A 55,561-nucleotide genomic window follows, 5' to 3' on the forward strand; every position below is an offset into this window, starting at 1 on the left:
GTGGAGGCGGCGGACGCGCTGATCAAGCTGGCGTTCCGGCGCGACCAGAGCGGTGACGAGTCCGTGCTGACCGAGGCCAAGGCGCTGATCCGGGAATACCTGCACCGCCATGTGATCTCGTGATGATCGAGGAGCTTCGGGCGCTGCTGGCGCTGGGTGAGCACCGCCACGTCACCGAGGCCGCCGCTGTGCTCGGTACGACCCAGCCGACGTTGTCCCGGCTGTTGAAGCGGGTCGAGGACGAGCTCGGGGCCCGGCTGTTCGAGCGGGACGCGCGCGGCGTGCACCCCAACCCGCTCGGCGAGCTGACCTTGGACGCGGCCCGCGACATCGTCGACCGGCACGACCGGCTGCGCCGTGATCTGGCCGGGCTGCTCGACCCCGATTCGGGCACCGTGCGGCTGGCCTTCCTCGACTCGATGGCGACCTCGCTCGTGCCGCGCATCCTGCGCGATGTCCGTCGCCGCGCGCCGCGCATGCGGGTCGAGCTGCGGCAGGAACCCGGCCACGAGATGCTGCGCGACCTCGACGCGGGCCTCTCGGAGCTGGCGCTGATCTCGCCCCGCCCGCCCGGCCCGTACGGCTGGGTCGCCTTGCAGACGCAGAGCCTGGCCCTGATCGTCTCGCCGGACCACCGTTGGGCCGACAGGACGCGGACCGTGCCGCTGGCCGAGGTGGCGAAGCAGGACTTTGTGACGATTCCGCCCGGGTTCGGCTTCCGCCAGCTGGTCGACGACCTGTTCGCGGCGGCCGGTGTGACGCCGCGGGTCGCCTTCGAGATCGGCGATCTGGCCACGATCGAGGGTCTGGTCGGCGCCGGCCTGGGTGTGGCGCTGGTGCCGGAGCAGTTCGTCGGCGTCTCGGGCACGGTCGGGCTGGCCCTGGCCGCCCCGGGCGCCGAGCGGGTGGTCGGGCTGACCTGGCGCACCGATCGTCGCCTGGGACCGGCGGCTTCCCGGTTCCGGGACTTCGTCGAGGACGAGGCCCCCTACGGGTTAACAGAGGATTAACTGAAAATGACCCCCCGTTGATGATCTTTCAACGGGAGTTCCTGTACGGTTGTTCGAGTGAGTTCGCGACCTTCCATGGGAGGATTCTGGCAACCGCCGTCGGATCAGGCCGACGACCTGCGGGTCATCACCCGTCAGGCCGACCTGGTGGAGCTGAAGCTCCTCATTCCGGACGGCGGCCCCGTGGGCGGCCAGGCCCGGAAGGTCTACTTCCTGGACACCCCGGCCCTGGCGCTGAAGCAGCACGGCATCGTCGTGCGCGTCCGCGAACGGGCCGGCCGGCCGGACGACATCGTGGTCAAGCTGCGCCCCATGCACACGAGCAATGTTCCGGGCTGGCTGCGCCGCTCCCCCGGCTTCCACGTCGAGGTCGACGCCATGCCGGGCAACTACGTCTGCTCGGGCGCGCTCAAGCAGCCCCTCGCCAAGGGCAGCGTGGCCCGCGCCCGCAAGGACGGCAAACCCCTGACGTCGTTGCTCTCGGCGGGCCAGCGGCGGCTGCTTTCGGCGTACGCACCCGGCGAGCTCGGCGAACTCACGACCTTCGGCCCCGTCAAGGCGCGTAAGCGCCGGGTCAAGGTGCGCGGCCTGGCCCTGACCGCGGAACGCTGGGTCTACCCGGACGGTTCGGCCCTGCTCGAGCTCTCCACGAAGTGCCCGGTCGACGAGGCCGCCGCCGTGTCGGCCCGGGTCTCGCGGGCGCTGCGTAAGGACGGCATCGCCCCGTCCGAGGTGCAGCACACCAAGACCGAGCTGGCCCTGGCCACCGCCGCGGCGTAAAAGCCTCAGGCGACCCGCACGCCGGCCGGGACGGCCAGCCGGGACATCACGCGGTGCACGGCCGCGCGCAGCATCGGCGCGCGGCGGGAGTGCACGGCCGCGTTCGGCGAGCCGGGACCGTGGCGGCGGAGCATGTCGGCCATCCGGTCCTCGAAATCCATGCTGCGCCCGTACGGGCCCACGGTCTGGTCCGCGTAGGTCAGCCCGTCGCTGACCGGCGTGTGCTCCTGCGGGAACTCGGCCAGCGCCCCCTCGAGCCCCTTGGCGTGCGCCACGCAGATCGCGCCGGAGTGATGCGCGACCAGGCCGGCGATCCGCATCGGCCACTGAAGGCGCTGGAGGTGCCGCGCCCCGTCGAGCGGGTGGAAGCCGGTGTCGCGCAGCGCCTCGGCGTACCCGATGTCGTGCAGCCAGGCGGCCGCGACCAGGACGTCGGCCTCCTCGGCGCTCACGGTCGCGCTGATCTGTGTGGCCCGCTCGGCCACCCCGGCCGAGTGCTGCCATCGCTCCGGTAGCTCCGCCAGGACACGTTCGGCGAGGTCACGAGCGTCGGCGACGAGCGGGCGGATCATGGGGGTAACGGTAACCCCGTAAACATGAACAGCAGGTGTACAAAACTTATACGTTGGTGGCGGACAGGACCTTTTCCAGGGCCTTGGCGACGGTACGCGACTCGGCCGCGCTCATCTGCGACGTGAAGTGGCGTTCGATGCCGGCCAGGTAGACCGGAGCCGCCTCGCGCAGCCGGCGGCGCCCCTGTTCGGTGATGGTGGCGTACGACGAGCGCTTGTCCTCGGGGTTCGTCTCGCGGGCGACCAGCCCGGCGGCGACCAGGCTGTCGACCACCCGGCTGGCCCGGGTGCGGCTGACCACCGCCACCTCGCCGAGCTCGCCCATGCTGAGCTTGCGCCCGGGCGCCGAGTTCAGCTCCAGCAGCACGTCGTACCAGGTCAGCGGCAGGTCGCAGGCCGACTGCAACTCCTTGTCGAGCCGCGGTACGAGGGCGGCGTGCACCCGCAGCAGAGCCGCCCACGCGGCCACATCGGTGTCGCTCATCACCGCAGCCTACCCAGTTCTTGTGCGTGCGCACGCATCGGCGTAAGAATGTGCGTGCGCACGCATCCTCACGTCAGGAGATCGCCATGAAGCTGATGCACCTGTCCGCCTCGCCGCGCGGCCCCCGCTCGGAGTCGCTGGCCCTCGCCGGCACGTTCCTGGAAGTGATCCGCGACTCGCGGGTGGAGGTCGAGGAGTACGACCTGTGGGACGGCACCCTGCCGGCGTTCGGCCCCGACGCCGCGGCGGCCAAGATGGCCGTCTTCGCCGGCGAGGAGCCGCGCGGGGCGGCGGCGGAGGCCTGGAACGCGGCCATCGCCACGTTCCGCCGCTTCGACGCGGCCGACAGCTACCTGTTCAGCGTGCCCATGTGGAACGCCGGAATCCCGTACATCCTCAAGCAGTTCATCGACGTCGTCAGCCAGCCCGGCCTCGTCTTCGGATTCGACCCCGCGACCGGCTACCGCGGCCTGCTCCACGGCAAACGGGCCGCCGTCGTCTACACCAGCGCGGTGTACGGGCCGGACCGCGGCCCGGCTTTCGGCGCCGACTTCCAGGCCCCGTACCTGGAGGACTGGCTGCGCTGGGCCGGAGTCGACGACATCCGCACGGTCCACTTCCGGCCCAACCTGGCCACCGCCGACGCCGCCACCGCACGCCGCGTCGCCCACGAGCGGGCGCGCGACCTCGCGAAGGAGTTCCTGCAATGAAGGCCCTGCTCTGGGCGCTTCCGGCCTACGGCGTCCTGCTCGGCCTGAGCACCCTCACCCACCAGCCGCCCGTCACCGACTTCGACGCGTACGCCGAATACGTGACCACCGGCGTCTTCCTGGTCAGCCACCTCGGCGCCAGCATTCTCGGTGCCGCCCTCGCCATCCTCGGCGCGATCGGCCTGTCCTTCGCCCTCGGCCCGAGCAAGCCGGCGCTGGCCGGCCTGGTGCTCACGACGATCGCCAACGTCTTCCTGGCCGCCACATTCGGCAGCGCCGCCTTCGTGCAGCCCGGCCTCGGCCGCGCCCACCTGGCGGGCGTGCCGGGCATGGCGGCGATGAACGACGACACCGCGTACGGTCCGGCGCTGGTCGCCACCGCGCTGTCCGCCTCGTTCCTGCTCGTCGTCGCGGCCGCGGTGACAGGCGTGGCGATCAGCCGCGCGGGCCGGCGCCCGTACGGCATCGCCTACGCGGCACTCATAGCCCTCTTCGTGGCCGGCATCGCCGTGCCGTTCGTGCAGCCGTTCGCCGGCTTCGGCTTCGCCGCGGCAACCGCCCTGCTGGCCACTCACGGCCTCACCACGTCGGCCAGACCGGCCCTGACCGCTTAACGCGTCCCTGGTACTCCACTCCTCGGGAGCCGGATCGCGGTCGCCCGCGATCCGGCTCCCGAGCCCCTCCACCAGCGAGTCGGTCACGGCTCGCCGCCCGAATCACGCCTGACGTCGCCAGCCCACGCTCCCGGCCCACCCGGGAAGGTCGCCCGCACGCGGAAAAGCTGCGGTCGAGTGCGGGCACGCCGAACGAGCGGGCCACCGCATCCGCGCCCCCCGCAGCCGCGCCCCGCCGCCGCGCCACACAAGCACGCCCCGCGGCCACGCCACACCAGCACGCCACCCCCGCAGCCACGCCGGACGAGCACGCCGCCACCGCGCCGCGCCGCGCCGGTGGGACAACCGCGATCGGCCGCCGCAGGAAGAATGAGAGGCGGCGTCATGTTGGGCGTGCGGCCCTGTGCGTCCGTCGGGGAATGGATGATGACGGCGTGCCCCTCGGCTCGGCCGGCAGCAGAAGGGCCTGGCCAGGCCGGCCGCGCACGGGGCGCAGAGGTCGGCCAAGCCGGCCGCGTCCCCGGACGCAAAGGTCGGCCAAGCCAGCCGCATCCCCGGACGCAAAGGTCGGCCAAGCCAGCCGCATCCCCGGACACAGAGGTCGGCCAAGCCAGCCGCGCCCCCGGGCGCAGACGTCGGCCAGACCGGCCGCGCCCAGGACACAGAGGTGAGCCAAACCAGCCGGGCCGGGACGCGGAGGTGGGTCGGGCCGGCCGCGCTCGGGCGGCTGGGTGCGTCGCGGTGGGGAATGGGGGTCGGCACGGATGGACGGTGGGACGGTGGACCGGCAGGCTTGAGGCGGACCTGAAACCGATCGGATTGGTGGCTCTGTGTCGTTGTTCTGGAGGATTTTCTCGCTGAACGCGGCCGTGCTCACCGTGGCGGCGCTGGTGCTGCTCTTCGCGCCGGTGACGGTGTCGGCGACGGCGCGGATGACCGAGGCCGTCATCATCTTCGCGGGCACTGTCGCCACGCTCGTCGCCAACGCGGCGATGCTGCGGGTCGGGCTGCGGCCGCTGGCCCGGGTGACGCGGGTCATGACGACCATCGACCTGCTCCGGCCCGGCACGCGCCTCGCCGCCGAGGGGCAGGGCGAGATCAGCTCGCTCATGCACGCCTTCAACACCATGCTCGAGCGATTGGAGCACGAACGCGCGTCGAGCGCCGGCCGGGCGCTCGCCGCGCAGGAGGAGGAACGGCACCGCATCGCGCAGGAACTGCACGACGAGATCGGCCAGACCCTCACCGCCGTGCTGCTCGACCTCAAGCGGATCGCCGACTCCTCCCCTCAGCCGGTGCGCGATCAGCTGCGGCAGGCCCAGGAGAGCACCCGCAACAGCCTCGACGAGATCCGCCGGATCGCCCGCCGGCTGCGCCCCGGCGTGCTCGAGGAGCTGGGCCTGGCCAGTGCCCTGCGCGCGCTGGCGATCGAGTTCACCACCGCCGGGCTGACCGTCCGGCGCCGGGTCGCCTCCGACCTGCCCCCGCTCGGCAAGGACGTCGAGCTGGTCGTCTACCGGGTGGCTCAGGAGGGCCTGACCAACGCGGCCCGCCATTCCGGCGCGCACCACGTCGAGCTCTCCCTGCAGGGGCAGGCCGACGGGGTTCGACTATGCGTGCGCGACGACGGGCGGGGGCTCGGCTCCGCCACTGAGGGCGCCGGCATCCGGGGCATGCGTGAACGCGCCCTTCTGATCGGCGCCGCGCTCACCGTCGAGCAGTTGCCGGACGGCGGCACCGCGGTGTCGCTGCACGTTCCCACATCCGTCGGCGCGACCTTGGGAGGCACCGCATGACCGCGCCCACCCGCATTCTGCTGGCCGACGACCACGCGCTGGTCCGCCGCGGCGTCCGCCTGATCCTGGACAACGAACCCGACCTGACGGTGATCGCCGAGGCGGCCGACGGGGCCGAGGCGGTGGCCCTGGCCGCGGCCGACCCGCCGGATCTGGCCGTGCTGGACATCGCGATGCCGCGGATGACCGGCCTGCAGGCCGCCCGGGAGCTGACCCGCCGCCGGCCGGGGCTGCGCATCCTCATCCTGACCATGTACGACAACGAGCAGTACTTCTTCGAGGCTCTGCGGGTCGGCGCGGCCGGGTTCGTGCCGAAGTCGGTGGCCGACCGGGATCTGGTCGAGGCGTGCCACGCGGCGATGCGCGACGAGTCGTTCCTCTACCCGGGGGCCGAGACCGCCCTGGTCCGCGACTATCTCGAACGGGCCCGCGGCGGCGAGATCCCCACCCGGCCGGTGACCGACCGCGAGGAGGAGGTGCTGAAGCTGGTCGCCGAGGGCCACTCCACCCGGGAGATCGCCGAGCTGTTGTTCATCAGTGTCAAGACGGTGGAACGGCACCGGTCCAACATTCTGGCCAAGCTGGGCCTGAAGGACCGGCAGGAACTGACCAGGTACGCGATCCGCGCCGGTCTGATCGAGCCCTGACATGCTCGCGATCCTGCTTCTCCACGCCCTGGCCGCCCTGATCGCGCCCGTTTTGATTAGGTTTATAGGTAATCGAGCGCTGTACCTGCTCGCCCTGGTTCCGGCGTCGGCGGCCGGCTGGGCCGTCCTGAACCCCGGTTCGGTGGCCGCCACGTACCGCTGGGTGCCGCACCTCGACATGGACCTCGCCCTGCGCTCCGGGCCGCTGCCGTGGCTGATGCTGCTGATCGTCGGCGGCGTCGGCGCGGTCGTCCTGGCGTACTGCGCGTCGTACTTCCCGCCCGGCGATCCCGGCCTCGGCCGGTTCGCGGCGGTCTTCCTCGGCTTCGCCGGCGCCATGACCGGGCTGGTGCTTTCCGACGACCTGCTTCTGCTGTACGTCTTCTGGGAGCTGACCACCGTCTTCTCGTACCTGCTGATCGGGCACAAGCCCGAGCAGGCGGCCGGCCGCCGGGCGGCGATGCAGGCGCTGGTCGTGACGACGGCCGGCGGCCTGGCGATGCTGGCCGGCTTCGTGATCCTGGGGCACGGCGCCGGCACGTACCGCTGGTCCGAGATCGCCGAGAGCCCGCTGCCGGCCGGAAGCACCACGGCGGCGGTGCTGATCCTGGCCGGCGCGCTCTCCAAGTCGGCCGTCTTCCCGTTCAGCTTCTGGCTGCCGGCCGCGATGGCCGCGCCCACGCCCGCGTCCGCCTATCTGCACGCGGCGTCGATGGTCAAGGCCGGCGTCTTCCTGGTCGGCCTGCTCGGGCCGGCCCTGGCCGTCACCCCGGCCTGGCAGCCCGTCACGGTGGCCGCCGGCGCCGTCACGTTGCTGCTCGGCGGCTGGGCCGCCCTGCGCCAGCACGACCTCAAACTGCTTCTGGCGTACGGAACGGTGAGTCAGCTCGGCCTGCTGACCGTGGCCTTCGGCGCCGGCTCGCGGGCGGCCGCGCTGGCCGGCGTGGCCCTGCTGCTCGCGCACGCCCTGTTCAAGGCGACCCTGTTCCTGGTCGTGGGCGTCGTCGACAAGCTGACCGGCACCCGCGACCTGCGGGAGCTGAGCGGCCTGGGCCGCCGGATGCCGGCCCTGGCCGTCGTGGCCGGCCTGGCCGTGGCGTCGATGGCCGGTGTTCCCCCGCTTGCCGGCTTCGTCGGCAAGGAGACGCTGTTCGCCGCCTTCGAGCACGACCCACTGATTTTGGCGGCCCTGCTGGCCGGCTCCGTCCTGACCGTCGCCTATGGACTCCGCTTCCTGTGGGGCACCTTCGCCACCAAGCCGGCGATGGACACCACCGCCGCACCGCGACCGCCCTTGGCTCTCGCCGGGCCGGCGGCGGTGCTCGCGCTCGCCGGCCTCGCGGTGGGGGTGGGCGCGCCCGCGCTCGATCGGGCGCTCACCCCGTACGTCAATCTCTGGACCGGGACCACCGGCCACCTCGCGCTGTGGCACGGCCTCGGTCTGCCGGTGCTGCTGTCGGTGGTGGTGCTGCTCGGTGGCGCGGGGATTTTCGTTGCCCAGCACCGGGGACTGCGGGTGCCGGAGCAGCGGCTGCCGACAGCGGACGGCGTCTACCGGCGGGTCATGGCGGCCATCGACCGGGCCGCGGTCGAGGTCACCGGAGCCACCCAGCGGGGGTCGCTGCCGTTCTCGCTCGGCGCGATCCTGCTGGTCCTGGTCATGATGGGCGCGACGACGCTGCTGCTGTCCGGGTTCCGGCCGGGCGGGATCCGGCTCTGGGACACGCCGCTGCAACTCGTGGCCGGTGTGGTCGTGGTGGCGGCGGCGCTGATCGCGGCCCGGGCCCGGCGGCGGCTCACGGCGATGATCCTGGTCGGGGTCTGCGGGTACGGGGTGGCCGTCCTGTTCGTGCTGCACGGCGCGCCGGACCTAGCGCTCACCCAGTTCCTGGTCGAGACGGTCACGATCGTGATGTTCGTGCTGGTGCTGCGGCGCCTGCCGCGGCGGTTCTCGGAGCGGCCGCTGCGGGGCACCCGGTGGATCCGGATGGCCGTGGCCGTGGCGACCGGCGCCGTCACGTCGGCGATGGCCTACGTGGCGGTGAGCGGGCGGCTCGCGGTTCCGGTCTCGGTCGGCTTCCCCGGGCCGGCGGTCGCCTTCGGCGGCGGTCACAACGTCGTCAACGTCGCCCTGGTCGACATCCGGGCCTGGGACACCATGGGCGAGATCTCCGTGCTCGTGGTGGCCGCCACCGGCGTGGCCAGCCTCATCTACCAGCGCAGCGCCGCGCTGCAGCGGCGGCGGGCCGAGCAGACCGTGCCGGCGCGGACCGGGCCATCGCGGCAGGCCGGCTGGTTGCTCGCCGGCGAGAGCCATGAGTCCATCATTCTGCAGGTCGTGGCGCGGCTGCTGTTCCACACCATCGTGTTGTTCTCGGTCTACCTGCTCTTCTCGGGTCACAACGCGCCCGGCGGCGGCTTCGCCGGCGGGCTGGTGGCCGGGCTGGCGCTGACCATCCGCTATCTGGCGGGCGGACGCCGCGAGCTCAACGCCGCGGCGCCGGTCGACGCGGGCCTGGTGCTCGGCACCGGCCTGCTGATCGCGGTCGGCACCGGCGCCGCGGCCCTCGTCGCGGGCGGGCAGGTGCTGCAGAGCGCGCTCGTCGACGTGACGCTGCCGCTGATCGGGCACGTCCACTTCGCCACGTCGGCCTGCTTCGACGTCGGCGTCTACCTCATCGTGGTCGGCCTCGTCCTGGAGATCCTGCGCAGCCTCGGCGGCGAACTGGACCGCCAGCACGCCGCCGCCGAGACCTCCGACGCGCCCACCGAACGACGAGAGAAGGAGCTGGTATGACACCGAACCTGGTTTACGTCGTCATCGTCGGCGTGCTCTTCGCGGCCGGGGTCGCGATGCTGCTGGAGCGCAGCCTCACCCGCGTACTGATGGGAATGATCCTGCTCGGCAACGGTGTCAACCTGCTCATCCTGCTGGGCGGCAAGGCCGGAGCGCCGCCGATCGTCGGCGCCGCGAACGAGGCCGACATGGCCGATCCGCTGCCCCAGATCATGATTCTGACCGCCATCGTCATCACCCTGGGGATGACCGCCTTCCTGCTCGCCCTGGCCTACCGGAGCTGGGCCGTGGACGGGCACGACGAGGTGCAGGACGACGTGGAGGACCGCCGCATCATGCGCCTGGCCGAGACCGACCAGGGATCCGGAACCGAGGACGACCGATGACCTGGCTCGTGCCCCTGCCCGTCGTCATGCCGCTGATCGGCGCGGCCCTGACGCTGATGATGGCCGGCCGGCCCCGGGCCCAGCGGACGGTGAGCCTGACCGTCCTCACGGCCACCGTGCTGGTCTCGGCCGCCCTGCTCGGGCTCACCACGACCGGCGGCTCGATGGTCGTGACCGTCGGCGGCTGGGCGGCGCCGCTCGGCATCGTGCTCGTGGCCGACCAGCTGGCCGCGCTGATGCTGGTGGTCTCGTCCACCATGACGGTGTGCGTGCTCGTCTACTCGATCGGGCAGGGCATGGCCGACGGGCACGAGGAGACCCCGCTGTCGGTCTACCACCCGACGTACCTGGTGCTCACGGCCGGCGTCACCAACGCCTTCCTGGCCGGCGACCTCTTCAACCTCTACGTCGGGTTCGAGATCCTGCTCGTCGCCAGCTATGTCCTGCTGACCCTCGGCGGCACCGAGAACCGGATCCGGGCCGGCATCACGTACGTCGTGGTCAGCCTCCTGTCGTCGGTCATCTTCCTGACCGCGATCGGCCTCGTCTACGCCGCCACCGGCACGCTCACGATGGCCCACCTGGTCGAGCGCCTGGACGCGCTGCCGGACGGTCTGCGCCTGATGCTGCAGGGCATGCTGCTGCTCGCCTTCGGCATCAAGGCCGCGGTCTTCCCGCTGTCGTCGTGGCTGCCCGACAGCTATCCGACCGCGCCGGCGCCGGTCACGGCCGTCTTCGCCGGCCTTCTCACCAAAGTCGGGGTGTACGCCATCATCCGCACCGAGACCCTGCTGTTCCCCGGCGGTCGCGCGGCGGTCGTCCTGCTGATCCTGGCCCTGCTGACGATGGTCGTCGGGATCCTGGGCGCGGTGGCCCAGTCCGACATCAAGCGCCTGCTGTCGTTCACCCTGGTCAGCCACATCGGCTTTCTGCTGTTCGGGGTCGGGCTGACCACCCGGCTCGGGCTGTCCAGCGCCATCTTCTACGTGGTCCACCACATCACTATCCAGACCACCCTGTTCCTGGCCACCGGTCTCATCGAGAAGAGGGGCGGCAGTACGGCGCTGGACCGGCTGGGCGGGCTGGCCCGGCTCTCCCCCGTGCTGGCCGTGTTGTTCCTGGTGCCCGCCCTGAACCTCGCCGGCATCCCGCCGTTCTCCGGCTTCATCGGCAAGCTGGGCCTGGTGCAGGCCGGCGCGGCCGACGGCGGGGTGCTGGCCTGGCTGCTCATCGCCGGCGGCCTGGCCACGAGCCTGCTGACCCTCTACGCGGTGGCCCGCGTCTGGAACCTGGCCTTCTGGCGGGTCCCGCACGCGTCGACGCCCGCCCGGAGCCCGTTGCCGCCGCTGATGGTGGGCTCGACGCTGGCGCTGGTGGCGCTGGGCGTGGGCCTCACGGCCGTCGCGGGACCGCTCTTCGAGATCGGCGACCAGGCCGCCGGCGGCCTCCTGGAACGTTCCGGCTACGTCGAAGCCGTCTTCGGAGCTACGCGATGAGGGGGTTACGGGGCCGATGGCGGGACCGGGCCGTCGCGGCGGCCGGGCTGACCGTGATCTGGGCGCTGCTGTGGGGCTCGTTCACCCCGCTGACGATGCTGGGCGGGGCGCTCGTGGCCGTCGTGGTGCTGACCGTCTTCCCGCTTCCGCCAGTGACCTACGCGGGCCGGGTCCACCCGCTCGGCGTGCTGCGGTTCGCCTGGCGCTTCGTCCGGGACCTGGTCGTGGCGAGCGCGCAGGTGTCCGCGCTCGCCTTCCGGTTCGGGCACGTGCCGCGCAGTGCCGTCATCGCCGTACCGCTGAGGGTCCCGTCCGATCTCGGCCTGACTCTGACCGCCGAGGCCCTGTCACTGGTGCCCGGCAGCCTCATCGTCGAGGCGGACCGGGAGAGCGGGGTGCTCTACGTGCACGTGCTCGGCGTGCGGGACGCGGCCGGCGCCGAGCGTTTCCGCCGCGACGTGCTCGACCTGGAACGCCGGATCGTCCACGCGTTCGGCTCACCGGCCGAGCGCCGCGCCATCAAGGAGCCGCCGACATGACAGTCATCGCCGTACTGGTCACTTCCCTGCTCGCCCTGGGCGCCGGACTGGCCCTGATCCGCGTCGTGCGCGGGCCGTCGATCCTCGACCGCGTCGTCGCCACGGACGTGCTGCTGGCGGTCGTCGTGATGGCCATCGCCGCCGAGGCCGCCTTCTCCCGCGACGCGACCGGCCTGCCCATCCTGGTCGTCCTGTCCATCCTCGGCTTCACCGGCGCCGTCAGCGTCGCCCGCTTCACCGCGGCGCCCGCCCCGGCGCGGGCCGATGAGACGACCGCGCCGAGGGGGCGGCGATGAGCGCTGTTCTCGACGTGGTCGCCGCGGCCTGCCTGGTGGCCGGCGCGATCCTCAGCCTCTCGGCCGGGGTGGGCCTGGTGCGCTTCCCGGATCTGCTGTCGCGGATGCACGCCGCCACCAAACCGCAGGTGCTCGGCCTGCTGCTGGTGTTGCTGGGCTGCGGTCTGCGCCTGCGCGACGTGGTCGACGTCACCACCCTGATCCTCGTGGCCGTCTTCCAGATGGCGACCGCGCCGGTGGCCGCCCACATGATCGGCCGCGCCGGGTACCGGGCCGGGATGGCCCGTACCGACCTGCTGGTCACCGACGAGCTGGCCCCGGCCGGCGATCGGGTCAGCGGGTGAAGACCTCGTCCAGGAAGTTGACCAGCTCGCGCCAGCTGCGCTTGTCGGCCCTCTCGTCGTACGGGGGAATGCCGGGCAGGGTGTACGCGTGCTGGGCGCCCGAGTAAAGGGTGATCTGCCAGTCGAGGTCGTCGCGGGTGCGCAGCTCGTCGGCGAACTTCTGCACCGCCGCGTCCGGGACCACCGGGTCGTCGGCGCCGGTGAGGATGAGCAGCGGGGCGTTGATGGCGGCCACGTCGGCCGGCTCGTGGGTGACCAGGCTGCCGTGGAAGGAGACCGCGCCGGCCAGCGGGGCGCCGGTGCGGGCGAACTCCACGGCCGCGCTGCCGCCGAAGCAGTAGCCGATGACCACGATCCGGGCCGGGTCGACGCGCGGGTCCTGGGCGACGACGTCGTACGCGGCCCGCACGCGGGCCCGGAACAGCGCCAGGTCGCCGTAGTACTTGCCGGCCTCGGCGGCCGACTGCTCGTCGTTGTCGAAGGTGACGCCGGCGCCGTAGACGTCGGCGGCGAACGCGAAGTAGCCGAGGCGGGCGAGCATCTGCGCGCGGGCCTTCGGGTACTCGCGCAGGCCCGTCCAGTCGTGGATGACGATGACGGCGGGCTTGCGGTCGGTGACGGCGGTGTCGTGCACGGCGTACCCCTGAAGGGGTTGACCGTCGTGCTCGTAGGCGACGGTCTCGTCCTCGACGCGGGCTCCGGCGCCGGCCGGCACGCTGTCGACGAGGTTCTGGTGGAGGGCGGACAGCTCGATCATGCCTCCGATCTTCGTCCTTGCCGGGCTCGTCACGAACAGCGGGGCTACCCGGTCTGTGTGGGCATGACCCTTCCCACCCGCGATCACTGCCTCAGCCTCGTCCGTGCCGTCGACCGCCCGACCGGCGCCGCCCGGTACGGCCGCATGTTCCCCGGACTGCAACCGCTCGGCGGCGACCCGAAGCTGCTGATGCGCGCCGGCGACACCGGCGGGATCTGCGACGCGGCGCCGTTGCTGGACCGGCTGAACCCGGGAAGCGACGACGCGGCCGGCGCCGCCGGCTGGCCGTTCTTCGGCCAGCTGATCGCCCATGACATCACCGCCGACCGTTCTCCCCTGGCCGGCGGGATCGACCCCGAGGCGCTCAGGAACGCCCGCGCGCCCAAGCTCAACCTGGAGATGCTCTACTCCGACGGGCCGATCGGCTCGCCGTTCCTGTTCGACGTGCGCGACCCGGCGAAGTTCCTCGTCGTCGACGGCGACGTCCCGCGCAATCCGCAGGGCGTCGCGCTGATCGGCGATCCGCGCAACGACGTGCACCGGTTCGCCCTGTCGCTGCACGTCGCGCTCCTGAACGCGCACAACCGCGTGGTCGACTGGCTGCGCGACGGCGGCGCCGCCGAGGCTGATGTGTACGACCGCGCGCGCGTCACGCTCACCTGGCACTACCAGTGGATCGTCGTGCACGACTTCCTGCCGCGCCTCGTGGGTGCGGCGCTCGCCGAGGACGTTCTGGCCAACGGGGGACGCTGGTTCGCGCCGGAGCCGATGCGGGCGTACATCCCGCTGGAGTTCGCCGACGCCGCCTTCCGGTACGGGCACGGGCAGATCCGGCACACGTACCGGCTCACCGAGGGCGGTCCGGAGGTGCCGCTCTTCCCCGACCTGGTCGGCTTCGGCCCGCTGGAACCCGGCCGTCACATCGACCTGGCGCAGATCTTCGACGTGCCCGGCCGTCCACCCGCGCAGCGGGCCAAGCGCCTCGACGGCCGGCTCGCGTCCAGCCTCATCGGCCTGCCCGTCCAGGTCACGGGCGCCGTCGACACCGGCGCGTACCACTCTCTGGCCGTGCGGGACCTGCTGCGCGGCGAGACGACCGGCCTGCCCAGCGGCGAGGCGGTCGCCCGCGAGATCGGCGTGCAGCCGCTGGTGCTCGAGGACTGGCCGCACGGCGTCCCGCTGTGGTTCTACATCCTCAAGGAGTCCGAGGTGCTGGGCGACGGGGACCGGCTGGGCCCGGTCGGCGGCCGCATCGTGGCCGAGGTGCTGACCGGCCTGCTGCGGGCCGACCCGGCGAGCTACCTGAGCCTGGAGCCCGGCTGGGCGCCGGTGCTGCCGGCCCGCGGCGACCGCTTCACGCTGGCCGACCTGCTCATCCCGTGAACGATCCCTCGCCCCTGGTCATCGAGAGCAGCAACTCCCGCGTCCGTTCCAGGGCCACGGGGTTGCTGCCGCCCTCGTAGAGGGTCGCCAGCGAGGCGCCGTCGGCCGCCTTGGTGATGATCAGGACGCGGTCGGGGTGCAGGCCGTCGGCGGTGAACGCCGATTCCCACTCCCGCGCGTCCGCCTGAAGGATCTCGGCCACCCCCGGCACCGTCGACAGGGCGGCCGTGAGCAGCAGGTGCTCCGAGATCATCGTCTCGTCGCCCAGGCTGTCGAAAATCACCTTGACGTACGCCCGGACGAGGCGCCCCGCCGCGTGGTCGGCCGGGTCGACCGCGGCCCGGACCTCGGCCGCGAAGGTGTCCACCTGATCCCGCGCGAGCGCCAGCAGCAGCTGGTCGCGGCTCCGGAAGTGATGCAGGAGCCCGCTCTTGGAGACTCCCGCCTCACGCGCGATGACGTCCAGGCTCACACCGGCGCCCTGCTTGGCCACGGTGCGCGCGGCGGCGTCGAGCACCGTGCGCCGGGTGCGGGCGGTGTCCCGTTCACGAGGAGGCATACAGATCACAGTAGTAGCCGACCATTTGGTCTGTACTGCCGACCAAATGGTCGGCTACTGTCGGAGCATGACTTCGAACGGACGCCGCTGGGGCGCGCTCGCCGCCCTCACGCTGGCGGTGACGCTGCTCGCGGTGGACGGCACGGTTCTGGCGCTGGCCGTGCCCGCGCTGACGGCCGATCTCGCGCCGACCAGCAACCAACTGCTCTGGATCGGCGACGTCTACTCGTTCGCCCTGGCCGGGCTCCTGATCAGCATGGGCACACTCGCCGACCGGATCGGGCGCAAGCGCCTGCTCCTGATCGGCGTGACCGGCTTCGGCGCCGCCTCTTTGCTGGCCGCGTTCGCACCCGGCCCGGGCTGGCTGATCGCCGCGCGGGCGCTGCTCGGCGTGGCCGGGGCGACCCTCATGCCGTCCACGCTCTCGCTGGTCCGCAACATCTTCCCCGAGCCGCGCCGGCGCACCCGCGCCATCGCGATCTGGTCGGCCGGCGCCTCCGGCGGCGCGGCGCTCGGCCCGCTCGCCGGTGGCCTGCTGCTGGAGCACTTCTGGTGGGGCTCGGTCTTCGTCATCAACGTGCCGATCATGCTGCTGGTGCTGGTGGCCGTGGCCGTGCTCGTACCCGAGTCCCGCGACCCCGCGCCGGGCCGGTTCGACCCGCTGAGCGCGCTGCTCTCGGTCGCCGCGATCGTCCCGCTGGTGTGGGCCGTCAAGGACGCCGCCCACTCGGGCGTCTCGGCGTCCGTCCTGGCGGCGGCGCTGGCCGGCCTGGCCGCCGGCACGTGGTTCGTGCGACGGCAGCGCCGGCTCGCCTCGCCGCTGATCGATGTCACGCTCTTCGCCCGCCCGGCCTTCAGCGGCACGGTCGCGGCCAGCGTGATCGCCGTCTTCGCGTTCAGCGGCCTGCTGTTCTTCTTCTCGCAGTACCTGCAGCTCGTCCGTGGCTACTCGCCGCTGCAGGCCGGCCTGCGCGAGCTTCCGCTGACCCTGGCCTCGATCGCCGTCGTCGTGGTGGCGGTCCGGGTGATGACCCGGCTCGGCGTGGGCCGCGCGCTGGGCCTGTCGCTGCTGGTCACGGCCGCGGGTTTCGTGGTGCTGACGGCCGGCGAGGGTGCGGGCGGCTACGGCGTACTGGCTCTGGGCCTGATCGTCATCGGGCTCGGCGTCGGCATCGCCTTCACCGCCTCGACCGACGCGATCCTGGCCTCGGTGCCGCCGGAGCGGGCGGGGTCCGCGTCGGCGGTGTCCGAGATGGCGTACGAGCTCGGCGTGGCCACCGGCATCGCCCTGCTGGGCACGCTGCACACCATGCTCTACCGCGCCTCGCTGCCCGACCTGTCGGCGCTGCCGGGCACCGTGCGGACGGCGGTGGAGGAATCGCTCGCGTCGGCCAGTCAGGCGCTGAACGGCGACGCGCTGCTCGCCGGCGCTCGCGAGGCCTTCGCGGACGCCATGCAGGTGACCTCGGCCGTGGCGGCGGTCCTGCTGGTGATCGCCGGCGTCCTGGCCTGGAAGCTGGTGCCCCGCCACGCCGGCCCGGCCGCCTCGCCCGAGGCCGGGCGTCACGAGGCCGGGGAGCACGAAGCCGGGGAGCACGAAGCCGGGGAGGTAGTCGGAACCATTCGTCCGATGTGACGATGTGCGGAGGGCGGCTTCAGCGTCGACACTGGTGCGTAACCACGTCACAATGGGCGGTCCACCACCGAGGGAGGCGACATGGGTGCCGACCACGCGCGACTGCCACGACCGGTCCTGACCCAGGTGGTCGTGCTCGCGGTGGCCGGAGCCGTCGTCGTGGTGGCGGCCCTGGCCATCGAGCAGCGCGCCAGCCTGTGGTCGGCGGTGCCCGCCGCGGCCAGCCTCGGCCTGCTGGCCGGGCTGGTGCTGGTCCGCTTCCGCCTGCTCAGCTCGGCGTCACCCGAACCGGTGGCCGTGCCCGGGGAGACGCCGCGGGTCGCCCGGCACTATCTGGTGCCGACCGAGCTCCCGCCCGCGCCGGACGTCTTCGTCGGCCGCCACGCCGAGATCGCCCGCATGCTCGAGGTCCTGGCCACCGCCCGTGCCGGCGGCTGGGGCCCGCGGCTCACCCCGGTCATCCTGATCACCGGGCGGGCCGGCATCGGGAAGACGGCGACCGCGCTGCACTTCGCGTACCAGGTGGACGCTCGATATCCGGACGGCCAGCTGTTCGGCCGCCGCGACATGGCGGCACCCGGCGGCGGGTGGGAGGCGGTGCTGCGGGCGTTCGTGGGCGCGCTGCTCGGGCCGGGTGACGACCGGCCCACCGACCGGGCCGTGCTCGCGCGCGAGTTCGCCCGGCTCACCCGGGACCGCCGGGTGCTGGCCGTCCTGGACGACGTGCGCGACGGCGACGACGTGTCCGATCTGATCCCGTCCGGACGGGCCTGCGTGGCCGTGATCACGAGCCGGGGCACGCTCGTGGGCCAGCGCGCCGATCTGCGCATCGACCTGCCCCCGCTGGAACAGGCGGCGTCGGTGGAGCTGCTCGACCGGCTGGTGGGCGACGACCGGGTGTCGCGGGCGGCGGGCGCGGCCGAGATGATCGTGCGCGGCGCCGGGAACGTGCCGCTCGGTGTCACCCTCAGCGGCGCCACCCTGGCCGGCCGGCCGCATTGGGACCTGCAACTGGTGGTGCGCCGGCTGCGGCAGCGCTCGGGTGACACTGTGGACGCGCTCGACCTCGCGTACGAACTGCTCACCAACGACGAGCAGCGGGCGCTGGTCTGTCTCGGCCTGCTCGCCCGCCCGGTCTTCGCGCCCTGGGAGCTGGCCGCGTGCATGCGGACCGGGGAGGCCGACGCGTGGACGATCGTCGAGCGGCTCAGCCAGGCCGGTCTCGTCGAGCGGACGGCGGCCGACGCGAGCGGGGTGTCCCGCTTCCACGTGCTCGACCGCGTCTACGAGTACGCGGACGCGCGGGCCGCCCGTGAACTGTCCCCGCAGCAGCGGGCGGAGATCCAGGAGCGGTACCAGTCCGCACTACGGGAACGGCATCGCCGGAGCGCCGCCGACGGTCTGCACCGGCGGATCTACCGGATCAAGGACGCCGGCCGGCTCAACGAAGCCCTCGACCTCGTACGCTCGGCCCTCGCCCTGGCCCAGGACAACCACGACCTGCCCGCCCTCGACCTCGCGGTGGCCACGCTCGCCGAGATCAACGCCGAGCTCGGCAACACCGCCGACGGGCCGGGTCCGATCGCCCCGCCGGCCCACCGCGAGGGCACCCGGATGCTGGCCTGGGTGCGCTCGCTGCGCTACTCCGGCCTGACGCTGCGCCGGCAGTTCCGGATCGACGAGGCGCTGCGCAAGCTCACCGACTCGCTGACCGCGCTGGACGACGTCGACCTGCCCGAGCAGGTGCGGCGCAACGAGCGCGTCCGGACGCTGCGCGAGCGGGCCATCGCCCACGCCTTCGGCACCACCCCGCTCGACGGCCTCGGCGACATCGAGCTGATCGAGGCGTTGCTCAGCGGCGACGACGAGCTCGAATCGCACCACCGGGCCGGCGTCGCCTGGGCCGTCGGCGCCATCTACGACTACGCGGACCAGCACGTCCCGGCCGAGGTGGCGATGCGGCAGGGCCTGGCCGCCGCCCGCGACAACCAGCAGGAGCTCTGGAGCGCCTGGCTGCTGCACGGCACGGCCCGGCTGGCCCTCGACATCGGTGAGACCGGGCGGTGCCGGACCGAGGCGGGCAGCGCCCTCCAGCTGTTCGCGAGGATGCAGCACCGGTACGGCACGGCGCACTGCCGCCTCCTGATCGGCCGGGCCCACGCGCGCGACGGCGCGCTGCCGGCCGCGTCGAGCGCCCTCGAGGAGACGGTCGAGACGCTCAGCGCCTGCGACGACATCCACCTGGTCGCGGTCACCACCGCCGAGCTGGCCGGTGTCCGGGTGCGGCAACATCGCCCGGCCGAGGCGCGGCGCCTGTTCGAGGCGGCCGAGCGCGTGATGAACAGCCTCGGCGACCAGCAGGAGAGCATGCTGATCCGCCAGCAGCTGGAGGACCTGCGCAGCGGCCCGGCCATCGAGGTCCCCCCGGCCACGGCCCCATGAGATCTTCCGCGCCTCGGTCCTGGTTCGTGCTCCTGGGCCTGGTGGTCGTGGCGGCGGGGGCCGGATGGCTGGTGAGCACGCACCCGTCCACGGTCGTGGTGGCGCTGATCGTCGTCGCCACCGGTGCGGCCGCGTCGGTGGTGTGGATCGCCGAGGCCACCGGCCTGAAACGCCGTTCCGCCGTCGAGCCGCCCGAGTCCGGGACGAAGGCGCTCGCGCCCGATGCCGCGCGGGTCCCGGATCAGATTCCGCTGTCCCTGGACTCCTTCCGGGGCCGGGTCAACGAGCTGCGCGAGCTGGCCGACCGCCACGCCCGGGGCCGGGCCGAGCGGACCGGCCGGGCATCGGCCGGCGCGCTGGTCATCATGCTCCACGGCCGGCCCGGCGTGGGAAAGAGCGCCATCGCGCGGGAGTTCGCCCTGACCATCGCGCCCGAGTACCCGGACGGCCGGCTCTACGCCAACCTGGGCATCGGCGGCGACCGCCGGCCACCGGGCGAGATCCTGAAGAAGTTCCTGATCGCCCTCGGCTGGCCGGACGAACTGCCGCCCTCCCCCGCGGCCCGGGCCCGCATCTTCCGCTCGCTGCTGGCCGACAAACGCATCCTGATCGTGCTCGACGCCGCCCGGGACGCCGACCAGTTACGGGTGCTGCTGCCGACGAGCCCCGGCTGCACGGTGGTGGTGACCAGCCGGCGCAACCTGAGCCCGGTGGTGGCGCCGTCGAGTCGTTCGCTGCACATCGACGTGCCGCGCTTCCGGGACGCCATGGCGATCGTGCGGACCGCGGCCGGGCTCGGCCCGCAGGCGTACCCGTCCGAGGTCGCCCGGATCGCCGTGGAGTGCGGAAGCCTCCCGATCGCCCTGCAGGCCGTCGGGGAGAAGGTGGCGGCCACCGGGTCGCTGCCGGCCGTCGCCGACTCGCTGGCCGATCCGGACGGGCGGCTCGCCGCGCTGGCATACCACAATCGCGACATCGCCGGCCGGCTCGAGATCGAGTACGCCCGGCTCACCCCTCAGGAGCAGATCGCCCTGCACCGGCTCGGCGCCATCGGTTCCGACACCTTCCTGCCCTGGCTGCTCGCCCCGCTGATGGACTGCTCGAACGCCGAGGCCGAGGACCTGATGGCCAAGCTGTACGCGGCGCAGTTCATCGACGTGTCCGGCGCCGACATGCCGTCCGGGCTGGCCCGCTACCGCTTCCATCCCTTGTTCCGGCTGTTCGCCCGCCGGCACGCGGCCGGCGACCCCGGCCGGCACGAGGCCCGGCACCGGCTCTACCAGGCCTATCTGGCCATCATCGCCGAGGTGATCCGCCTCGAGGAGCCCGGCTTCGATTCCGGCCGCACCCTCGAGGCGAGGGGCTATCTGCACGGTACGACCATTCCGCGCCGCATCCGGGACTACGTCGACGAATGGACCCGGACGGAGTACGTGAACCTGGTGGCCAGCGTGCATTCCGCGGCCGACGCCGACGACGGCGCCCTGTGCTGGCGGATCGCCCGCCGGCTCGGCGGCCACCTGCCGCCCGGTCTGGACCAGGCCGAGACGCGGCGCGCGTTCGAACGGGCGAGTGCCGCGGCCGAGCGGGACCCGAGCGGGTACGCCCGCATCGCGGTGCGGGTCGCCTGGAGCGAGTTCCTGCTCGAGACCGAACGGCACGACAGCGGGCTGCGCATGGCGCGCGGCGCCATCGACGAGGGCCGGAGGGCGCCGGCCGACGAGCGGGTCGCCGTCGAGGCGCTGCGCGCCCACCGGGTGCTGGCGACGGCTCTTCTCGACGCCGGGCAGGCCGCGTCGGCGCACGCCGAGGCGCTGCGCGGTCTCGCCCACGCCGAGCGGTCGGTGCCCCTGCGGTCGCCGGTCCTGGCCGCCCGGCTGTCGGCCGACCGGCAGCTGGTGCGGCTGGTGCGCGACGCGGCCCGGGCGGCCACCCGGCCCGAACCGGGAAATCCGGTCACGATCCAGCATCTCGCCGACGAGAACATGGACGCCCCGCGCTTCCGTCTCAGCCTCATGCTGGCCGACGTGGCCCGCCGGCGGCGGGACTGGCAGACGGCCACCGAGAGCCTTCTGGTCGCCGCCGTGGCCGCCCGCGGCGACGTGCGCCGGCTGGCCATGGTGGACCATCGGCGCGCCCGCCTGACCCTGAGCCAGGCCGAGGAGTCGAACGGGAGCGAGTCGGTCCGGCTGGGCTCGGAGGCGATCGACCGGGCCGCCCGCGCCGTCGTCGGCTTCGAGGGCCTCGGCTGCGGCCTGAGCGCCGCGCGGTCCCGGCTGCTGCTCGCCCGCACGCTGCTCGCGGCCGGGCTCGTGGACGAGGCCGAGGAGCAGCTGCCGGTGGCCGGGCGGCATCTGACCGGCCGCGGGCCGGAGGCCGACGGCGTACGGGGCCGGGCCCGGCTGGTGCAAGCCGAGATCGCCCTGGCCCAGGGCCGAACCGGCGACGCCCTGGACGAGCTGGAGGGGGCCGAGGGCCTGTTCCGGCCGGAACAGGACTGGGCCGCCATCGCGGCGACGGCGGCCCTGCGCGGCCGCATCCGGGACCGCGCCGGTGAGGTCGGCCCGGCCGCGGCGGCGATGACCGAGGCGCTGCTCGCCTGGCGGGCTGTCCGGGACACCCACGCGCCACTGGTCCTGATGAGGCACGTGTCGTACGAGGTCGCGGCGCATCTCCCGGCCGCCGAGGAGGCCGTCACCCCGGGCGAACACCGGCTGAGCGAGCGTGTCGCGCTCACCCAGCGCGCCTTCCGGCAGGCGGGCGTCGAGCTGTCTCGCGGCGAGGAGCCCGAACTGTTGGTGCCGGGCCCGGTCTGGGTGGCCGCGGAGACCGCGCCCTCGGCGGCCGAGGTCCATCGTTTCGAGCGGCACCTGGGCGTCGACGGGGTGGCCCACCTCGTCCACGTCGAGCCGATCGACCCCGACGGCGAGGCGGCCCTGGACGCGCTGCGGCTGAGGACCCAGCCGGTCATCACGGTACGGGTGGACGCGCTCCGGGCGGCGTACACCGACAAGCGGGCCAAGGACTTCCTGAAGGAACTGAACCGCACGCGGGGCCCGCAGAACACCCTGTTCGAGAGCCGCAACGCGATCGAGGACGAGCGCTGGCTCTTCGGCCGGGACGCGATGCTCAACACCATCGGCAGCGCCCTGCGCCAGGACGAGCAGATCCTGCTGACCGGGCTGCGCAAGGTCGGCAAGACCAGCCTGCTCAACATTCTGCGCCAGCGGCTGGCCGACCGGCCGGTGTGCAAGGTGGACCTGCAGATGTTCGACCGGCGCCGCGAGGAGTGGCCGCTGGAGCTGTTCCGGCAGATGGTCACCGCGTACGACAACTGGGCGGCCGACGCCTGGGCCGACTGGTCCTTCCAGCCCACGACGCCGCGCACCGCCACCGAGCTGGCCGGCGAGATCGGCCGGCGGACGGAGGTGACCGGGCGCAAGCTGATCGTCATCCTCGACGAGCTGGAGCGGATCTACCCGCGGGCCGACGAGGACGACGCCGTCGAGCGCTGGGTCTACGGCACCGGCGCGCTGCGCGCCATGGCCCAGGGCACCACCCGCCTGGTGGCGCTGATCGCGGCCGACCTGCGGCCGAACGCGAATCGGCGCAACGACCTGGGCGCCGACCGCACCAATCCGTTCTTTCAATTCTTCCGGGAGATCCCCTTGCCGTTGCTGGGAAAGGACGCCGTGGCCGGCATGACCACGGCCCTGGGCCAGGCCGCCGGAGCCGGCGAGGTGACCGCCGGCTTCCACGACGAGATGTTCCGCCTCACCGGCGGGCATCCCACCCTGGCCCGGATGGTCGCGGGCGGGGCCTACCGGGCGATGACCACCGGCGTGATGGACCGGGCGAGCCTCGAGCGGGGCCTGGTCGAGCACGACGTGACGATAAACGTCGACGACTTCCTCACCAGCCTGTGGCGCATGCTGACCGACGCGGAACGGTCGGTGCTGCGCGGCGCCGCGCCCCGATCCCCGGCGACACGGGCGGCCTACGCCTCCCTGCGGGCCCACGGCATCCTCGACGACCGGGGCATCGCCATCGGGCTGCTGGCCGACCGGGTCACCGAGTTCGGGGACCGATCGTGACCGTGGACCCGTTCGGCCCGGACGGGCGATTCGTCGGCCGGTCCGCGCTTCTGGACCGGCTGGCCGAGCTGCTGGGCACGGCGAACTCGGTCCTGCTGGTCGGTGGGGCCGGCAGCGGCAAGACGACGCTGGCCCGCCGGCTCGAACTCCCCGGCGACCGGCAGCTGTTCCGGGCCGACACCCACGGATGGGACCTGGAATCGGTGCGGACCGCGTTCGGCGCCCTGCGCAGCGTTCTCGAGGGGCGGGACGCCGGCGCCTACGCCGAGGCCAGCCGGCAGGAGGTCCATCGGGCGGCCGAGCTTGTCGCGCCGTTCACCCTGGTCATCGACAGCGCCGACCGGCTGCTGCAGCACACCGGCTGGTGCGGCGACTTCTTCAGCGAGTTGCGCTTCCTTGACGAGTCGATGCTCCGGTCGCAAGTCTCCTTCCTGCTGATCGGCGGCCCGGTGCTGGCCGAGTACCACGACCGGGAGAACGACAACTCGCCGCCGCTGGGCACCGCGTCCACCGTGCCGATGACGCCGTTGCCGGCGGACGCCGTCCAGGAGCTGATCGACATCCTGCCCGGCACGCGCCGGCCGTCACTGTCCGAGGTGATGGACCTGACCGGTGGCAACGCCTGGCTCACGACCAAGCTGCTGCGCGAGCTCGACCGTGGACTGCCGGTGGCGGTGGCGATCGAGGAGCTGCAGCAGACCCTGGTGCGCCGTTTCACCTTCTGGGAGAAGCAACTGCCCGCTGAGGTACGCCGGGAGCTGCTCCAGGTGCCGCGGGCCGGCCGCCCGCACGCGGCCGCCCCGGCCGACCGCCGCGCCCGCGAGAAGCACCGGCTGGAGATGAAGGCGCTCACCGTGGGCGTGCTCTGGATCGACGACACCGGCCGGGCCCGCGTGCCGCAACTGTTCCGGGAGTGGTTCGCCGGCCGCGACCCGGAGAACCGGGTCTGGGACGTGGCGGTCTCCTTCGCCCCGGACGACGAGGCCGAGGCCCGGAAACTGGTGCAGGAGCTGGAACACCACCGGTACGAGGTGTTCTTCGCGCCGAACGAGGAGGTCCAGCTCGTGCAGTCCGACCCGATGGACAACCCGCCCGGGCTCTACCAGAGCCGGACCCGGTGCGAGCTGATCCTGTGGACGCCGAGCTACCGGCAACGCTATTGGCAGCCACGCTGGAAACGCCGCCCCGGCCTGGTCTGCTTCGGGCCGCACGGCGACCCCGGTGACGGTCTCCAGCCGGTGTACCGCGACGACGACGGTGGTCTGAGCGGCCTGCGCGGGGCGATCGACGACATCGTGGGCAAGCAGCGATGAGACTGGTGCGCGGCCGTGCCCTGGGCTGGCTCCTGATCGCCGCGATCCTGGCCGCGGCCGCCGCCGTCGGCTGGCTGATCGTCACCGTTCCGGCCCGGTCGATCCCGCCCCTGTCGGCCACCGAGATCGAGGCCGTCAAGGACCCGGCGGGCCGCCTGACGGTGGCCGACAACCGCGCGAAGCTGCGCAACGACATGCGGGTCTCGATGCTTCAGGGGGTCACGGCCCTGGCCGTCGCGGGCGGGCTGATCTTCACCTACCGGACCTTCCGGATGAACCGCGAGGGTCAGGTGACGGAGCGGTTCACCAAGGCCATCGACCAGATCGGCCAGCACGAGAAGCCCGACGTCGTGCTGGGCGGGATCTACTCCCTGTCCCGGATCGCGCGCGACTCGCGGGCCGACCGGCAAGCCATCCGGGACGTGCTGGCGGCGCACGTCAGACGGCTGGCCCCCTATCCCCCGCCGCCGGGCGGCCTGCCCGCGACGGCCGCGGTGAACCAGATTCCGCCGTACCGGGAACGCCTGCCGACCGCGCACGTCGCCCTGGCCGCGATCGCCGGCCTGGAGCGGGCCGGCCACGGAGCCGACCTGCGGGACACCGATCTGCGCGGCGCCGACCTCGAGGGCGCCGGCATGCGGGGCTGGCGGCTGCGCGGGGCGCAGCTGACGGCGGCCGGGCTGCGCGAGGCCGACCTGCGCGAGGCGGATCTGCGCGACACCGACCTGCGCGGCGCCGACCTGCGCCAGGCCGACCTGCGGAACGCCGACCTGAGCGGCGCCGTCCTCACCCACGCCGACCTCACCGCGGCCCGCGACGACGACGGGACGCGATGGCCGGGCGGGCAACGGCCACCGCAGCCCCGGCAGCCCGGCGACCAGGCGATGCGTTACGGTTCCAGATCAACCGGAACGGGGGGCATGGACGATGGTCGACGTCGAAGCGATGGAGTTGACCGGTGAGCGACGCCGGTTCGACCGGCTCACGGCCGCCGCCGTCATGGTCGCGGTCGACGCCGTGCTCTATCTGGTGATCGCCATCGTGGGCGTGCCGTTCCTCATGTTCGTCTTCGCCGACGAGACCGGTACGTGGCAACGGCTCTGGCCCTACGTCGGAAGCTGGGTCCTGCTCTGCGTGGGCGGCGCGGCCTGCGCGGCCGCCGCCTTCGGGCTGACCCGTAACGCCGCCCCGCCGGCCCGCCAGGCCGGCGCCGTGGCCGCCCTGGGCGCGGCGGTGGTGGCCGTGCTGGTCTCCCTGCTGATGTGGCCGACCGCGACCGTCGGCCCGGCCGGCGCCGTGCTGGTCGTCCTGAACCTGGTCGCCGCTCTCACGCTGTTCACCACCAAAGAGCCGTCCCTCGTACACTCGCAGCCGGCCTTCCCGCCGCACGAGCCGCCGCCTTTTCCCGACCTTCCCGCGGTCGTCGAGACCGTGGCCGCGCCGGTCGAGGCCGATGAGATGTACCGGCGCCCGGAGCCACCGGTCGCCGACAACACCAGGCCGACCATCGACCTGCGCGTCGACGGCCGGCGCCCCGGGACGGCCCGCCGGCGCCCGCGCACCCGGGCCGCCCTGCACACCCTCGGCGGCGTGACGCTGCCGCCCCGGGCCCGCCGGGCGAGGCGTCCCTGAGCTCGCTCGCCGGCGTCTGTCACGGCGGACCGGCCCGCCGTGGTCCTAGTGGGTACGAAGTCACCACGACCACGAAGGACCCCACCATGAAGATCGCTGTCATCGGCGGCACCGGGCTCATCGGCTCGCAGGTCGTCAAGCTCCTCACCGCCCAGGGCCACGACGCCACGCCGTACTCGCTGTCCACCGGGGTCGATCTGCGGGCCGGCACGGGCGTCGCCGAGGCCGTCAAGGGCGCCGAGGTCGTCGTCGACCTGACGAACTCGCCGACCTTCGACGAGGCCGCCGCGGTCTTCTTCCGCGAGACCATGGAGAACCTGCTGGACGAGGCCGAGGACGCCGGCACCCAGCACATCGTCATCCTCTCGATCGTCGGCGTCGACCGGGTGCCGGATCTCGCCTACTACCGGGCGAAGGTGTTGCAGGAGAACCTGCTCGCGCAGCAGGAGAAGATCCCGTTCTCGATCGTCCGGGCCACGCAGTTCTTCGAATTCGTGAGCGCGGCCATGGCCTGGACCTCCGACGAGACCGCGGTGCGCCTGCCGTCGACGCTCGTGCAGCCGATGGCCTCGGCCGAGGTGGCCCGGGCGGTGGCCGGCGTCGCGGTGGGCGAGCCGCTGATGGGGGTCCGTGATTACGCCGGCCCCGAGGTCTTCTCCCTCGACGAGTTGGGCCGCGTGACGCTGGCCGTTCAAGGCGACCGGCGCCCCGTCGTGGTGGACGAGAGCGCCGGCCTGTTCGCCGCGGTGACCGGCGACGCCATCATCGCGCGAGACGGCGCCGTCATCACCACGACGCGGTACCGGGACTGGCTGCAGTCCCGATGACCGACAGCAGCCGCAGCCTGTCCTGCGAGGGCGAACCGGGGTCGGCGGTGTAGACGACGAGCTGCTGCGACCGGTCCGGGTCGACCAGCCGCTGGCAGTACAGCTCCAGCGGGCCGACCTCCGGGTGCAGCAGCCGCACCGGCCCGCAGTACGGGCCGGCGACCGGCTGGCCGCGCCACAGCTCGGCGAACGACGGGCTGGCGGTCAGCAGGGCGTCGACGATCGCGCCGGCCCGCGAGTCCCGGCCGTCGCGGGTGTACGACGCGTGCAGGTCGGCGACGATGAGACGGCTCTGCTCGTCCCACTCCTCGCGCGGGTACAGCGAACGGGCGGCCGGATCGGTGAACCAGCGGTAGTGCTTGCTGCGGTCCAGTCCCGTGTAGATGCTCTCGTCGCCGACCAGGGCCACCGCCAGCCGCGTCTGCACCAGGGTCTCGCCCAGATGCGAGACGACCATCGCGGCCGAGTCGTGAAGCCCGTCGAAGACGCGTGTCATGCCCGGGTTGACGTGCTCGCTGTCGGCCGCGCGGCGCGGTGTCGCGTAGCCGGCCAGCTGGAAGAGGTGGTCGCGCTCCTCCAGCGAGAGGCGCAGGCCACGGGCGATCGCGCCCAGCATCTGCTCGGACGGGTGCGGCCCACGCGGCTGTTCGAGCCGGCTGTAGTAGTCGATCGACATGTCGCTGAGCACCGCGACCTCTTCCCGGCGCAGGCCGCTGGTGCGCCGCCGCCGGCCGCGGGGCAGGCCCACGTCCTCGGGTTGCAGGGCCTCCCGTCGCGTGCGCAGATATTCGGCGAGCCGGGCGCGATCCATATCCGTACCTCTCAGACACTCACGCCGAGGGCGTAGTCCCACAGCCGGGCCGCCACACCCTCGTCACGCGCGGACTTGTAGATGGCGAGCTCGGCCGGGCCGCCCTTGAACTGCCCGAATCCGTCCGGTCCGTAGAGCCGGCCGCCGCCCGCCTCGGGGCTCGTGGCCGCGTACTGGATCGGCAGGACGCCGTGCGCGACGTCCTGGACCAGAATTCCCCAGCGAGCCAGGCGGGCCATGACGGCCTCGTGCGGCGCCGGCTTGCCCCGCCCCAGGTTGGGGCCGGCCGCGTAGAGCCCGGTCAGGGTCGTGCCGGGGTGGGCCGCGTTGCTCACCAGGCCCCAGCCCCCGGCCCGGCTGCGGCGGTCGAGTTCGAGCGCGAACATCAGGTCGGCCAGCTTCGAGTTGTTGTAGGCCCTGACCGGCGAGTACGAGCGCTCGGCCTGCAGGTCGCCGAAGTCGAGCCGGCCCTGGCGGGCGGCGCTGCTGGTGACGGTGGTGACACGCGCCCGGGCGGCGCGCAGCAGGGGCAGCAGCCGATGGGTGAGCACGGCGTGGCCGATGAAGTTGGTGCCGAACTGGAGCTCGAAGCCGTCGGCGGTGGTGTGCCGGGTCGCGGGCGCCATCACGCCGGCGTTGTTGACCAGGATGTCGAGGGGCCGTCCCTCGGCGAGCAGGTCGCCGGCGAGGGCGCCGACCGATGTCAGCGAGGCCAGGTCGAGGGTGCGGAGCGAGACGTCAGCTCCGGGGACCTCGTCGCGGATGGCGGCGAGGGCGGCGGCGCCCTTGGCGGTGTCGCGGACGGCCAGCAGCACCTCGGCGCCGCCGGACGCCAGGCGTGCGGCCAGTTCGCGGCCGACGCCGCTGTTCGCGCCGGTGACCAGGGCCAGCCGGCCGGTGAGATCCTGGGGGTGCAGGCTTACTTTCCTCATGACGCCAAGGCTCCCGCGGTGGTGAATCGTCAACCATGTTCTGCCGGTACATGCCAACGGGTCAGCTTCGCGGGATCGACGACGATCCACAGCGCCGACACGAAGGCCCCGATGGACTCGGCCGCGACCACCGCCTCGGCGTGGCCGGCCCGGCGCGAGGCCAGGCCGGCCCGGCCGTTGACGGATTCCAGGGTGAGGACGGTGCCGGGGCGGCACAGCAGCACCAGGACGAGCCCGGCGACGTCCTCCCCGCCCCGCACGGTCCCGCCGCCGTCGCACACGGCGACGGCGTGCTCGTGCAGGGCGGCGCGCAGCGCGGTGATCTCCGAAGTCCGGCAGGCGGCTAGAAGCCCGCGTACGGCGTCCTCATGCGGAGGGCGCATGCTCGAGCGGCGCCTCGGAGGGCGCCGCCGCCGGGGCCTCGCCGCCGGTGACGAAGGCGCGGCGCGGATGCTGGACCGAGGCCAGCGAGACGATGTCACGGCCGAACAGGGCGGCGGTCAGCCAGACGAACAGGACCCGGACCTTGCGCTCCCAGCTCGGCACGGCCAGCACGTGGTAGCCGCGGTGCATCAGCCAGGCCGGGAAGCCCTTGATGACGATGCCCCGGTACTGGAAGATGCCGCGGCCCAGGCCCAGCGTCGCCACCACACCGAGGCTGTGGTGCAGGTACTGCCTGGGCTCGCGGCCGCGCAGGGTGGCCACCAGGTTGTTCGCGAGCAGCTTGCCCTGGCGGACGGCGTGCTGCGCGTTCGGGACCGTCGCCGAGCCGGGCATGGCCAGGTCGGGGATCGCCGCGTCGTCGCCGGCGCCCCACGCGTCCGGCACGTACGCCTCGTCGGTTCCCACCCGCAGATCGGGCCGGACCGTCAGCATGCCGCGGCCGTCGACCGGCAGGTCCGTGTGCTTGCGCACGAGCGGCCCGGCCGCGTTGCCGACCGTCCACACGATCAGGTCGGAGTCGAACTCCTCACCCGTCGACAACACCACGTGACCGTTCCGGGCCGACTGGAGCACCGAGTTCAGGTGGATGTGGGCGCCCCGCTTCCGCAGTGAGCGCACCACCCATTCGCCGGGCTTGTCGGTGACCTCGGGCAGGATCCGGTCGCGGGCCTCGACGAGGTGGAAGGAGAGCTCGGCCGGGTCGAGTTCGGGATATCTGCGGGCGAGCGCGGTGGCCAGCGACAGTAGTTCGCCGAAGCCCTCGACGCCGGAGAAGCCGCCGCCGACGAAGGTGACGGTCAGCAGCCGGCGGCGCTGCGGGCCGGGCGGAAGCGTCGACGCCCGGTCGAAGTTGACGAGCATCCGGTCCCGGATCGCTACCGCTTCCTCGACGTGCTTCATGCCGATGGCCTGGTCGGCCACGCCCGCGATGTCGAGCTTGCGGGTCACCGCGCCGGCGGTGACGGCGATGATGTCGTACGGCAACGGGTATTCCGGTCCTTCGGACGGGCGGATGGTGGCCGTCTTGTGCGCGTGGTCGACCCGCACGACCGTACCGGAGATGATCCTGGTGGTTTTCAGGTGCCGCCGCAGGGAGACCGCCGCGTGGCGCGCCTCGACCGAACCGGCCACCACCTCGGGCAGGAAGGGCTGGTACGTCATGTAGGGACGCGGGTCGACCACGACGACCCGGGCCTCGCCGCGGCGGAGCTTCTTCTCGAGCTTCCAGGCCGTGTAGAAGCCGGCGTAACCGCCGCCCACCACCAGGATCGTCCGCATGGAATCCTCTGTTTCTCTCGCAGTCACCCCCTATGACCGGACAGCCCTCGCACTTGTGACAACTTCTCCGGAACCATCTGCCACAGCACCCGGTCGATGCCCTCGGCGGTCGCGCCGACCGTGAGGTAGCCCTCCAGACCGTTGGCCAGGGTGACGAGGGTGGCCGCCTGGCCGTTGGCCTCGATCCAGCGGACGGTGGCGCCCTCCCACATCCAGGTCGACATCGCCGCGAGGAACTTCGCCACCGGCAGCGGGCCCTCGACCACGCGGCGGGCGACGCCGAGCGCGCCGTTGCCGTCGGAGACGCTGAGCACGCCCGGCGCGAAAAGCCTTTCCAGCGCGGCCATGTCGCCGGTGCGCGAGGCCTCGAGGAAGGTGGCGAGCAGCTTTTTCTGCTCGGCCGCGGCCACCGGCGTGCGGCGCTCGCCGGCCAGGTGCTTGCGGGCGCGGCTCACGAGCTGGCGGACGGCGGGCTCGGTGGCGCCGAGGATGTCGGCGATCTGGGCGTACGGATAGTCGAACGCCTCCCGGAGCACGTAGGCGGCCCGCTCGGCCGGCTTCAGCTTCTCCATCAGGAGCATGGTCGCGTACTCCAGCGCCTCGCCCCGCTCGGCGCCCAGATAGGGGTCGGCGCTCGTGTCGACCGGCTCGGGCAGCCACGGGCCCACGTACGTCTCACGGCGCGCCCGCGCCGACTGGAGCTCGTTGATGGCCAGCCGCGTCGTGGTGGTGGCCAGGAACGCGGCCGGATTCGTCACCCGGCTCCGGTCGTACGCCTGCCAGCGCAGCCACACCTCCTGCACCAGATCCTCGGCCTCGCTCGCGCTGCCGAGCATCCGGTACGCGATGCCGAACAGGCGCGGGCGCACGCCGAGGAAGTCCGCCGTGCCATCGTCGAGATCCACCTGCTCATGGTGATCGGTGCGCGGGTAATCACCAAGCTTCTGTCACAAGTGCCACGGCTGCCCTGTCTGGGCTGGCATGATGCTTGACCACGAAGTCCTGTCCCGCGAAGAGCTGGAGCGGACGCAGGCCACGCCCGCGCCCCGGCCCGACGTCGACGAGACGTGGGTCACGGTGGACGGCGTCGCCGTGCGCGTCGTGCGGCCGCCCGGGGCCACCCGGGTGCTGCCGGCGCTGCTGTACCTGCACGGCGGCGGCTTCGTCATGGGCAACGCGAACACCCATGACCGGCTCGTCCGCGAGCTCGCGGTCGGCGCCGCGATGGCCGTGGCGTTCGTCGAGTTCGAGGGCGGTTTCCCGGTGGCGCTGGAGCAGGCGTACACAGTGGCCCAGTGGATCCTCCGGCGCGGCCGCACCTCAGGGCTGGACGGACAGCGGCTCGGCGTCGCCGGGGACGACACCGGGGCCGCCCTGGCCGCGTCGCTGTCCGCCGGCCGGGTCCGCTTCGCGCACCAGTCGCTCTACTACCCGCGCGGCATCACGGCCGCCCCCTGCGCCCCGAGCACTCTCGTCATCGCGCGCGGAACCGGCGACGAGGGCCTGGCCTACGCCCGGGACCTGACCGCCGCCGGGGTGCAAACGGCAACCGCCACCTTCGACGGCGCCCCGCCCCACTTCATGATGCTCAACGCGCTGCGCCACACCGGCGCGGCCGAGGCCGCCGTGCGGACGGCAGTCGACTTCCTGCGTTCGGAAAGGACCGCACCATGACACCCACCGTCGTCCTCGTGCACGGCGCCTTCGCCGAATCGGCGAGCTGGAACGGCGTCGCCGAACGCCTGACCGGACACGGCCTGCCGGTGGCGACCGTGGCCAATCCCCTGCGCGGCCTGCCCGGCGACGCCGCCTACCTGCGGGACGTGGTGGCCGGCCTCGGCACCCCGGTGGTGCTGGCCGGCCACGCGTACGGCGGCATGGTCGTCACCGAGGCGGCCGGCCGGCTCTCCACGGTGGCGGCCCTGGTCTACGTGAGCGCCTTCGCCCCCGAGAACGGCGAGTCCGCACTGGAGCTGACCGCGAAGTTCCCGGGCAGCGCCCTCGGCGCGGCGCTCACCTCGTACCCCCTCAGCGCGGGCGGCGCCGAGCACGTCATCCGCCCGGACGCCTTCCGTTCGGGCTTCGCCCACGACGTCGCGGCCGCACGGGCCGGCCTCATGGCGGCCACCCAGCGCCCGGTCACCCACGCCGCCCTGACCACCGGCCTGACGGCGGCCACCGCGGCCTGGCGGTCCACCCCGTCCTGGTTCGTCTTCGGCGACGCCGACCGCGCGGTGCCGCCGGCCGTGCACCGCTTCATGGCCGAACGCGCCGGCGCCAAGGGCATGCGCGAGGTGGAGGACGCCTCGCACTTCATCGCGGTCTCCCGCCCGGACGAGGTGACCGGCACGATCCTCGACGCGGTGTCGCAGGTCCGGCCTTGAGTCAGCTCGGGTAGCCGACTCCGGGCGTCGACGCGATGAGAACGTCGGCGACCGCGGTCCAGCCCAGTTCGGCGTACAGCGGCTGCCCCTCCTCGCTGGCGATCAGGATCCCGTGCTCGGCGGCCGAGGCCTCCGCCAGCGCGCCCATCACCGTGCTGGCCAGCCCTCGGCGCCGGTGCGCGGGCAGCGTCTCGATCCGGTCGGCGATCCCGTCCGGGCCGGCGACGCCCATCGTCCCCCGCGCGCCCACGTCACCGTTCTCGTCCCGCACGACGACCCGTACGACGGCGTCCTGGACGCCCGTCTCGACTCGATAGCCCGGCGGCGCGGGGCGCCGGGGGTGCTCGCGGAGGCCGGTGACCATCAGCTTCTCGGAGCGTTTGAGCACCACCAGCCCGGCCGCCTCCAGCGCCGCCGCGGCCCGGTCCGGCTCCGTGGTCGGCACGGTCAGCCAGGTGACCTCGTTCTCGCCCTTGACCAGGTCGGCCAGCCCGGCCACGGAGGCGGCACCGTCGAGAGCGAAGTACTCGACGTTCCGTCCCGCCTGAAGACATCGCACCCGCAGCCCCGAGCCGACTTCCGTCGCCTCCGGCAGCCCACGCGAGACACCCCAGCCCCGCTGCCACCGCGCCACGAGTTCCTGAAGCTGTGTCACCCGCTAAGTGAATCATCACCAAGACTTTTATGAAGTCCTATATTGACTATCATTAGTTAACCTTCCTAAGATTTGGCCGCCCGCAGTCATCCCCACGGCGCATCCCCCGCGCCGGACACGAAGGGTCGCCATCCCCATGGCCATCAGGAAAAGAAGCAGGTGGGCGGCCTCGGCCGCCGCACTCACCGTCGCCGCGGTCGGCACGATCACCGCGCTCGCCGTACAGGGCACCTCGGAAGCCGCCGTCCTGCCGAACGGGTTCAAGAGCGTCGGCTACATGCCGTCGTGGGCCGGCAGCGTCACCGGCATCCAGTACTCGAAACTCACCCACATCAACTACTCGTTCGCGCTGCCCAACGCGAACGGCACCCTCCAGCCGATCGAGAACACCTCGAAGCTGCAGCAGCTGGTCACCCTCGGGCACCAGAACAACACGAAGGTCTCGCTGGCCATCGGCGGCTGGAACGACGGCAACGACTCGGCCTTCGAGTCGCTGGCGGCCAACTCCGGCACCCGCACGGCGTTCGTCACCAACGTCATGAACACCGTCCGCCAGTACAACCTGGACGGTGTCGACATCGACTGGGAGTACCCGGACCCGGGCACCTCCGGCAACAACTACACCGCGCTGATGCAGCAGCTGAGCACCGCCCTGCACAACGAGGGCAAGCTGCTCACAGCCGCTGTCGTCAGCGAGGGCAACACCGCCAACGGCGTCCAGCCGGCCGTCTTCGGCTACGTCGACTGGCTCAACATCATGGCGTACGACGGTGGCAGCCCGCACGCCAACTACGACTGGTCCATCGCCTCGGCCAACTTCTGGAAGAACCGCGGCCTGCCGAAGGCCAAGACGGTGCTCGGTGTGCCGTTCTACGGCCGGCCCGGTTATCTGACGTACGCCCAGCTGGTCGCGCAGGACCCGGCCAACGCCAACCGTGACTGCACGCCGTCCGGCGAGTGCTACAACGGCCTGCCGACGATCCGCCGCAAGACCCAGTGGGCCCTGGCCAACGCCGGCGGCATCATGAACTGGGAGCTGTCACAGGACGCCACCGGCGCGAACTCGCTGGTCAGCGCCATCTACGAGACCGTCATGGGTGGCGGCGGCGGGCCGACCACCCCGCCGCCGTCGGGCCGCACCGGGCGCATCACCGGGATCGCCGGCAAGTGCGTCGACATCGCCTCGGCCAGCAGCGCCAACGGCACGGCGGTTCAGCTGTACGACTGCAACGGCACCACCGCGCAGAACTGGACCGTGGGCACCGACGGCACCCTCCGCGGCCTGGGCAAGTGCCTGGACGTCAGCGCCGCCGGCACGGCGAACGGCTCGCTCGTGCAGATCTACGACTGCAACGGCTCCGGCGCCCAGCGCTGGACCGCCCAGTCGAACGGCACGCTGGTCAACGCGGGCAGCAACAAGTGCCTGGACGCGTCGAACAACAGCTCGGCCAACGGCACCCGCCTGCAGATCTGGGACTGTTTCGCCGGCGCCAACCAGCGCTGGGTCCTGCCGTAACCCGAAGACGCGGCGCGGCCCGCTTTCGCCGTGGCGGGCCGCGCCGCACACTTGAGGCATGTATGTGATCAAGGAACGTTTCTTCTCCATCGGCGACGACTTCGACGTGGAGGACGAGAACGGCAACCGGGTCTACCACGTCGACGGCAAGGTGTTCAGCGTTCGCAACCGGGTCGTCATCGAGGACGCGAACGGCGACGAGGTGGCGTCGGTCCACCGCCACCTCGTCGCGCTGCGCCCCACCTACGAGATCCGGATCGGCGGCGAGAAGGCCGCGGAGGTCCGCAAGAAGCTGTTCACGCCGTTCCGCGAGAAGTTCACCATCGACGTGCCCGGCCCGGACGACCTGGAGATGAAGGGCGACCTGCTCGACCACGAGTACGTCATCGAGCAGGACGGCCGCGAGGTGGCCGCCGTCTCCAAACGCTGGCTGACCATCCGCGACACCTACGCGGTGCAGGTGTCCGACGGTGTCGACCCGCTGCTCATCATCGGCAGCGTGCTCGCGCTCGACCTGGCGCTGGAGCGCTCCAAAGCCGGCGAGTCGGATGACTGATAGCGGTACCGCGAACCCCGCCTAACTTTCGGGGTATGACGCAGACCGAGACGCGGAGCAGGGTGACCGTCGAGCGGGTCACCCTGACCTCCGCCAAGAAGTTCGACGACGTTCTCGCCGGCCTCTACGCCGGGATCTCCCGGCCCGACCTCGCCTCGGCGGCACGGGCGTGGCTGGGCGCCTCCTCGTACGAGGAATTCCAGAAGGTGGTGGCCGACGCCGCCGGACCGTCCGGGCTGATGCGGTTCATGGACCTGGACCAGGGGGCCGCGCTGGCCAAGCTGCCGGACGTGACCCCGAGGCGCCTGGTACGCCTCATCGCCGGCAACCCGCACACCATGGCCCGGATGACGCGGCACGTGCCCGAGGCCGGTTCGTACGCGCCGGTGTCGATCCTGATCTTCCAGGACGGCGACGTGGTGCGGCTCGCCTACGACACCATGGAGAGCCTGCTCACCCCGTACGGCAGCGAACCTGCCCTGGAAGTGGCCCGTGAGCTGGACGAAGAGGTGCTGACCCTGCTGCGGAGAGCGGCCGGACAGCCCGGGCCGCTTCGATAGCATCGCAGCATGTCCTCCGAACGGCGGGTCGCGCTGGCGCTGGGCTCCGGCGGGGCCCGCGGGTTCGCGCACATCGGGGTCGTGCAGGTGCTCGAGGAACGCGGCTTCGAGGTGTGCTCGGTGGCCGGATCGTCGATGGGCGCGCTGGTCGGCGGGGTGATGGCCGCGGGGCGGCTCAAGGAGTTCACCGACTGGGCGGTGGCGCTCAAACAGCGGGACATCCTGCGGCTGATCGACCCCAAGTGGGCGCTGCCCGGCGCGATGGCGGCCGACCGGCTGATCAACCACCTGAACGACTTCCTCGGCGACGCGGAGATCGAACACCTGCCGATCCCGTACACGGCGGTGGCGACCGACATCAACGCGCGGCGCGAGGTGTGGTTCCAGCGCGGCCTGCTGCGCTCGGCGATCCGGGCCTCCATCGCCATCCCGGGCTTGATCACCCCGGTGGTCATCAACGGCCGCCTGCTGGCCGACGGCGGCCTGCTCAACCCGGTGCCCATCGAGCCGACCGCCGCCTCCGGCGCCGACCTGACCGTGGCCGTCTCCCTCCAGGCCCCACGCCCCCAGGGCGAGCCGGGGTCACCGGTGCGGGCGGCCGCGGCACCTCATTGGTACGAGGATTGGCGCGACCGCCTCAAGCAGGTCTTCCACACCCGTAACGGCCAGGCGGCGCCCCTGGACTCCCCCGAGCTGACCGACACCCCGGCCGCGATCGACCCGGTCCCGCTACCGGGCAACCTGCGCATCGCCGACGTGCTGGCCTCCTCGCTCGACGCCATGCAGGACATGATCGCCCGCTACCGCATGGCCGGTCTGCCCCCGGACGTCCGGATCGCCGTCCCGGTCAACGCCTGCCGCGTCATGGACTTCCACCGGGCCGGTGACATGGTCGCCCTCGGACGCCAACTGGCCACCAAGGCCCTGGACGACGCCGGGCGCTAAGCGGCCGCGGCCAGGATGGCCTCGGCCGTGCGGTCGACGTCGTTCTCGTCGGCCGACCAGTTCGAGACCGAGAGCCGGATGGCCGCGGCGCCGTTCCAGGTGGTGCCGCTCATCCAGGCCGCGCCCTCCTCCTGGAGGCGGTGCAGCGCCCGACGCGTCGTGTCGTCGTCGCCGGGGCGTACGAGAACCTGGTTGAGCACGACCTCGTTCAGGACCTGGGCGCCACCGGCCGTCAGGCGCTCGGCGAAGCGCCGGGCCAGTGCGCACGACCGGTCCACCAGTTCGGCGATGCCGTCGCGGCCGAGCTGGCCTGCGCGCACACGATCGCCGGCCCCGGACCGGACGCGAGCGCCGCGGCCAGCGCGGACGGCACGAGCCGCCCCTGCTCGTCCATCGCCGCGGTGACCAGCGAGTTCGTACCCATGCCGAGGTGTCGCAGGGCCCGGTCGATCGTGCCGTGGCGCCCCTCGCCCACGACCACCCGGACCCGTGGCGCTCCCCACAGCCCGTCCGCGTCGACCAGCCAGCCGGCCGCCGTCTCCTCGGCCACGCTCGCCGCCGGCCCCAGCACGTACAGCCCGGCGTCCTGGTCCCAGGCCGAGGTGAGCCAGTCGGCCGCCAGCGCGGCCGGGGTGGCCCCGCCGACGACGAAGCCGAAGAAGCGCCCGCTTCTCCGGTGGCAGCGAGCCCGGCTGCAGTGGCCCGCCGAGCGCCGCGCGCATCTGTTCCAGCGACGCCGACGGGCGTACCGGGCGGTCGGGCAGGCCGCCCAGGTACGCCGTCGCGTGGTCGAAGGCCACACCCAGCGGCCCGTTCCAGTCGGGACGTTCCCTTCCGTGAGGCTAGGCGCGCGCGCCCTCGAGGTCGGCCGTCGAGCGGATGTCCGACACCTCGGCGCGGTGCTTGGCCGCCGGACGGTCGCGCTTGATGAACAGCAGGACCAGGGCGCCGCCGATGGCGAACACGATCGCGCCCAGCGCGTAGCTGATCCGGAACGCGTTCTCGGTCGGCAGGGCGACCGCGCCCACCGTCTTGGTCTGCCCGGCCAGGATGGTGATCACCAGAGCGCTGCCGATGGTGCCACCGACCGTACGCATGATGCTGTTGACCGAGTTGGCGATGCCCGTCTCGGCCGGCTGCACGTGGCTGACCAGCAGGGCCGGCATCGACGCGTAGGCCATGGCGATGGCGCAGCTGGCGACCACGAAGGCGGCGATCGTCTCGACCTTGTTGTCGTGCAGGAAGGTCAGCGAGGCCAGGCCGACGGCGCCGACGCCGCAGGCCAGGGCCAGCACGACGCGCGGGCCGACCTTGCCGACCAGCATGCCGGCCAGCGGGCCGATCACGACGCTGGCCGCCGCGCCCGGCAGCAGGTAGATGACGCTGGTCTCGAGGACGGTCGCGCTGAATCCGAAGCCGGTGTACGCGCTGGGGCTCTGCACGAAGTAGCTCGTCGCGAGCTGGAGCGCGAACATCGCGAAGCCGACCGCCATGGCGGCCAGGTTGGTGACCAGGATCGGGCGGTGGCGCAGCATCTCGACCGAGACGAGCGGGGCGGCCGTACGCCGTTCCAGGAAGTAGAAGCCGAGCAGGATGATCACGGCGGCCGCGAACAGGACGATGACCCGGGCCGAGCCCCAGCCCCAGGTGTGCCCCTGCGAGATCGGCAGCAGCAGGCTGACCAGTCCGGCCGAGAGGACGGCGGCGCCCACGTAGTCGACGCGGCCGCCGGCGCCGGCCCGCTTGGGCAGGGTCAGCGCGAGGGCCAGGGTGATGGCGCTCATCACGACGGTGAGCCAGAAGATCCGGCGGTAGTCGGCGTCGCCCTGGGTGAGCAGGCCGGCCGCGACCAGCGCGACACCGCCGCCGACGCCGAGCGTGGAGGCGACGACGGCCATGCTGTGGGTCAGCTTGGCCGGCGGCAGCTCGTGGCGCAGCAGGCTGATGCCCAGTGGGAACAGGGCGAAGCTGGTGCCCTGCAGGACGCGGGCCGCGATCAGCCAGCCGATGTCGTGGGCGGTGGCGGCGAGCACGCTGCCGGCCAGGGTGACGACGAGCGTGGCCACGAAGACCGGCTTGACGCCGAGGACGTGGCCGAGCCGGCCCAGCAGCGGCGTGAAGGCGGAGGCGGCGAGCAGCGTCGCCGTGGACACCCACCCGACGGTGGTGGCGTCCGCGCCGAGCTGCGCCGCGATCTGCGGCAGCACCGGCACCGGGATGGACTGGATCAGCGCCAGCAGGAAGCTGGCGGCCGCGGCGGCGAGCAGGAGCAGCCGCGGGCGGGCAACGGGTTCGGGGGTGGTCACGTCCGACTACGCTATCGACACAGTGTCGATTTTTGTCGGCACCGCGTTGATGATCACATAAGGAATGATCGGAAATATGAGTCAGGTAACGCGCCGCCGGACCGGCCCGTCCAAGGGCGATCTCCGCGAGGCCGCGATCCTCGAGGCGGCCCGGGCCCTGTTCTCCGAGCGGCCGTACGAGGCGGTGACCATCGACGATCTCGCGAGCGGAGCCGGCATCTCCCGGACGAGCTTCTACTTCTACTTCCCGACCAAGACCGCCGTGCTGACCGCGCTGATGACGAACGTGGGGCACGACCTGGCGGCCGGCCACGTCTGGTTCGACGCCGACGGCCCCGCCCGCGACCTGCTGCGCACCCAGCTCGAGACGTCGGCCACCCTGTGGCGGGCCAACGCCGGCATCCTCTCGTGCGCCGCGACCGCGATGGCCACCTCCGAACAGCTGCGCGACTTCGTCGGCCGGATCCGGCAGCGGTACGACGAACGCGCGGCCGAGAAGATCCGCCGGGACCAGGCCGGCGGCAGCGCCACCACGACCATCCCGGCCCACCGGCTGGCCGAGATGATCTCGGCGATCCGCGACGCCCGATATGAGCAACTGGCCGGGGCCACCGACGCCGAGCTGCGCGAGGCCGTCGACGACCTCACCGAGGCGATTCACCGGCTGGTCTACGGCCGGGCATAAAATACCGGGGTGACGAGCATGATCGGGAGAGACGCCGAGCTGCGCCTCGCCCGGGACCTGCTCGCCGGCGCGGCCGCCGGGAACGGCACCGCCCTGTTGATCCACGGCCCGGCCGGTGTCGGCAAGACGGCCCTGCTGCGGGCCGCGACCGCCGAGGCGGCCGAGCGGGGCTTCACCGTCCTGCACATGGCCGGCGTCGAGACCGAGCGCTGGTTCCCGTTCGCCGCGCTCAACCTGCTCCTCCAGCCGATGATCCGCGAGATCGACCGGCTGCCCGCCGCGCACCGCACGGTGCTGCGGGCCGCCTTCGGCGCCGACGACACCGAGCCCGACGTGTACCGGGTCGGCCTGGCCGTCCTGGAGCTGCTGGCCGACGCCGCCACTCGCCGGCCGGTGCTGGTGGTCGCCGACGACATCCAGTGGATCGACCCGTCGACCCGGGACGCCATGCTCTTCGTCGCGCGCCGGGCCCACGGGCACGCCCTGCTCGTCCTCGGCGCGAGCCGGCCGGACGGCAGCGGGCGGATCGGCTCGGGCTACACCCCCGAGCTCAGCCTGGCCCCGCTCGACCGCACGGCGGCGGCCGAGCTGCTCGACGCCCAGGCGCCGGCCCTGCAACCGCAGCTGCGGGCGCTGATCCTCGACCGGGCGGCCGGGAACCCACTCGCCCTGATCGAACTGCCCAAAGCCGTGCAGGACGCCCCGGCCAGCACCGACGACCTGCCGCTGACGCAACGGCTGGAGACCGCGTTCGCCGCGCGCACCGACTCGACGAGCCCGTCCAGCCGCGCGCTGCTGCTCGCGCTGGCGGCCGAGCCGAACGCCGCCCTGCACCGGCTGCTCGAGGCGGCCGGTCAGGTCACCGGCTCGATCGTCACCGTCGACGCGCTGCAGGAGGCGGCCGACGCGGGCCTGATCACGATCACCGACGGCCGGCCCGAGTTCCGGCACCCGCTGATGCGCTCGGCCATCTACAACCGGGCCCGGGTCACCCACCGGCTCGCCGTCCACCGCGCGCTGGCCGCCATCCTGGCCGATCAGCCCGACCGCCGGCTCTTCCACCAGGCCGCGGCCACGATCGGGCCGGACGAGGAGCTGGCCGACCGCCTCGAGCAGTTCGCCGACGCGTCGCTGGCGCGGGGCAAGGTCGCCGCGGCGGTCCCGGCACTGCAACAGGCGGCTTCGCTCGTACGGGATCAGCGCCGCCGCACCAGCGTCCTGGTCCGCGCGGCCGAACTGTCCGGGCAGCTCAGCCACCGGGGCCGGACCCGCGCGCTGCTGGCCGGGGCCGATCCGGCCGTGATGGGCCCGGTCGAGCGGGCCCGCCTGCTTCTGGTCTCCGACAACGCCGCCTTCGAGCCGGACGAGCCGCAGCGGCGGATCCACGACATGCTGACCGCGGCGTCCGGCGCGGCCGCGGCCGGGGCTCGTGACGTCGCCGACAACCTGCTGTGGCGGGCCGCCTCGCGCTGCTTCTTCCAGGACGGCGACGCCGCGACCCGGGCCGAGCTGGCCGCGGTGGCCGACCGCTGGGCCGCCGGACCGGACGATCCCCTGCTGCTGGCCGTCCGCGCCTACGCGGAGCCCTACCGGTACGGCGTGCCGGTGCTCGGCCAGTTGGACCGGCTCGACCTCGATCGGCTCGACGGCCGGGCCGTGCACTACCTCGGCAGCGGCACGATGGGCTTCGGCGACTTCACGCACAGCAGCCGCCTGCTGGCCCGGGCGGCCACGAACTGGCGGGCCCAGGGCCGCCTCGGTCTGCTCGCGCGCTCGCTGGCCGGCGCCTGGCCCCGCTACTACCTCGGCCAGCTCGACCAGGCCCGGTCGGACGCGGCCGAGGGCGTGGCGCTGGCCGAGGAGACCGGCGAGGCGATCGTCCTGCTCGGTGTGCGGTCGGTGTCGGCTCTGGTCGCCGTGACCCGTGGCGACGTCCCGACGGCCGAGGAGATGGTACGCAAGCTGCGAGCCGATCCGCTGCTGACGGGGATGCCGTTCGCGTCGTCGATCACGCTTCAGGCCGAGGGGCTGCTGGCTCTGCTCGGCGGGCGCGTCGAGGAGGCGTACGACCTCCTGGCCCGGCTCTTCGATCCGGCCGATCCGCACTATCACTCGGTGAGCCGCTGGCTGGTCGCGCCCGATCTGGCCGACGCGGCGCTGGCGGCGGGCACGGTGGAACCGGCCCGGGAACTGCTGGCCGAGCTGCCGGCGCTGGCCCGCAGCCTGCCGACCGAGATGATGACGACGGCGTACGCGTACACGAGCGCCGTGCTGGCCCCGGACGACGAGGGGGAGGAACGCTACGCCTCGGCGCTGGCCACGCTGCCGTCCTCGGTGCAGCTCGTCCGGGCCCGGCTGCACCTCAACCACGGCCGCTGGCTGCGCCGCCGGCGCCGCCAGCTCGACGCCCGCGCGCCGCTGCGCACGGCCCGCGACGAGTTCGACCGCCTCGGCGCCCGCCCGTGGGCCGAGCTGGCCCGCGACCAGCTTCGCGCCACCGGCGAGTCCAGCGGCCGGCGCCACGAGAACCTGAGCGACCAGCTGTCGGCGCAGGAGATGCAGATCGCCACGCTGGCCGCCGAGGGCCTGACCAACCGCGAGATCGGACAGCGGCTGTTCATCTCGCACCGCACGGTTGGCGCCCACCTTTACCGCATCTACCCGCGGCTGGGGGTCAGCGGCCGGCGGCAGCTCGCGGCGGCCCTGGGTGGCGCGCAGTCATCGTACTGATGTTTTCGCCACCCCCGGCCGACAGGCTGAGGGCATGATTCGGTTCGCCATTCTCGGCCCGGTCAGCCTGCGCGAGGGCGACCGGGAACTGCACGCCGGCGCCGGCCGGCAGCGCACGGTCCTGGCCCTGCTGCTGGCCCGGGCCGGTTCGGTGGTCGGCCAGACGGACCTGGTCGACCTGGTCTGGGGCGACGACCCGCCGGCCAGCGCGGCCAACGTGCTGCACCGCTCGATCGGCCGGCTCCGCCGCCTGATGGAGCCGCACCTGCCGATCCGGTCGGCCGGCTCGCTGCTGTCCCGGGTCGGCGACGGCTATCTGCTCCGGGCCGGCGAGTCCACACTCGACCTCCTGGAGTTCCGCGGCCTGGTGACCTCGGCCGCGTCCGCCGAGGATCCGGTCGGGCGCTATCTGCGGGCGCTGGCCCTGTGGCGCGGCCCCTGCGCCGAGGGCCTCGGCCCGAGCCCGGTGTTCGACAGCGTCGACGGCGAACGCTCGCAGGCGGCCCGGGACGCCGCCGACGCGGCGCTGCGCACCGGCCAGGCGGTCCGGGTGCTGCCCGCGCTGCGCGAGGTGGCCGGCGACCAGCCTCTGGACGAGCCTCTGCAGAGCCGCCTCATGCTGGCGCTGGCCGCCGGCGGGCAGCGCGACCGCGCGCTGGGCGTCTTCCACGCGGTCAGCGAGCGGCTCGGCGACGAGCTGGGCATCGACCCGGGCGCCGAACTGCGGGCGGCCCGCGACACCCTGCGCCGCCGCCCGGCCGCCACGCCGGCCCAGCTCCCGTCCGACCACCCGTTCCTGGTGCCCCGCCAGGCCGGCCCGGCCCTGGCCGACATCGAACGCCAGCGCGCGACCGGGCCGGCGGTGCTGGCCATCGACGGCGTCGCGGGTGCCGGCAAATCGGCCCTCGCCATCCACCTCGCCCACCGGCTGGCCCCGTCCTGCCCGGACGGCCAGCTCTACGCCGACGTGCGCGGCCTCGACACGCCGTCGATCCTGCGCGGCTTCCTGACCTCGCTGGGCGAGCCCGCGCGCGAGCTGCCGGACGATGTGGCGGCGCTGACCGAACGCTGGCGGTCGCTGCTCACCGGCCGCCGGATCCTGCTCGTGCTGGACAACTGCGGCACTGTCGACCCGCGCCTGCTGCCCGGCACCCCCGGCAGCGTGGTGATCACGACCAGTCGCGCGGGCGGCACGTTCCCGGTGCCGCTGCCCGGCCCGGCCGAGGCGACCGCCATGCTGCGGCGGCGGATCGGCGCCGACCGGGTCGCCGCCGAGCCGGCCGCCACGGCCGAGATCGTGGAACGCTGCGGCCGGCTGCCGTCGGCCCTGGCCCGCGCCGCGGCCCAGGCCGTCGTGGAGCCGGACCTGCCGCTGGCCTTCATCGCCGCCGAACTCCGGGCCGAGACGCCCGCCGGTCTCACGGTGGGCTGAACCACAAGCTGGCCTTCATCGCCGCCGAGCTCCGGGCCGAGACGCCCGCCGGTCTCGCGCTGGGCTGAGCCGTATGCTGGCCGGGTGCCTTCCGAGCAGCCGAGATCGCGACGCAGCCGGCTGTCGCCGGAACGGGAGCGGGAGCTGCTCGACACGGCGCTGCGGCTGGTCCGGGAACGCGGCTACGACCGGGTGACCATGGACGACATCGCCGAGGCGGCCAAGGCCAGCGTCGCCACTCTCTACCGGCGGTGGGACTCCAAGGCGAAGCTGGTCATCACCGCCATTCAGGTCACCAAGCCGGAGTCGGCCGCCGACATCGACACCGGCAGCCTGCGCGGTGACCTGCTGGCCGTGACCGAGCGGGCCGCGGGACCGATCCGGTTGCGGGAGCCGGCCACCGCGACGATGACCGGGCTGGCCCGCGACGCGCTGCTCGACCCCGAACTGATGCGGGCGATGCGCGACATCCTGGTCGAGCCCGAGGTCGAGGTGCTGCGCCGGGTGCTCGACCGGCACGCCCGGGCCGGCCGGATCGCCACCGACGCCACGATCCTGGACATTGTGGACCGCCTCATCTTCGGCCCCCTGCTGTTCGAGCAGCTGTTCGCCGGCCACGACCCCGGCCTGCCCGAACACCTCGTCGACGATGTCCTGCTACCCCTGCTGGCGAAGGGCTGACAGGCTGCGGGCGGTGTCGAGGAACATCTCCGTGGCCGGGCGGGGCTTCCATCCGAAGGTGGCCACGGCCTTGGCGTTCGTCGTGTGGCGGGGGCGGTCGCCGGGGCCGGTCGGCAGGCCGGCCCGGCCCAGCAGGGCGGCCACCTGGGGCAGGGTCACCTCGTCGGGGCCGCAGGCGATGTAGCGCTCCCCCGCCGCCGCCGGGTCGGTCAGGGCCAGCAGGTGCAGCTCGGCCAGGTCGCGGACGTCGACCGGGGTGATGGTCACGTCCGGGACCCGTGTCATCGTGCCGTCCAGGATGCCGGCGATCAGGTCGATCGAGCTGGACCAGGACCGGCCGAGGACCGGGCCGAAGATGCCGGTCGGGTTGAGCACTGTGAGTTCGGGGCCGCCCCGGGCCGCGAAATCCCAGGCCGCGCGTTCGGCGAGAGTCTTCGATTTGACGTACGGCTGCACGCCCGGCCCTTCGACGTCGGTCCAGTCGTCCTCGGTGAAGACGCGGCTGGTGTCGCCGTGCCCGTAGCCGACGGCGCCGAACGAGGAGGTGAGCACCACCCGGCGTACCCCCGAAGCGCTCGCCGCCCGCAGAACCCGCAGCGTGCCCTCCCGGGCCGGGACGATCAGGTCGTTCTCGTCCGTCGGCTGGACGGCGGGGAAGGGCGAGGCGACGTGCAGGACGTACGAGGCGCCGGCGACCGCCTCGTCCCACCCGTCGTCGGAGAGCAGGTCGGCGCGGACCGACTCGACGCCCTCCACCGGATGCGAGCGGACGGTGGTGCGGACGCGGAGACCAGCCGCGAGCGCGCGCCGTACGACGTACGAGCCGACGAAGCCGGAGCCGCCGGTGACCAGAACCAGTTCGCTTGTCATGACCCGACGCTAACGAAAACGCGTTACCGATAACCAGTTGTCGCTATGTGACGTCGATTACCAGGTGGATGAACTCGGCGACCGCGCCGGTGAAGGCCACCGGCTGGGACAGGTGCGCCTGGCTGCCGCTGCCGGGCAGCACGAGCAGGGCCGATCCGCCGATCCGGCCGTGCAGCAGCGCGGCCCGCGACGGGCTGCAGACGGCGTCGTGGGCGCCGGTGACGATCAGCGTGGGCAGGGTCAGCGCGCTCAGATCCTCGTCGTCGGCGGCCGGCGAGTAGAGCACGAGCCCCGAGACCGCGGCCGGGTGCTCGAGCGCGAAGCGCAGCACGATCGGGCCGGCCGACGCGTGGCCGAGCAGGATCACCGGATGGCACCCGAGGCCCGACACCACCGCCGGCAGCCGGCGGGCGGGCTCGACGTAGACGACCCGTACGTGCTGCTCGACGCCCGCGAGGCTCAACTGCTCATGACCGGGGTGCACGACGCACACAGGTTCGTGGATTCTCATGTCCGGCTGCCCTTCGATCGGCCGGCCGCCGGGGGGAGCGGCCAACCGCGCACAACGACGAACGGGGGCGCCGGTTCACCGTCACTCGTTGGTCACCGATCCCGCACCCGCGCTGCCTACCTTCGGTCCCGACGACAACGGAACCGACAAGGAGCAGGACATGAAGATCGTGGTCATCGGCGGCACCGGGCTGATCGGCTCGAACGTGGTCAAGCGCCTGGCGAACCAGGGGCACGAGGCCGTGCCGGCCGCGCCCAACACGGGCGTCAACACCCTCACCGGCGAAGGTCTGGCCGCCGCGCTGGACGGCGCGCAGGTGGTCGTCGACGTCGCCAACTCGCCGAACTTCGCCGACGACGCGGTGATGAGCTTCTTCCGCACCTCGACCGGCAACGTGCTCGACGCCGAGGCCGCCGCGGGCGTACGCCACCACGTCGCGCTCTCCATCGTCGGCGCCGAGCGGCTGCGCGACAGCGGCTACATGCGGGCCAAGGTGGCGCAGGAGGAGCTGATCCGGGACGGCCACACGCCGTACACCATCGTCAAGGCGACCCAGTTCTACGAGTTCGTCAAGGCGATCGCCGAGACCGGCGCCGACGGCGACACGGTCCGGCTCACCCCGGCCAAGCTGCGGCCGATGGCCGCCGACGACGTGGCCGCCCTGGTGGCCGAGGTGGCGCTGGCCGAGCCGGCGAACGGGGTGGTCGAGGTGGCCGGACCCGAGGCGATCCCGCTGGACGAGCTGGCCCGGCGGATCCTGAAGGTCGACGGCGATCCCCGTACGGTCGTGGCCGACCCGGACACCGCCTACTTCGGCGCCGTGCTCGACGACGGCTCGCTCACCCCGGACGCCGGGTTCCGCACCGCGCCGACGCGGTTCGCCGACTGGCTGGCCGCCCGCGCCGCGGGATAGTCATCCGACTGATGTTTTCGCTCGGCCGGCGGATCAGAGTGGGGCCATGACGCCGGTGCGATTCACCATTCTGGGCCCGGTCCGGGCGTGGCGGGGCGACACCGACCTCGACCTGGGTGGCCGGCAGCAGCGCCTCGTCCTGGCCCTGCTGCTGGCCCGGGCCGGCACGGTCGTGGGCCTCGGCGAGCTGGTCGACGCCGTCTGGGAGCAGGACCCGCCGGCCAGCGCGGTGAACGTCGTACACCGCTACATCGGCACGCTGCGCCGGCTCATCGAGCCCGACCTGCCGGTCCGCGCGGTCGGCGACCACCTCGTCCGGCACGCCGCCGGCTACCAGCTCAAGGTGGGCGAGGACATGCTCGACCTGCCGCGGTTCCGGCGGCTGACCGGCCGGGCCCGCCAGGAACGCGATCCGGCCCGGGCCGTGCCGCTGTGGACCGAGGCCCTCGGGCTGTGGCACGGGCCGTGCGCGGCCGGCCTGGAGCGCGCCCATCCCACCTTCGTGGCGATCGACGGCGAGCGGTCGCAGGCGCTGCGCGACGCGGCCGACACCGCGCTGGCCCTCGGGCAGGCGCGCGCCGTCATCCCGGCGCTGCGGCAGGCCGTCGGCTGGTCGCCGCTGGACGAGCCGTTGCAGGCCCGGCTGATCGCCGCGCTCACCGCGGACGGGCGGCAGGCCGAGGCGGTCGAGGCCTATCAGGAGGTACGCCATCGGCTGGCCGACGAGCTCGGCATCGATCCGGGCCCGGAGCTGGCCGAGGCGTACGACCGGTTGCTGCACCAGAAGAGCGCGCCCGGACCGGCCCCGAAAGCGCTCGTCCCGGCCCAGCTTCCGCCCGATCAGCCGTTCTTCACCGGGCGCGAGTCGGTGCTGGCCCGGGCCACGGCCCTGATCGGTGCGGGTCACCGGCGGGGCCGGGGCGCGGTCACCCTGGCCGTGGACGGGATGCCCGGCATCGGCAAGACCGCGTTCGCGGTGCACCTCGGGCACCGGCTCGCCGGGTCCTACCCGGACGGTCAGCTCTTCGCCGACCTGCGCGGCTTCACCGCCCAGGGCACCGCCATGACGGCGGACGAGGCGCTGCGCGGTTTCCTGGGCTCGCTCGGGGTGCCCCAGGAGACGCTGCCGGCCGAGCTGCACGCGCTGGCCGGGCTCTACCGCAGCCTGCTGGCCGGGCGCCGGATGCTGGTGGTGCTCGACAACGCCCGCGACTTCGAGCAGGTACGCCACCTGCTGCCCTCGGCGCCGGGCAGCCTGGCCGTGGTCACCAGCCGGGTACGGATCACCGGCCTGGTCACCACCGGCGGCGCCCATCCGGTCCCGCTAGACCTGCCGTCGCCCCACGAGGTGCGCGAGGGCCTGGTCAACCGGCTCGGCGCCCGGCGGGTCGAGGCCGAACCGGCGGCGGTCGACGAGATCATCGCGCGCACCGGCCGGCTGCCGCTGGCGGCGTCGGTGGTCGTGGCCCGGGCGGCGGCGCTGCCGGACACGTCCCTGGCCGACATCGCCGCGGAGCTGGCCGAGGCCGGCGCCGGCCTCGACGCGTTCGGCGCGGACGAGGACACCGACCTGAGCGCCGTCTTCTCGTGGTCGTACCGGGCGCTCAGCCCCGGCGCGGCCCGGATGTTCCGCCTGCTGTCGCTGCACCCCGGGCCCGACGTGACGATCCCGGCGGCGGCGTCGCTGGCCGCGGTCGAACCGCGCGCGGCCCGGATGCTGCTGGGCGAGCTCGCCACCCACCTGCTCACCCAGTCCCGCGCCGGCCGCCATCACATGCACGATCTGCTGCGCCAGTACGCGGCGGACCTGAGCGTCCGCCAGGACGGCGCCGAAGACCGCCGGGAGGCGCTGGGCCGGATCCACGACCACTATCGCCGCACCGCCTACGAGGCGCAGGAGCTCCTCGCCCGCGCGCTCGCACCACCCCGGCCGCCCGAGTCCCGGCCGGGCGTCACCGTCCCGGCCTTCGCCGGTCCCGAGGACGCGATGGCGTGGTTCGACGCCGAGCGACGGGTGCTCGACGCGCTGGTCGAGCACGGACCGCCCGCCGTGGCCTGGCACGTGGCCCTGAGTCTGCAGACCCACCTGCACTTCACCGGCCGACTGCCGGCCTGGGAGGCGACCATGCGCCGCGGCCTGGCCGCCGCGGTGGCCGACGGCGACCTCGCCGGGCAGGCGCACCTGCACCGCAGCCTGGCCGGCGCGCTGTTCAACTCGTACTCCGGCCTGGAGGCGCCCGAGCACCTGAGCCGCGCGGGCGCGCTCTTCGAGCGGCTCGGCGACCGGGCGGGCCTGGCCATGGTCGAACTCAACTGGGCGTACGTCCGGGCCGAGCACGACGAGCACCAGGAGGCCGTCCGGCACAGCGAGCGCGCGCTGGAGATCTTCCGCTCGGCCGGGAACCGGGTGAACGAGGCCCGGGCGCTGCGCACGCTGGCCGGCAGCCGGGCCCGGCTCGGCCACACCCGGCAGGCGCAGGACCTGTTGCGCGAGACGCTGTCGCTGTCCTGGGAGATCGGCGACGAGCTGGGCGCCGGGCACAGCTGGGACCTGCTGGCCAACCTCTACCGCGAGATGGGCCGCCCCGAGGAGGCGATGGCCCGCTGGGCGGAGGCGGCCGGCGCGTACCGGCGGGCGGGCAGCCCGGCCGCACTGGCCGAGGTTCAACTGGCCATGGGCGACGCCTGCCGGGACGCCGGCGACGCGGAGGCGGCCCGGCAGCACTGGCGGGAGGCCCTGGGCGCGCTGGCCGAGCCGGCCGGCCCGCTCGCGGCCCAGCTGCGTGACCGCCTGGGTGACAGCTGACACAAGGCTCGAACGACGGTCCCTTCCGATCGTTGCGGGCGGGCATGACGACGATCGGTGTGGTGACCCACGGCGAGCGGGGCGCGGCCTTCGTCCGCAACCTGACCGGGCACGGCTATCACGTCGCGGTGGCCGACCGGCACGGCGCGGCCGAGATGGCGAAGTCGCTCAGCGCCCCGCGCCTGCTGATCCGGCTGGACGGCTCGGACCTGGACGGCGTCCTGGCCGAGCTGCTGCCCCGGCTCGAGCCGGGGGACGTGGTGGCCGACGGCGGCGCGACGCGGTTCTCCGAGACGGGACGGCGTACGGCCTGGATGCGCGGTTCCGGCGTGCTCTTCGCGGGCTGCGGGATCACCGGCCGGCCGCGCACCATCGAGCACGGGCCGTCCTATGTGGTCGGCGGTGATCGACGCGCGTACGAACGGCTTCGCCCGCTTCTGGCCGCCACCGCGGCCCGCTTCCAGAACGTTCCCTGCGTGGCCTACGCCGGCGCGGGCAGCGCCGGGCACTTCGCGGGCCAGGTGTACGAGGAACTGGCCGCGGCCGAGGCGGAGCTGGCCGCCGAGGCGTACGCCCTGATCGGCGACCGGAAGATCCTGCGGGCCTGGCAGGACGACGAGATGATCACCGAGGCGGCCGTGCCCAGGGACCAGCCGGCGCCGATCGGAACGCTGACGGTGACCCTTCCCGAGATCCGCGCGGCCTGGAACGCGGCCCGGGCGGTCGCCTACGCGCGGGCCTTCGAACGTCTGCGGGTGGCCGGCGCGGCGTACGGCTGGGGCATGGACCTGGCCGCGGTCGCCGGCGCCTGGCGGGGCGGCACCGCGCTGGCCGGGCGCCTTCTGACGTACGCGCGCGAAGCGCTGACCGCGGTACCGGGCGACGGGCTGCTCGACGATCAGCACTTCGCGCTCGCGCTGCGCGACTGGCGCCCGCCATGGCGGCGGGTCGTGTGCGCGGCGACCCGCGCCGGCGTTCCGGTCCCGGCCCTGGCCACGGCGGCCGAGCCGCCTGTCACTGCATCTTCAGTCGATGTCCACTCCCGGCTCCTACGGTGACCGCGACACCGAGCAACCGGAGGAAAACCCCATGTCACACCACCTGGATTCGCCGCAGGCCCGCCAGGATCCGCGCCTGAACATCACCGACCAGTACGTCTTCGACGACCGCGACGCGACCGTCTTCGTGATGAACGTGCGGACCTCGCTCGCCGGTGACCTCGTCGCCGACGGCTTCCACCCCGAGGCCCGCTACGAGTTCCGGATCCACCTGGACGACTCGCCGGCCGAGAACCTGGTCTTCGGCTTCACCTTCACCGGCGGCGCCCTGCGGGTCACCCGCGACGGCGCCGAGATCGCGGCGGGCCGGGTCGGCGTGCCGGTCGACGGCCCGGACGGCCTGCGGGTCTGGGCGGGCCACGCGCTCGATCCGTTCTACCTGGACCTGTCGCAGCTGGCCGCCGTCGACTCCCTGGTCATCCACGGCCAGGAGGCCGAGATCACCGGCTACCTGCCGGGCCAGGCCGCCAACTCGTTCGAGGGCTCCACGGTCTGGAGCATCGTGGTGCGCGTGCCGCACCGCGACGGACAGCTGTTCCCCGACCGCATGATCCGGGTCTGGAGTGCCTCTCTACTGGCCACGGACGCCGGCGGCTGGCACCAGACCGGGCGGGCCGGGCTGCCGATGATCTGGCCGATCTTCCGGGACGCCGGCGGCGACGAGGCGAGCGCGGCCAACGGCACCCACCCGGGCGAGGACTGGGCCCGGTACGGCGGGCAGGTGCGCGGCCTGGTCGCGGCGGCGGTGCGGCGCCTGGGCACCTCGGCCCGGCCCGAGGCGTACGCGCTGGCCGTGGCCCAGCGGATCCTGCCCGACACCCTGCCGTACCAGGTCGGCACGGCCGCGGTGTTCGGCTTCACCGACTTCAACGGGCGGCATCTGAGTGACAACGCCCCCGAGGTGATGTTCTCGCTGGCCACCAACTCGGCGGTGAGCACCGGGCTGGCCCCGGCTCGAGTGAGCGACGAGTTCCCGTACGTCACTCCATCGGCACTCGACGAACACTGACCCTTCCTAGCGTTCCTCCCATGCGAGGAACCATGACGATCGACGACGGCCTGCACGAGTTCCTCGGCGTACGCGATCGACTGCTCCGCATCGCCCGGGGCATCGCCGGCCCGGACGCCGAGGACGTCGTGCAGGACGCGTGGCTGCGCTGGAACGGCACCGACCGCACGGTGGTCCGGGACGCCCCGGCGTTCCTGAGCCGCACCACGACCCGCCTGTCCCTGACCCGGACCACCACCGCGTACGCCCGGCACCAGAGCCCGGTGGGCCTGTGGCCGGCCGAGCGGGCGCACACCGGCGACGACCCGGCCGCGCTGGTGGTGGAGGCCGACCAGCTGCGCGGCGCCCTGGCGCTGCTGCTGTCGCGCCTCGGCCCCCGCGAACGTGTCGCCTACCTGCTGCGCGAGGCGTTCGCCCTCCCCTACCGCCAGATCGCCGGCCTGCTGGGCGTCACCGAGGCGCACGCCCGCCAGCTCATCCGCCGGGCCCGCACCCGGCTCGAGACCTCCGGTGACAGCCGGGTGTCGCCGGTGGACCACCACGACCTGCTGGCCGCGTTCCGCGAGGTCGCCCGTACCGGCGATCCGGCACCACTGGTCAGTCACTCGATGCGCACTGCGCCTTCCTAGCTTGAGTTCACATCCGAGGAACGGAGAACAGAAGTGTCCGACATCGTTCTGGAGCCGGCCGCCCAGGCGTTCGGCGAGGCGGCCGCCCAGCCGCCGTTCGTCTACCAGCTCACCCCGGTCGAAGCCCGCAAGGGTCTCGACAACGTGCAGGCCGGGCTGACCGACCTGCCCCCGGTCGACGACAAGTGGATCACCGTGCCGGCCGAGGCCGGCGACGTCCGGGTCCGCATCGTCAAGCCGGTCGGCGCCACCGGCCCCCTGCCGGCCGTGCTCTACATCCACGGCGGCGGCTGGGTTCTCGGCAACAACGGCACCCACGACCGCCTGGTCCGCCAGCTCACCATCGGCACCGGCTTCGCGTTCGTCTTCGTCGAGTACACGCCGTCCCCGGACGCGCACTACCCGGTCGCGATCGAGCAGGCGTACGCCACCGCGCGGTGGATCGTCAAAGAGGGCGCCGCCGAGGGCCTGGACGCGTCACGCCTGGCCGTGGCCGGCGACTCGGTCGGCGGGAACATGACCGCCGCCGTCAGCATCCTGGCCAAGCAGCGCGGCGACGTCTCCTTCCGGCACGTCTCGATGTACTACCCGGTCACCGACGCCCGGATGAACACCGGGAGCTACAAGCAGTTCGCCCACGGCCCGCACCTGACCGCGGCCGCCATGGCGTGGTTCTGGGACCAGTACGCCCCCGACGAGTCGGTCCGCTCCGAGATCACCGCGTCGCCCAATCAGGCGTCGCTGGAGGACCTCAAGGGCCTGCCGCCGACGTTCCTGCTCGTCGACGAGGCCGACGTGCTGCGCGACGAGGGCGAGGCGTACGCGGCCAAGCTGCGGGCGGCCGGCGTGCCGATCACGACCGTCCGCTACGACGGCACCATCCACGACTTCATGATGCTCAACCCGCTCAAGGACACCCGCGCCTCGCGGGCCGCCACCGCCCAGGCCATCGCGGCCATCACAGTCGGCCTGGCCTGAAGGAGAAGAAGATGAAGCCCACAGTCGTTCTCGTCCACGGCGCCTTCGCCGACTCGACCGCGTGGAACCCGGTCATCTCCGAGCTGGCCAAGCAGGGCATCGACGCCATCGCCGTGGCCAACCCGCTGCGCAGCCTCGCCGGTGACGCCCAGTACGTCCGCGACGTCGTCAACGGCGTCGGCGGCCCGGTCGTGCTCGTCGGCCACTCGTACGGCGGCCTGGTCATCACCGAGGCCGCGACCGGTCTCGACCCGGTGCGGGCGCTGGTCTACGTGGCCGCGTTCGTGCCCGACCGTGGCGAGTCCGCGTTCTCGCTGGCCGGCCGCCTGCCCGGCAGCACCCTCGGCGAGGCGCTGGTGACCTTCCCCCTGTCCGGCGGCGGCACCGAGTTGAAGATCGACCCGGCCAAGTTCCCGTCGCAGTTCGGGGCGGATCTCGAACTGGAGGACGCGATCCTGCTCGGCCGCACCCAGCGCTCGGTGACCCAGAAGGCCCTCACCGACGAGCTGGTCACCGACAAACCGGCCTGGAAGACCCTGCCCACGTGGGAGGTCTACGGCGACGCCGACCGCAACATCCCGGCCGAGCTGTTCCGCTGGCAGGTCCAGCGGTCGTCGCCGCAGGGCGTCCGCGAGGTGCCCGGGGCGTCGCACGCCATCGCCACCTCCCGGCCCGACGAGGTCACGGCGGCGATCCTCGAAGCGGTCGCCTTCATCAGCTGAGCCGCGGCTGCCCGCCGGCAACGGCGCCGGCGGGCACCGCTCATTCCGCGAGGAGACTTCGATGCCTGGGTTCGACGGGTACGAGCTGGAGCAGATCACGGTCGGCGACCAGACGCTCCGGGTTCGCAGGGGTGGTTCCGGGCCGCCGCTGCTGTTGCTGCACGGCTACCCGGAGACCCACCTGTGCTGGTCGGCCGTGGCCGGGGAACTGGCCCGCGATTTCACCGTCGTGGCGCCGGATCTGCGCGGCTATGGCGGAAGCTCCAAGCCGGTGCCCGACGCGGAACATCACGCCTACAGCAAGCGGGCGATGGCCTCGGACGTGCTCGGGCTCATGGCCGAGCTCGGGTACGACCGGTTCGACGTGGCCGGGCACGACCGCGGCGGCCGGGTCGGTTACCGGCTCGCCCTGGACCGTCCCCCGGCCGTACGGCGGCTCACCGTCCTCGACGTCGTGCCGACCGGCGAGGTGTGGGCGCGCGCGGACGACCGCTTCGCCCTGGCCTACTGGCACTGGGCGATGCTGGCGCAGCCGTACCCGGTACCGGAGATCCTGATCGTCCACGACCCGGACTGGTTCTTCTTCGACATCCAGTTCGGCGGCGCGCTGCGCGAGCGCGACGAGTACACCTTGGCCGAGTACTCGCACTTCGTGCACGACCCCGGCGTCGTCCGGGCGATCTGCGAGGACTACCGGGCCGGCGCCACCACCGACCGCGCCGCCGACGACGAGGACCGGGCGAACGGGCGCCGGATCGCCTGCCCCGTCCAGGTTCTGTGGAGCGCCGGCGGCCCGGTCGGCACCTGGTACGACCCCCTCGAGGTCTGGCGCGGCTGGGCCGGCGACGTCACCGGCGAGGGCCTGGCCGGTGGCCACTTCCTGCCGGAGGAGAACCCGGCCGCCGTCCTCGAGAAGCTGCGCCGATTCCACGCGGCCGGGTGAGCCGTGGACGCCGACGCCCGCATGACGGCCCTGCACGCCGCGCACTCCCGCGACGTCTACCACTTCATCCTCAACCTGACGCGCGGCGCGCGG

54 protein-coding genes and 1 pseudogene (1 of these 55 cut by a window edge) are annotated in these 55,561 nt (G+C 73.1%); 40 read left to right on the forward strand and 15 right to left on the reverse strand.

The annotated features are described in order from the left end of the window. The 3 genes and pseudogenes from AB0C26_RS21585 to AB0C26_RS21595 all read left to right on the forward strand — a co-directional run. Positions 1 to 123, forward strand: a pseudogene (locus tag AB0C26_RS21585) (TetR/AcrR family transcriptional regulator); the annotation flags it as partial. Next, entirely contained in the window at positions 123 to 1,010 is an 888-nt protein-coding gene (locus AB0C26_RS21590; protein ID WP_360250037.1) for a LysR family transcriptional regulator, read from the forward strand. The pseudogene AB0C26_RS21585 and the gene AB0C26_RS21590, both read left to right, overlap by 1 nt. A 57-nt stretch (positions 1,011 to 1,067) precedes the next feature. Next, positions 1,068 to 1,790: a hypothetical protein gene (locus AB0C26_RS21595; RefSeq protein WP_360250040.1), complete on the forward strand. Its 723-nt coding sequence runs from the start codon at positions 1,068 to 1,070 to the stop codon at positions 1,788 to 1,790. A 5-nt stretch (positions 1,791 to 1,795) separates the two neighbouring features. Here AB0C26_RS21595 and AB0C26_RS21600 read toward each other — a convergent pair whose 3' ends face one another. Both AB0C26_RS21600 and AB0C26_RS21605 read right to left on the reverse strand, forming a co-directional pair. Beyond that, complete coding sequence (locus tag AB0C26_RS21600; RefSeq protein WP_360250043.1) at positions 1,796 to 2,362, reverse strand: HD domain-containing protein; 567 nt, start codon at positions 2,360 to 2,362, stop codon at positions 1,796 to 1,798. A gap of 46 nt (positions 2,363 to 2,408) precedes the next feature. After that, the gene (locus AB0C26_RS21605) at positions 2,409 to 2,846 is read right to left on the reverse strand and encodes a MarR family transcriptional regulator (protein WP_360250046.1); all 438 of its coding nucleotides are present in this window, start codon (positions 2,844 to 2,846) and stop codon (positions 2,409 to 2,411) included. An 86-nt stretch (positions 2,847 to 2,932) separates the two neighbouring features. On the opposite strand from AB0C26_RS21605, the gene AB0C26_RS21610 reads away from it, so the two are divergent. From AB0C26_RS21610 to mnhG, 10 genes are all read left to right on the forward strand, one after another. After that, positions 2,933 to 3,556, forward strand: a complete 624-nt coding sequence (locus AB0C26_RS21610) for an NAD(P)H-dependent oxidoreductase (RefSeq protein WP_360250049.1) — start codon at positions 2,933 to 2,935, stop codon at positions 3,554 to 3,556. Continuing rightward, entirely contained in the window at positions 3,553 to 4,170 is a 618-nt protein-coding gene (locus AB0C26_RS21615; protein WP_360250052.1) for a hypothetical protein, read from the forward strand. Before AB0C26_RS21610 ends, AB0C26_RS21615 begins: the two co-directional genes overlap by 4 nt. An 830-nt stretch (positions 4,171 to 5,000) precedes the next feature. Continuing rightward, complete coding sequence (locus AB0C26_RS21620; protein WP_360250055.1) at positions 5,001 to 5,966, forward strand: sensor histidine kinase; 966 nt, start codon at positions 5,001 to 5,003, stop codon at positions 5,964 to 5,966. After that, complete coding sequence (locus AB0C26_RS21625) at positions 5,963 to 6,613, forward strand: response regulator transcription factor (protein WP_360250058.1); 651 nt, start codon at positions 5,963 to 5,965, stop codon at positions 6,611 to 6,613. The genes AB0C26_RS21620 and AB0C26_RS21625 overlap by 4 nt, the downstream gene beginning before the upstream one ends. A 1-nt stretch (position 6,614) precedes the next feature. Continuing rightward, positions 6,615 to 9,410 (forward strand): Na+/H+ antiporter subunit A, encoded by a 2,796-nt coding sequence (locus AB0C26_RS21630; RefSeq protein WP_360250061.1) that lies wholly within the window; start codon positions 6,615 to 6,617, stop codon positions 9,408 to 9,410. Further along, on the forward strand, positions 9,407 to 9,796 hold the full coding sequence (locus tag AB0C26_RS21635; protein WP_360250064.1) for a Na(+)/H(+) antiporter subunit C: 390 nt from the start codon (positions 9,407 to 9,409) through the stop codon (positions 9,794 to 9,796). Before AB0C26_RS21630 ends, AB0C26_RS21635 begins: the two co-directional genes overlap by 4 nt. After that, entirely contained in the window at positions 9,793 to 11,292 is a 1,500-nt protein-coding gene (locus tag AB0C26_RS21640) for a Na+/H+ antiporter subunit D (protein WP_360250067.1), read from the forward strand. Before AB0C26_RS21635 ends, AB0C26_RS21640 begins: the two co-directional genes overlap by 4 nt. Further along, positions 11,289 to 11,831: a Na+/H+ antiporter subunit E gene (locus tag AB0C26_RS21645; protein WP_360250070.1), complete on the forward strand. Its 543-nt coding sequence runs from the start codon at positions 11,289 to 11,291 to the stop codon at positions 11,829 to 11,831. Before AB0C26_RS21640 ends, AB0C26_RS21645 begins: the two co-directional genes overlap by 4 nt. Then, the gene (locus tag AB0C26_RS21650) at positions 11,828 to 12,127 is read left to right on the forward strand and encodes a monovalent cation/H+ antiporter complex subunit F (RefSeq protein WP_360250073.1); all 300 of its coding nucleotides are present in this window, start codon (positions 11,828 to 11,830) and stop codon (positions 12,125 to 12,127) included. Before AB0C26_RS21645 ends, AB0C26_RS21650 begins: the two co-directional genes overlap by 4 nt. After that, the gene (mnhG, locus tag AB0C26_RS21655; protein WP_360250076.1) at positions 12,124 to 12,471 is read left to right on the forward strand and encodes a monovalent cation/H(+) antiporter subunit G; all 348 of its coding nucleotides are present in this window, start codon (positions 12,124 to 12,126) and stop codon (positions 12,469 to 12,471) included. The genes AB0C26_RS21650 and mnhG overlap by 4 nt, the downstream gene beginning before the upstream one ends. Here the strand turns inward: mnhG and AB0C26_RS21660 are convergent. After that, positions 12,461 to 13,228: a dienelactone hydrolase family protein gene (locus AB0C26_RS21660; protein WP_360250079.1), complete on the reverse strand. Its 768-nt coding sequence runs from the start codon at positions 13,226 to 13,228 to the stop codon at positions 12,461 to 12,463. The genes mnhG and AB0C26_RS21660 overlap by 11 nt on opposite strands. Positions 13,229 to 13,291: 63 nt before the next feature. Here AB0C26_RS21660 and AB0C26_RS21665 point away from each other — a divergent pair, with 63 nt between their 5' ends. Beyond that, positions 13,292 to 14,611: a peroxidase family protein gene (locus tag AB0C26_RS21665; protein WP_360250082.1), complete on the forward strand. Its 1,320-nt coding sequence runs from the start codon at positions 13,292 to 13,294 to the stop codon at positions 14,609 to 14,611. Here AB0C26_RS21665 and AB0C26_RS21670 read toward each other — a convergent pair. After that, entirely contained in the window at positions 14,601 to 15,170 is a 570-nt protein-coding gene (locus AB0C26_RS21670; RefSeq protein WP_360250085.1) for a TetR/AcrR family transcriptional regulator, read from the reverse strand. The two genes, AB0C26_RS21665 and AB0C26_RS21670, sit on opposite strands and share 11 nt — an antisense overlap. A 67-nt stretch (positions 15,171 to 15,237) precedes the next feature. Here AB0C26_RS21670 and AB0C26_RS21675 point away from each other — a divergent pair, with 67 nt between their 5' ends. From AB0C26_RS21675 to AB0C26_RS21705, 7 genes are all read left to right on the forward strand, one after another. Continuing rightward, entirely contained in the window at positions 15,238 to 16,806 is a 1,569-nt protein-coding gene (locus AB0C26_RS21675; RefSeq protein ID WP_360250088.1) for an MFS transporter, read from the forward strand. 81 nt (positions 16,807 to 16,887) lie between these two features. Next, complete coding sequence (locus AB0C26_RS21680) at positions 16,888 to 19,248, forward strand: NB-ARC domain-containing protein (protein ID WP_360250091.1); 2,361 nt, start codon at positions 16,888 to 16,890, stop codon at positions 19,246 to 19,248. Continuing rightward, positions 19,245 to 23,342, forward strand: a complete 4,098-nt coding sequence (locus tag AB0C26_RS21685; RefSeq protein ID WP_360250094.1) for an NB-ARC domain-containing protein — start codon at positions 19,245 to 19,247, stop codon at positions 23,340 to 23,342. The genes AB0C26_RS21680 and AB0C26_RS21685 overlap by 4 nt, the downstream gene beginning before the upstream one ends. Next, the gene (locus tag AB0C26_RS21690) at positions 23,339 to 24,655 is read left to right on the forward strand and encodes an AAA family ATPase (protein WP_360250098.1); all 1,317 of its coding nucleotides are present in this window, start codon (positions 23,339 to 23,341) and stop codon (positions 24,653 to 24,655) included. Before AB0C26_RS21685 ends, AB0C26_RS21690 begins: the two co-directional genes overlap by 4 nt. Continuing rightward, on the forward strand, positions 24,652 to 25,617 hold the full coding sequence (locus AB0C26_RS21695; RefSeq protein ID WP_360250101.1) for a pentapeptide repeat-containing protein: 966 nt from the start codon (positions 24,652 to 24,654) through the stop codon (positions 25,615 to 25,617). The genes AB0C26_RS21690 and AB0C26_RS21695 overlap by 4 nt, the downstream gene beginning before the upstream one ends. After that, positions 25,583 to 26,287, forward strand: coding sequence for a hypothetical protein (locus AB0C26_RS21700; protein WP_360250104.1), 705 nt, complete (start codon positions 25,583 to 25,585; stop codon positions 26,285 to 26,287). The genes AB0C26_RS21695 and AB0C26_RS21700 overlap by 35 nt, the downstream gene beginning before the upstream one ends. 86 nt (positions 26,288 to 26,373) lie before the next feature. After that, entirely contained in the window at positions 26,374 to 27,114 is a 741-nt protein-coding gene (locus AB0C26_RS21705; RefSeq protein WP_360250107.1) for an NAD(P)H-binding protein, read from the forward strand. On the opposite strand, the gene AB0C26_RS21710 is transcribed toward AB0C26_RS21705, so the two are convergent. From AB0C26_RS21710 to AB0C26_RS21730, 5 genes are read right to left on the reverse strand one after another with little or no spacing between them, the layout of a single operon-like run. Then, a complete protein-coding gene (locus AB0C26_RS21710) occupies positions 27,074 to 27,925 on the reverse strand; it encodes a helix-turn-helix transcriptional regulator (protein WP_360250110.1) in 852 nt (283 codons plus the stop codon). The genes AB0C26_RS21705 and AB0C26_RS21710 overlap by 41 nt on opposite strands. A gap of 11 nt (positions 27,926 to 27,936) precedes the next feature. Then, positions 27,937 to 28,857: an SDR family oxidoreductase gene (locus tag AB0C26_RS21715; RefSeq protein WP_360250113.1), complete on the reverse strand. Its 921-nt coding sequence runs from the start codon at positions 28,855 to 28,857 to the stop codon at positions 27,937 to 27,939. Positions 28,858 to 28,886: 29 nt separating this feature from the next. Then, positions 28,887 to 29,240: a siderophore-interacting protein gene (locus AB0C26_RS21720; RefSeq protein ID WP_360250116.1), complete on the reverse strand. Its 354-nt coding sequence runs from the start codon at positions 29,238 to 29,240 to the stop codon at positions 28,887 to 28,889. Beyond that, positions 29,224 to 30,579 (reverse strand): FAD-dependent oxidoreductase, encoded by a 1,356-nt coding sequence (locus tag AB0C26_RS21725; protein WP_360250119.1) that lies wholly within the window; start codon positions 30,577 to 30,579, stop codon positions 29,224 to 29,226. Before AB0C26_RS21725 ends, AB0C26_RS21720 begins: the two co-directional genes overlap by 17 nt. A 23-nt stretch (positions 30,580 to 30,602) precedes the next feature. Beyond that, on the reverse strand, positions 30,603 to 31,484 hold the full coding sequence (locus AB0C26_RS21730; RefSeq protein ID WP_360250122.1) for a sigma-70 family RNA polymerase sigma factor: 882 nt from the start codon (positions 31,482 to 31,484) through the stop codon (positions 30,603 to 30,605). Between the two features lie 79 nt (positions 31,485 to 31,563). Here AB0C26_RS21730 and AB0C26_RS21735 point away from each other — a divergent pair, with 79 nt between their 5' ends. Then, positions 31,564 to 32,253: an alpha/beta hydrolase gene (locus tag AB0C26_RS21735; RefSeq protein ID WP_360250125.1), complete on the forward strand. Its 690-nt coding sequence runs from the start codon at positions 31,564 to 31,566 to the stop codon at positions 32,251 to 32,253. Then, on the forward strand, positions 32,250 to 32,963 hold the full coding sequence (locus AB0C26_RS21740) for an alpha/beta hydrolase (protein WP_360250128.1): 714 nt from the start codon (positions 32,250 to 32,252) through the stop codon (positions 32,961 to 32,963). Before AB0C26_RS21735 ends, AB0C26_RS21740 begins: the two co-directional genes overlap by 4 nt. Before the next feature lies 1 nt (position 32,964). Here AB0C26_RS21740 and AB0C26_RS21745 read toward each other — a convergent pair whose 3' ends face one another. Next, positions 32,965 to 33,618, reverse strand: coding sequence for a GNAT family N-acetyltransferase (locus tag AB0C26_RS21745; protein ID WP_360250131.1), 654 nt, complete (start codon positions 33,616 to 33,618; stop codon positions 32,965 to 32,967). A gap of 136 nt (positions 33,619 to 33,754) precedes the next feature. Here AB0C26_RS21745 and AB0C26_RS21750 point away from each other — a divergent pair, with 136 nt between their 5' ends. From AB0C26_RS21750 to AB0C26_RS21765, 4 genes are read left to right on the forward strand one after another with little or no spacing between them, the layout of a single operon-like run. Next, the gene (locus AB0C26_RS21750) at positions 33,755 to 35,134 is read left to right on the forward strand and encodes a glycosyl hydrolase family 18 protein (RefSeq protein WP_360250134.1); all 1,380 of its coding nucleotides are present in this window, start codon (positions 33,755 to 33,757) and stop codon (positions 35,132 to 35,134) included. A 58-nt stretch (positions 35,135 to 35,192) separates the two neighbouring features. Next, positions 35,193 to 35,690: an LURP-one-related family protein gene (locus tag AB0C26_RS21755; RefSeq protein WP_360250137.1), complete on the forward strand. Its 498-nt coding sequence runs from the start codon at positions 35,193 to 35,195 to the stop codon at positions 35,688 to 35,690. A 35-nt stretch (positions 35,691 to 35,725) separates the two neighbouring features. After that, a complete protein-coding gene (locus AB0C26_RS21760) occupies positions 35,726 to 36,250 on the forward strand; it encodes a DUF302 domain-containing protein (RefSeq protein WP_360250140.1) in 525 nt (174 codons plus the stop codon). A 9-nt stretch (positions 36,251 to 36,259) separates the two neighbouring features. Further along, entirely contained in the window at positions 36,260 to 37,195 is a 936-nt protein-coding gene (locus AB0C26_RS21765) for a patatin-like phospholipase family protein (RefSeq protein ID WP_360250143.1), read from the forward strand. Here AB0C26_RS21765 and AB0C26_RS21770 read toward each other — a convergent pair. From AB0C26_RS21770 to AB0C26_RS21780, 3 genes are read right to left on the reverse strand one after another with little or no spacing between them, the layout of a single operon-like run. Then, complete coding sequence (locus tag AB0C26_RS21770) at positions 37,192 to 37,473, reverse strand: hypothetical protein (RefSeq protein ID WP_360250146.1); 282 nt, start codon at positions 37,471 to 37,473, stop codon at positions 37,192 to 37,194. The genes AB0C26_RS21765 and AB0C26_RS21770 overlap by 4 nt on opposite strands. Beyond that, a complete protein-coding gene (locus AB0C26_RS21775; RefSeq protein WP_360250149.1) occupies positions 37,428 to 37,997 on the reverse strand; it encodes a hypothetical protein in 570 nt (189 codons plus the stop codon). The genes AB0C26_RS21770 and AB0C26_RS21775 overlap by 46 nt, the downstream gene beginning before the upstream one ends. A gap of 40 nt (positions 37,998 to 38,037) precedes the next feature. After that, positions 38,038 to 39,501, reverse strand: a complete 1,464-nt coding sequence (locus tag AB0C26_RS21780) for an MFS transporter (RefSeq protein ID WP_360250152.1) — start codon at positions 39,499 to 39,501, stop codon at positions 38,038 to 38,040. A gap of 76 nt (positions 39,502 to 39,577) precedes the next feature. Here AB0C26_RS21780 and AB0C26_RS21785 point away from each other — a divergent pair, with 76 nt between their 5' ends. The 4 genes from AB0C26_RS21785 to AB0C26_RS21800 all read left to right on the forward strand — a co-directional run bounded on the left by AB0C26_RS21785 (position 39,578) and on the right by AB0C26_RS21800 (position 45,029). Beyond that, entirely contained in the window at positions 39,578 to 40,186 is a 609-nt protein-coding gene (locus tag AB0C26_RS21785; RefSeq protein WP_360250155.1) for a helix-turn-helix domain-containing protein, read from the forward strand. Positions 40,187 to 40,204: 18 nt separating this feature from the next. Beyond that, a complete protein-coding gene (locus AB0C26_RS21790) occupies positions 40,205 to 42,916 on the forward strand; it encodes an AAA family ATPase (RefSeq protein ID WP_360251623.1) in 2,712 nt (903 codons plus the stop codon). Positions 42,917 to 42,950: 34 nt separating this feature from the next. Beyond that, positions 42,951 to 44,348: a BTAD domain-containing putative transcriptional regulator gene (locus AB0C26_RS21795; protein WP_360250158.1), complete on the forward strand. Its 1,398-nt coding sequence runs from the start codon at positions 42,951 to 42,953 to the stop codon at positions 44,346 to 44,348. 84 nt (positions 44,349 to 44,432) lie between these two features. After that, positions 44,433 to 45,029 carry a TetR/AcrR family transcriptional regulator gene (locus tag AB0C26_RS21800; protein ID WP_360250161.1) on the forward strand — a complete coding sequence of 199 codons (597 nt, stop codon included), beginning with the start codon at positions 44,433 to 44,435 and terminating at the stop codon, positions 45,027 to 45,029. Here AB0C26_RS21800 and AB0C26_RS21805 read toward each other — a convergent pair. Next, positions 45,006 to 45,899: an NAD-dependent epimerase/dehydratase family protein gene (locus tag AB0C26_RS21805; RefSeq protein WP_360250164.1), complete on the reverse strand. Its 894-nt coding sequence runs from the start codon at positions 45,897 to 45,899 to the stop codon at positions 45,006 to 45,008. The two genes, AB0C26_RS21800 and AB0C26_RS21805, sit on opposite strands and share 24 nt — an antisense overlap. Before the next feature lie 43 nt (positions 45,900 to 45,942). Beyond that, on the reverse strand, positions 45,943 to 46,410 hold the full coding sequence (locus AB0C26_RS21810) for an alpha/beta hydrolase (protein WP_360250167.1): 468 nt from the start codon (positions 46,408 to 46,410) through the stop codon (positions 45,943 to 45,945). An 88-nt stretch (positions 46,411 to 46,498) separates the two neighbouring features. On the opposite strand from AB0C26_RS21810, the gene AB0C26_RS21815 reads away from it, so the two are divergent. From AB0C26_RS21815 to AB0C26_RS21855, 9 genes are all read left to right on the forward strand, one after another. Continuing rightward, complete coding sequence (locus AB0C26_RS21815; RefSeq protein ID WP_360250170.1) at positions 46,499 to 47,323, forward strand: SDR family oxidoreductase; 825 nt, start codon at positions 46,499 to 46,501, stop codon at positions 47,321 to 47,323. A gap of 46 nt (positions 47,324 to 47,369) precedes the next feature. Continuing rightward, positions 47,370 to 50,129, forward strand: coding sequence for a BTAD domain-containing putative transcriptional regulator (locus AB0C26_RS21820; protein WP_360250173.1), 2,760 nt, complete (start codon positions 47,370 to 47,372; stop codon positions 50,127 to 50,129). Positions 50,130 to 50,173: 44 nt separating this feature from the next. After that, on the forward strand, positions 50,174 to 51,187 hold the full coding sequence (locus AB0C26_RS21825; RefSeq protein WP_360250176.1) for an NAD(P)-binding domain-containing protein: 1,014 nt from the start codon (positions 50,174 to 50,176) through the stop codon (positions 51,185 to 51,187). After that, positions 51,162 to 52,196, forward strand: a complete 1,035-nt coding sequence (locus AB0C26_RS21830; RefSeq protein WP_360250179.1) for a DUF4331 family protein — start codon at positions 51,162 to 51,164, stop codon at positions 52,194 to 52,196. Before AB0C26_RS21825 ends, AB0C26_RS21830 begins: the two co-directional genes overlap by 26 nt. A gap of 20 nt (positions 52,197 to 52,216) precedes the next feature. Beyond that, entirely contained in the window at positions 52,217 to 52,825 is a 609-nt protein-coding gene (locus AB0C26_RS21835; protein ID WP_360250181.1) for a sigma factor-like helix-turn-helix DNA-binding protein, read from the forward strand. Positions 52,826 to 52,858: 33 nt separating this feature from the next. After that, positions 52,859 to 53,803 (forward strand): alpha/beta hydrolase, encoded by a 945-nt coding sequence (locus AB0C26_RS21840; protein ID WP_360250183.1) that lies wholly within the window; start codon positions 52,859 to 52,861, stop codon positions 53,801 to 53,803. 11 nt (positions 53,804 to 53,814) lie between these two features. Then, positions 53,815 to 54,525 (forward strand): alpha/beta hydrolase, encoded by a 711-nt coding sequence (locus AB0C26_RS21845; protein WP_360250186.1) that lies wholly within the window; start codon positions 53,815 to 53,817, stop codon positions 54,523 to 54,525. Between the two features lie 61 nt (positions 54,526 to 54,586). After that, positions 54,587 to 55,468 carry an alpha/beta hydrolase gene (locus tag AB0C26_RS21850; RefSeq protein ID WP_360250189.1) on the forward strand — a complete coding sequence of 294 codons (882 nt, stop codon included), beginning with the start codon at positions 54,587 to 54,589 and terminating at the stop codon, positions 55,466 to 55,468. A gap of 3 nt (positions 55,469 to 55,471) precedes the next feature. After that, on the forward strand, positions 55,472 to 55,561 hold the beginning of the coding sequence (locus AB0C26_RS21855) for a sigma-70 family RNA polymerase sigma factor (RefSeq protein ID WP_360250192.1). Its footprint extends 405 nt past the window's final position; the window shows 90 of its 495 coding nt (coding positions 1-90); it begins with the start codon at positions 55,472 to 55,474; its stop codon lies off the right edge, out of view.

The sequence above is a fragment of the Actinoplanes sp. NPDC048796 genome (genome assembly GCF_040650035.1).
Classification (GTDB): domain Bacteria; phylum Actinomycetota; class Actinomycetes; order Mycobacteriales; family Micromonosporaceae; genus Actinoplanes.

Coding starts and splice junctions, on each gene's coding strand:
- AB0C26_RS21710 (WP_360250110.1), bottom strand. CDS start 27,925: ATGGATCGCGCCCGGCTCGCCGAATATCTGCGCACGCGACGGGAGGCC.
- AB0C26_RS21750 (WP_360250134.1), top strand. CDS start 33,755: ATGGCCATCAGGAAAAGAAGCAGGTGGGCGGCCTCGGCCGCCGCACTC.
- AB0C26_RS21665 (WP_360250082.1), top strand. CDS start 13,292: ATGACCCTTCCCACCCGCGATCACTGCCTCAGCCTCGTCCGTGCCGTC.
- AB0C26_RS21625 (WP_360250058.1), top strand. CDS start 5,963: ATGACCGCGCCCACCCGCATTCTGCTGGCCGACGACCACGCGCTGGTC.
- AB0C26_RS21630 (WP_360250061.1), top strand. CDS start 6,615: ATGCTCGCGATCCTGCTTCTCCACGCCCTGGCCGCCCTGATCGCGCCC.
- AB0C26_RS21835 (WP_360250181.1), top strand. CDS start 52,217: ATGCGAGGAACCATGACGATCGACGACGGCCTGCACGAGTTCCTCGGC.
- AB0C26_RS21680 (WP_360250091.1), top strand. CDS start 16,888: ATGGGTGCCGACCACGCGCGACTGCCACGACCGGTCCTGACCCAGGTG.
- AB0C26_RS21715 (WP_360250113.1), bottom strand. CDS start 28,857: ATGAGGAAAGTAAGCCTGCACCCCCAGGATCTCACCGGCCGGCTGGCC.
- AB0C26_RS21805 (WP_360250164.1), bottom strand. CDS start 45,899: ATGACAAGCGAACTGGTTCTGGTCACCGGCGGCTCCGGCTTCGTCGGC.
- AB0C26_RS21605 (WP_360250046.1), bottom strand. CDS start 2,846: ATGAGCGACACCGATGTGGCCGCGTGGGCGGCTCTGCTGCGGGTGCAC.
- AB0C26_RS21635 (WP_360250064.1), top strand. CDS start 9,407: ATGACACCGAACCTGGTTTACGTCGTCATCGTCGGCGTGCTCTTCGCG.
- AB0C26_RS21850 (WP_360250189.1), top strand. CDS start 54,587: ATGCCTGGGTTCGACGGGTACGAGCTGGAGCAGATCACGGTCGGCGAC.
- AB0C26_RS21695 (WP_360250101.1), top strand. CDS start 24,652: ATGAGACTGGTGCGCGGCCGTGCCCTGGGCTGGCTCCTGATCGCCGCG.
- AB0C26_RS21645 (WP_360250070.1), top strand. CDS start 11,289: ATGAGGGGGTTACGGGGCCGATGGCGGGACCGGGCCGTCGCGGCGGCC.
- AB0C26_RS21830 (WP_360250179.1), top strand. CDS start 51,162: ATGTCCACTCCCGGCTCCTACGGTGACCGCGACACCGAGCAACCGGAG.
- AB0C26_RS21785 (WP_360250155.1), top strand. CDS start 39,578: ATGAGTCAGGTAACGCGCCGCCGGACCGGCCCGTCCAAGGGCGATCTC.
- AB0C26_RS21790 (WP_360251623.1), top strand. CDS start 40,205: ATGATCGGGAGAGACGCCGAGCTGCGCCTCGCCCGGGACCTGCTCGCC.
- AB0C26_RS21720 (WP_360250116.1), bottom strand. CDS start 29,240: ATGCGCCCTCCGCATGAGGACGCCGTACGCGGGCTTCTAGCCGCCTGC.
- AB0C26_RS21825 (WP_360250176.1), top strand. CDS start 50,174: ATGACGACGATCGGTGTGGTGACCCACGGCGAGCGGGGCGCGGCCTTC.
- AB0C26_RS21700 (WP_360250104.1), top strand. CDS start 25,583: ATGGTCGACGTCGAAGCGATGGAGTTGACCGGTGAGCGACGCCGGTTC.
- AB0C26_RS21660 (WP_360250079.1), bottom strand. CDS start 13,228: ATGATCGAGCTGTCCGCCCTCCACCAGAACCTCGTCGACAGCGTGCCG.
- AB0C26_RS21590 (WP_360250037.1), top strand. CDS start 123: ATGATCGAGGAGCTTCGGGCGCTGCTGGCGCTGGGTGAGCACCGCCAC.
- AB0C26_RS21795 (WP_360250158.1), top strand. CDS start 42,951: ATGATTCGGTTCGCCATTCTCGGCCCGGTCAGCCTGCGCGAGGGCGAC.
- AB0C26_RS21810 (WP_360250167.1), bottom strand. CDS start 46,410: ATGAGAATCCACGAACCTGTGTGCGTCGTGCACCCCGGTCATGAGCAG.
- AB0C26_RS21725 (WP_360250119.1), bottom strand. CDS start 30,579: ATGCGGACGATCCTGGTGGTGGGCGGCGGTTACGCCGGCTTCTACACG.
- AB0C26_RS21755 (WP_360250137.1), top strand. CDS start 35,193: ATGTATGTGATCAAGGAACGTTTCTTCTCCATCGGCGACGACTTCGAC.
- AB0C26_RS21705 (WP_360250107.1), top strand. CDS start 26,374: ATGAAGATCGCTGTCATCGGCGGCACCGGGCTCATCGGCTCGCAGGTC.
- AB0C26_RS21675 (WP_360250088.1), top strand. CDS start 15,238: ATGACTTCGAACGGACGCCGCTGGGGCGCGCTCGCCGCCCTCACGCTG.
- AB0C26_RS21610 (WP_360250049.1), top strand. CDS start 2,933: ATGAAGCTGATGCACCTGTCCGCCTCGCCGCGCGGCCCCCGCTCGGAG.
- AB0C26_RS21820 (WP_360250173.1), top strand. CDS start 47,370: ATGACGCCGGTGCGATTCACCATTCTGGGCCCGGTCCGGGCGTGGCGG.
- mnhG (WP_360250076.1), top strand. CDS start 12,124: ATGAGCGCTGTTCTCGACGTGGTCGCCGCGGCCTGCCTGGTGGCCGGC.
- AB0C26_RS21615 (WP_360250052.1), top strand. CDS start 3,553: ATGAAGGCCCTGCTCTGGGCGCTTCCGGCCTACGGCGTCCTGCTCGGC.
- AB0C26_RS21650 (WP_360250073.1), top strand. CDS start 11,828: ATGACAGTCATCGCCGTACTGGTCACTTCCCTGCTCGCCCTGGGCGCC.
- AB0C26_RS21765 (WP_360250143.1), top strand. CDS start 36,260: ATGTCCTCCGAACGGCGGGTCGCGCTGGCGCTGGGCTCCGGCGGGGCC.
- AB0C26_RS21760 (WP_360250140.1), top strand. CDS start 35,726: ATGACGCAGACCGAGACGCGGAGCAGGGTGACCGTCGAGCGGGTCACC.
- AB0C26_RS21600 (WP_360250043.1), bottom strand. CDS start 2,362: ATGATCCGCCCGCTCGTCGCCGACGCTCGTGACCTCGCCGAACGTGTC.
- AB0C26_RS21670 (WP_360250085.1), bottom strand. CDS start 15,170: ATGCCTCCTCGTGAACGGGACACCGCCCGCACCCGGCGCACGGTGCTC.
- AB0C26_RS21740 (WP_360250128.1), top strand. CDS start 32,250: ATGACACCCACCGTCGTCCTCGTGCACGGCGCCTTCGCCGAATCGGCG.
- AB0C26_RS21845 (WP_360250186.1), top strand. CDS start 53,815: ATGAAGCCCACAGTCGTTCTCGTCCACGGCGCCTTCGCCGACTCGACC.
- AB0C26_RS21735 (WP_360250125.1), top strand. CDS start 31,564: ATGCTTGACCACGAAGTCCTGTCCCGCGAAGAGCTGGAGCGGACGCAG.
- AB0C26_RS21640 (WP_360250067.1), top strand. CDS start 9,793: ATGACCTGGCTCGTGCCCCTGCCCGTCGTCATGCCGCTGATCGGCGCG.
- AB0C26_RS21685 (WP_360250094.1), top strand. CDS start 19,245: ATGAGATCTTCCGCGCCTCGGTCCTGGTTCGTGCTCCTGGGCCTGGTG.